Annotated in this window: 57 protein-coding genes (2 of these 57 running past the window's edge); 21 read left to right on the top strand and 36 right to left on the bottom strand. The window is 72.7% G+C overall.

All coding sequences use genetic code 11. The features are described 5' to 3' along the window. On the bottom strand, positions 1-56 hold the 5' end (the start) of the coding sequence (locus ACE1OC_RS03070) for a LysR family transcriptional regulator (RefSeq protein WP_407835668.1). 892 nt of this gene lie to the left of the window's left edge; 56 of the gene's 948 nt are visible here — the first part of the coding sequence; it begins with the start codon at positions 54-56; its stop codon lies beyond the left edge, outside the window. Between the two features lie 70 nt (positions 57-126). On the opposite strand from ACE1OC_RS03070, the gene ACE1OC_RS03075 reads away from it, so the two are divergent. After that, a complete protein-coding gene (locus tag ACE1OC_RS03075) occupies positions 127-1,089 on the top strand; it encodes a dihydrodipicolinate synthase family protein (RefSeq protein WP_407835669.1) in 963 nt (320 codons plus the stop codon). Between the two features lie 740 nt (positions 1,090-1,829). After that, positions 1,830-2,510, top strand: a complete 681-nt coding sequence (locus tag ACE1OC_RS03080; protein WP_407835670.1) for a transglycosylase SLT domain-containing protein — start codon at positions 1,830-1,832, stop codon at positions 2,508-2,510. Positions 2,511-2,537: 27 nt separating this feature from the next. Here the strand turns inward: ACE1OC_RS03080 and ACE1OC_RS03085 are convergent, their stop codons facing one another. The 7 genes from ACE1OC_RS03085 to ACE1OC_RS03115 form a co-directional block, all read right to left on the bottom strand. Then, on the bottom strand, positions 2,538-3,182 hold the full coding sequence (locus ACE1OC_RS03085; RefSeq protein ID WP_407835671.1) for a MerR family transcriptional regulator: 645 nt from the start codon (positions 3,180-3,182) through the stop codon (positions 2,538-2,540). Between the two features lie 62 nt (positions 3,183-3,244). After that, positions 3,245-4,159, bottom strand: coding sequence for a phytoene/squalene synthase family protein (locus ACE1OC_RS03090; protein WP_407835672.1), 915 nt, complete (start codon positions 4,157-4,159; stop codon positions 3,245-3,247). A 27-nt stretch (positions 4,160-4,186) separates the two neighbouring features. After that, positions 4,187-5,935 carry a serine/threonine-protein kinase gene (locus ACE1OC_RS03095; protein ID WP_407835673.1) on the bottom strand — a complete coding sequence of 583 codons (1,749 nt, stop codon included), beginning with the start codon at positions 5,933-5,935 and terminating at the stop codon, positions 4,187-4,189. 105 nt (positions 5,936-6,040) lie between these two features. Continuing rightward, positions 6,041-6,307 carry a GlsB/YeaQ/YmgE family stress response membrane protein gene (locus tag ACE1OC_RS03100; RefSeq protein ID WP_266884034.1) on the bottom strand — a complete coding sequence of 89 codons (267 nt, stop codon included), beginning with the start codon at positions 6,305-6,307 and terminating at the stop codon, positions 6,041-6,043. 95 nt (positions 6,308-6,402) lie between these two features. Next, positions 6,403-6,732 (bottom strand): hypothetical protein, encoded by a 330-nt coding sequence (locus ACE1OC_RS03105; RefSeq protein WP_407835674.1) that lies wholly within the window; start codon positions 6,730-6,732, stop codon positions 6,403-6,405. 5 nt (positions 6,733-6,737) lie between these two features. Further along, positions 6,738-7,643 (bottom strand): DMT family transporter, encoded by a 906-nt coding sequence (locus ACE1OC_RS03110; RefSeq protein ID WP_407835675.1) that lies wholly within the window; start codon positions 7,641-7,643, stop codon positions 6,738-6,740. After that, positions 7,640-8,509, bottom strand: coding sequence for a phosphatase PAP2 family protein (locus tag ACE1OC_RS03115; RefSeq protein WP_407835676.1), 870 nt, complete (start codon positions 8,507-8,509; stop codon positions 7,640-7,642). Before ACE1OC_RS03115 ends, ACE1OC_RS03110 begins: the two co-directional genes overlap by 4 nt. A gap of 215 nt (positions 8,510-8,724) precedes the next feature. On the opposite strand from ACE1OC_RS03115, the gene ACE1OC_RS03120 reads away from it, so the two are divergent. Next, positions 8,725-9,369, top strand: coding sequence for a TetR/AcrR family transcriptional regulator (locus ACE1OC_RS03120; protein ID WP_407835677.1), 645 nt, complete (start codon positions 8,725-8,727; stop codon positions 9,367-9,369). A 189-nt stretch (positions 9,370-9,558) separates the two neighbouring features. Here ACE1OC_RS03120 and ACE1OC_RS03125 read toward each other — a convergent pair whose 3' ends face one another. Together ACE1OC_RS03125 and ACE1OC_RS03130 are read right to left on the bottom strand one after the other, a co-directional pair. Further along, entirely contained in the window at positions 9,559-10,095 is a 537-nt protein-coding gene (locus tag ACE1OC_RS03125) for a TerD family protein (RefSeq protein WP_407835678.1), read from the bottom strand. Between the two features lie 131 nt (positions 10,096-10,226). Continuing rightward, positions 10,227-11,387 (bottom strand): hypothetical protein, encoded by a 1,161-nt coding sequence (locus ACE1OC_RS03130; protein ID WP_407835679.1) that lies wholly within the window; start codon positions 11,385-11,387, stop codon positions 10,227-10,229. A 251-nt stretch (positions 11,388-11,638) separates the two neighbouring features. On the opposite strand from ACE1OC_RS03130, the gene ACE1OC_RS03135 reads away from it, so the two are divergent. After that, a complete protein-coding gene (locus tag ACE1OC_RS03135; protein WP_407835680.1) occupies positions 11,639-12,454 on the top strand; it encodes a glutamate ABC transporter substrate-binding protein in 816 nt (271 codons plus the stop codon). On the opposite strand, the gene ACE1OC_RS03140 is transcribed toward ACE1OC_RS03135, so the two are convergent. Beyond that, complete coding sequence (locus ACE1OC_RS03140; RefSeq protein ID WP_407835681.1) at positions 12,438-13,400, bottom strand: SMP-30/gluconolactonase/LRE family protein; 963 nt, start codon at positions 13,398-13,400, stop codon at positions 12,438-12,440. The genes ACE1OC_RS03135 and ACE1OC_RS03140 overlap by 17 nt on opposite strands. A 124-nt stretch (positions 13,401-13,524) precedes the next feature. Further along, positions 13,525-14,097, bottom strand: coding sequence for a DJ-1/PfpI family protein (locus ACE1OC_RS03145; RefSeq protein ID WP_274550978.1), 573 nt, complete (start codon positions 14,095-14,097; stop codon positions 13,525-13,527). A 236-nt stretch (positions 14,098-14,333) separates the two neighbouring features. Here ACE1OC_RS03145 and ACE1OC_RS03150 point away from each other — a divergent pair, with 236 nt between their 5' ends. Continuing rightward, entirely contained in the window at positions 14,334-15,164 is an 831-nt protein-coding gene (locus ACE1OC_RS03150) for an endonuclease I family protein (protein ID WP_407835682.1), read from the top strand. Positions 15,165-15,185: 21 nt separating this feature from the next. Here the strand turns inward: ACE1OC_RS03150 and ACE1OC_RS03155 are convergent, their stop codons facing one another. The 4 genes from ACE1OC_RS03155 to ACE1OC_RS03170 all read right to left on the bottom strand — a co-directional run bounded on the left by ACE1OC_RS03155 (position 15,186) and on the right by ACE1OC_RS03170 (position 19,184). Continuing rightward, on the bottom strand, positions 15,186-15,587 hold the full coding sequence (locus tag ACE1OC_RS03155; RefSeq protein ID WP_407841470.1) for a GNAT family N-acetyltransferase: 402 nt from the start codon (positions 15,585-15,587) through the stop codon (positions 15,186-15,188). A gap of 148 nt (positions 15,588-15,735) precedes the next feature. Beyond that, complete coding sequence (locus ACE1OC_RS03160; protein ID WP_407835683.1) at positions 15,736-17,406, bottom strand: family 20 glycosylhydrolase; 1,671 nt, start codon at positions 17,404-17,406, stop codon at positions 15,736-15,738. 60 nt (positions 17,407-17,466) lie between these two features. Next, positions 17,467-17,901 carry a GlcG/HbpS family heme-binding protein gene (locus tag ACE1OC_RS03165; protein ID WP_407835684.1) on the bottom strand — a complete coding sequence of 145 codons (435 nt, stop codon included), beginning with the start codon at positions 17,899-17,901 and terminating at the stop codon, positions 17,467-17,469. Between the two features lie 56 nt (positions 17,902-17,957). Beyond that, positions 17,958-19,184: an MFS transporter gene (locus ACE1OC_RS03170; RefSeq protein WP_407835685.1), complete on the bottom strand. Its 1,227-nt coding sequence runs from the start codon at positions 19,182-19,184 to the stop codon at positions 17,958-17,960. Between the two features lie 206 nt (positions 19,185-19,390). On the opposite strand from ACE1OC_RS03170, the gene ACE1OC_RS03175 reads away from it, so the two are divergent. Next, positions 19,391-19,858: a MarR family winged helix-turn-helix transcriptional regulator gene (locus ACE1OC_RS03175; RefSeq protein WP_407835686.1), complete on the top strand. Its 468-nt coding sequence runs from the start codon at positions 19,391-19,393 to the stop codon at positions 19,856-19,858. Between the two features lie 63 nt (positions 19,859-19,921). Here the strand turns inward: ACE1OC_RS03175 and ACE1OC_RS03180 are convergent, their stop codons facing one another. The 7 genes from ACE1OC_RS03180 to ACE1OC_RS03210 form a co-directional block, all read right to left on the bottom strand. Continuing rightward, a complete protein-coding gene (locus ACE1OC_RS03180; RefSeq protein WP_407835687.1) occupies positions 19,922-21,082 on the bottom strand; it encodes an IMP dehydrogenase in 1,161 nt (386 codons plus the stop codon). A 342-nt stretch (positions 21,083-21,424) separates the two neighbouring features. After that, entirely contained in the window at positions 21,425-21,955 is a 531-nt protein-coding gene (locus ACE1OC_RS03185) for a GNAT family N-acetyltransferase (protein ID WP_407835688.1), read from the bottom strand. 174 nt (positions 21,956-22,129) lie between these two features. Next, a complete protein-coding gene (locus tag ACE1OC_RS03190; protein ID WP_407835689.1) occupies positions 22,130-23,116 on the bottom strand; it encodes a helix-turn-helix domain-containing protein in 987 nt (328 codons plus the stop codon). 98 nt (positions 23,117-23,214) lie between these two features. After that, on the bottom strand, positions 23,215-23,835 hold the full coding sequence (locus ACE1OC_RS03195) for a hypothetical protein (RefSeq protein WP_407835690.1): 621 nt from the start codon (positions 23,833-23,835) through the stop codon (positions 23,215-23,217). Beyond that, positions 23,832-24,497: an RNA polymerase sigma factor gene (locus tag ACE1OC_RS03200; RefSeq protein ID WP_407835691.1), complete on the bottom strand. Its 666-nt coding sequence runs from the start codon at positions 24,495-24,497 to the stop codon at positions 23,832-23,834. Before ACE1OC_RS03200 ends, ACE1OC_RS03195 begins: the two co-directional genes overlap by 4 nt. Before the next feature lie 8 nt (positions 24,498-24,505). Then, positions 24,506-24,961 (bottom strand): LPXTG cell wall anchor domain-containing protein, encoded by a 456-nt coding sequence (locus tag ACE1OC_RS03205; protein WP_407835692.1) that lies wholly within the window; start codon positions 24,959-24,961, stop codon positions 24,506-24,508. A gap of 135 nt (positions 24,962-25,096) precedes the next feature. After that, positions 25,097-26,632: a PLP-dependent aminotransferase family protein gene (locus tag ACE1OC_RS03210; RefSeq protein ID WP_407835693.1), complete on the bottom strand. Its 1,536-nt coding sequence runs from the start codon at positions 26,630-26,632 to the stop codon at positions 25,097-25,099. Between the two features lie 104 nt (positions 26,633-26,736). Between ACE1OC_RS03210 and ACE1OC_RS03215 the strand changes: the two genes are divergently transcribed. Continuing rightward, a complete protein-coding gene (locus ACE1OC_RS03215) occupies positions 26,737-27,687 on the top strand; it encodes a DMT family transporter (protein WP_407835694.1) in 951 nt (316 codons plus the stop codon). A 32-nt stretch (positions 27,688-27,719) separates the two neighbouring features. Then, entirely contained in the window at positions 27,720-28,628 is a 909-nt protein-coding gene (locus ACE1OC_RS03220) for a helix-turn-helix domain-containing protein (protein WP_407835695.1), read from the top strand. Here the strand turns inward: ACE1OC_RS03220 and ACE1OC_RS03225 are convergent. The 4 genes from ACE1OC_RS03225 to ACE1OC_RS03240 form a co-directional block, all read right to left on the bottom strand. Then, the gene (locus ACE1OC_RS03225) at positions 28,606-32,043 is read right to left on the bottom strand and encodes an endo-alpha-N-acetylgalactosaminidase family protein (RefSeq protein ID WP_407835696.1); all 3,438 of its coding nucleotides are present in this window, start codon (positions 32,041-32,043) and stop codon (positions 28,606-28,608) included. The two genes, ACE1OC_RS03220 and ACE1OC_RS03225, sit on opposite strands and share 23 nt — an antisense overlap. A gap of 226 nt (positions 32,044-32,269) precedes the next feature. Further along, complete coding sequence (locus tag ACE1OC_RS03230) at positions 32,270-33,535, bottom strand: PQQ-binding-like beta-propeller repeat protein (RefSeq protein ID WP_407835697.1); 1,266 nt, start codon at positions 33,533-33,535, stop codon at positions 32,270-32,272. Positions 33,536-33,892: 357 nt separating this feature from the next. Next, positions 33,893-35,218, bottom strand: a complete 1,326-nt coding sequence (locus ACE1OC_RS03235) for an MFS transporter (RefSeq protein ID WP_407835698.1) — start codon at positions 35,216-35,218, stop codon at positions 33,893-33,895. 235 nt (positions 35,219-35,453) lie between these two features. Next, positions 35,454-35,828: a YbjQ family protein gene (locus ACE1OC_RS03240; RefSeq protein WP_382966449.1), complete on the bottom strand. Its 375-nt coding sequence runs from the start codon at positions 35,826-35,828 to the stop codon at positions 35,454-35,456. A gap of 237 nt (positions 35,829-36,065) precedes the next feature. On the opposite strand from ACE1OC_RS03240, the gene ACE1OC_RS03245 reads away from it, so the two are divergent. Then, positions 36,066-36,563 carry a hypothetical protein gene (locus ACE1OC_RS03245; protein WP_407835699.1) on the top strand — a complete coding sequence of 166 codons (498 nt, stop codon included), beginning with the start codon at positions 36,066-36,068 and terminating at the stop codon, positions 36,561-36,563. Here ACE1OC_RS03245 and ACE1OC_RS03250 read toward each other — a convergent pair. The 6 genes from ACE1OC_RS03250 to ACE1OC_RS03275 form a co-directional block, all read right to left on the bottom strand. Further along, on the bottom strand, positions 36,560-36,925 hold the full coding sequence (locus ACE1OC_RS03250) for an NTP pyrophosphohydrolase (protein WP_407835700.1): 366 nt from the start codon (positions 36,923-36,925) through the stop codon (positions 36,560-36,562). The genes ACE1OC_RS03245 and ACE1OC_RS03250 overlap by 4 nt on opposite strands. Before the next feature lie 226 nt (positions 36,926-37,151). Further along, positions 37,152-38,138 (bottom strand): AAA family ATPase, encoded by a 987-nt coding sequence (locus ACE1OC_RS03255; protein ID WP_407835701.1) that lies wholly within the window; start codon positions 38,136-38,138, stop codon positions 37,152-37,154. Positions 38,139-38,142: 4 nt separating this feature from the next. Next, positions 38,143-39,357: an RNA ligase gene (locus tag ACE1OC_RS03260; RefSeq protein ID WP_407835702.1), complete on the bottom strand. Its 1,215-nt coding sequence runs from the start codon at positions 39,355-39,357 to the stop codon at positions 38,143-38,145. Positions 39,358-39,429: 72 nt separating this feature from the next. Then, on the bottom strand, positions 39,430-40,134 hold the full coding sequence (locus tag ACE1OC_RS03265) for an epimerase (protein WP_407835703.1): 705 nt from the start codon (positions 40,132-40,134) through the stop codon (positions 39,430-39,432). A 28-nt stretch (positions 40,135-40,162) separates the two neighbouring features. Then, on the bottom strand, positions 40,163-40,597 hold the full coding sequence (locus ACE1OC_RS03270) for a VOC family protein (RefSeq protein ID WP_407835704.1): 435 nt from the start codon (positions 40,595-40,597) through the stop codon (positions 40,163-40,165). An 80-nt stretch (positions 40,598-40,677) separates the two neighbouring features. Then, positions 40,678-40,809: a hypothetical protein gene (locus ACE1OC_RS03275; protein ID WP_407835705.1), complete on the bottom strand. Its 132-nt coding sequence runs from the start codon at positions 40,807-40,809 to the stop codon at positions 40,678-40,680. A gap of 367 nt (positions 40,810-41,176) precedes the next feature. On the opposite strand from ACE1OC_RS03275, the gene ACE1OC_RS03280 reads away from it, so the two are divergent. Then, the gene (locus ACE1OC_RS03280) at positions 41,177-41,890 is read left to right on the top strand and encodes a YoaK family protein (protein ID WP_407835706.1); all 714 of its coding nucleotides are present in this window, start codon (positions 41,177-41,179) and stop codon (positions 41,888-41,890) included. A 52-nt stretch (positions 41,891-41,942) separates the two neighbouring features. Here the strand turns inward: ACE1OC_RS03280 and ACE1OC_RS03285 are convergent, their stop codons facing one another. Continuing rightward, entirely contained in the window at positions 41,943-42,899 is a 957-nt protein-coding gene (locus tag ACE1OC_RS03285; protein ID WP_407835707.1) for a tellurite resistance/C4-dicarboxylate transporter family protein, read from the bottom strand. Positions 42,900-43,208: 309 nt separating this feature from the next. Between ACE1OC_RS03285 and ACE1OC_RS03290 the strand changes: the two genes are divergently transcribed. From ACE1OC_RS03290 to ACE1OC_RS03335, 10 genes are all read left to right on the top strand, one after another. After that, positions 43,209-44,177, top strand: a complete 969-nt coding sequence (locus ACE1OC_RS03290; protein ID WP_407835708.1) for an urea transporter — start codon at positions 43,209-43,211, stop codon at positions 44,175-44,177. Positions 44,178-44,261: 84 nt separating this feature from the next. Further along, complete coding sequence (locus tag ACE1OC_RS03295; protein WP_250738231.1) at positions 44,262-44,567, top strand: urease subunit gamma; 306 nt, start codon at positions 44,262-44,264, stop codon at positions 44,565-44,567. A 3-nt stretch (positions 44,568-44,570) separates the two neighbouring features. Continuing rightward, the gene (locus ACE1OC_RS03300; protein WP_407835709.1) at positions 44,571-45,461 is read left to right on the top strand and encodes a sirohydrochlorin chelatase; all 891 of its coding nucleotides are present in this window, start codon (positions 44,571-44,573) and stop codon (positions 45,459-45,461) included. A gap of 23 nt (positions 45,462-45,484) precedes the next feature. After that, the gene (locus ACE1OC_RS03305; protein ID WP_407835710.1) at positions 45,485-46,042 is read left to right on the top strand and encodes an urease subunit beta; all 558 of its coding nucleotides are present in this window, start codon (positions 45,485-45,487) and stop codon (positions 46,040-46,042) included. A 2-nt stretch (positions 46,043-46,044) separates the two neighbouring features. Beyond that, a complete protein-coding gene (ureC, locus tag ACE1OC_RS03310) occupies positions 46,045-47,769 on the top strand; it encodes an urease subunit alpha (protein WP_351440918.1) in 1,725 nt (574 codons plus the stop codon). After that, on the top strand, positions 47,766-48,497 hold the full coding sequence (locus tag ACE1OC_RS03315) for an urease accessory protein UreF (RefSeq protein ID WP_407835711.1): 732 nt from the start codon (positions 47,766-47,768) through the stop codon (positions 48,495-48,497). The genes ureC and ACE1OC_RS03315 overlap by 4 nt, the downstream gene beginning before the upstream one ends. A 76-nt stretch (positions 48,498-48,573) precedes the next feature. Next, positions 48,574-49,197, top strand: a complete 624-nt coding sequence (ureG, locus tag ACE1OC_RS03320; protein WP_407835712.1) for an urease accessory protein UreG — start codon at positions 48,574-48,576, stop codon at positions 49,195-49,197. Further along, the gene (locus tag ACE1OC_RS03325) at positions 49,194-50,213 is read left to right on the top strand and encodes an urease accessory protein UreD (RefSeq protein WP_407835713.1); all 1,020 of its coding nucleotides are present in this window, start codon (positions 49,194-49,196) and stop codon (positions 50,211-50,213) included. The genes ureG and ACE1OC_RS03325 overlap by 4 nt, the downstream gene beginning before the upstream one ends. Before the next feature lie 48 nt (positions 50,214-50,261). Next, a complete protein-coding gene (locus ACE1OC_RS03330) occupies positions 50,262-51,635 on the top strand; it encodes an ammonium transporter (RefSeq protein WP_407835714.1) in 1,374 nt (457 codons plus the stop codon). Further along, positions 51,632-53,044, top strand: a complete 1,413-nt coding sequence (locus tag ACE1OC_RS03335; protein ID WP_382966430.1) for an ammonium transporter — start codon at positions 51,632-51,634, stop codon at positions 53,042-53,044. The genes ACE1OC_RS03330 and ACE1OC_RS03335 overlap by 4 nt, the downstream gene beginning before the upstream one ends. 91 nt (positions 53,045-53,135) lie before the next feature. On the opposite strand, the gene ACE1OC_RS03340 is transcribed toward ACE1OC_RS03335, so the two are convergent. Next, positions 53,136-53,663 (bottom strand): universal stress protein, encoded by a 528-nt coding sequence (locus tag ACE1OC_RS03340; protein WP_407835715.1) that lies wholly within the window; start codon positions 53,661-53,663, stop codon positions 53,136-53,138. A 153-nt stretch (positions 53,664-53,816) separates the two neighbouring features. Beyond that, positions 53,817-54,431, bottom strand: a complete 615-nt coding sequence (locus ACE1OC_RS03345) for an RraA family protein (RefSeq protein WP_407835716.1) — start codon at positions 54,429-54,431, stop codon at positions 53,817-53,819. A 185-nt stretch (positions 54,432-54,616) separates the two neighbouring features. Here ACE1OC_RS03345 and ACE1OC_RS03350 point away from each other — a divergent pair, with 185 nt between their 5' ends. After that, positions 54,617-55,142, top strand: the 5' portion of a protein-coding gene (locus tag ACE1OC_RS03350) for an NAD-dependent epimerase/dehydratase family protein (RefSeq protein ID WP_407835717.1). It continues 479 nt past the right edge of the window; 526 of the gene's 1,005 nt are visible here — the first part of the coding sequence; its start codon is at positions 54,617-54,619; the stop codon falls past the right edge of the window.

A 55,142-nucleotide genomic window follows, 5' to 3' on the forward strand; every position in this document is an offset into this window, starting at 1 on the left:
ATGGTCCCGCGGTGGGCGAGTTCGCGCAGGAGGCGCAGGCGTCGTACATCGAGCATCGGATCAGCTTATGGTTCAGGTAAGAAAGGCGAACTGGATTCGATGCTCGGGGCGGGTCAGGCTCGTTCCATGACCCAGACGCTCAGGACCTCGTCCACACCCGCCGCCGCTTCCGCCGCTTCCGCAGCCCCCGCCGCCCCCGGCCCGTACGCCCCGCACGGGATCCACGTGCCGATGATCACCCCCTTCACCGCCGCCGGCGAGGTCGCCGCCGACGCCCTGGAGGCGCTCGCCCACGAGGTGCTCGACGCGGGAGCCACCGGGATCGTGGCGCTGGGCACCACCGGCGAGCCGGCCGCCCTCGACGAGGCCGAGCGCGACCTCGTCACCGACGTCTGCGCCCGGGTCTGCCGGGAGCGCGGGGCGGCGCTGACCGTGGGTGCCGGGGCGAGCGGGACCCGGGCCGCCGAGGAGTCGCTCGGCCGGCTGAAGCGGTGGCCCGAGGCGCGGGCCGCGCTGGTGACCGTGCCCGCGTTCCTGCGGCCCGCGGCCGCCGGGGTGCTGGCGCACTTCGAGCGGCTGGCACGGGTGAGCCCCGTACCGCTGATCGTCTATCACGTCCCGTACCGCACCGGGCAGCCGTTGGAGGCACCGCTGCTGCGGGCGATCGGTGCGCTGCCCGGGGTGGCCGGCGTGAAGTACGCCGTCGGCTCGCTCGACGGGGAAGCGGTGGCACTGCTCGGTGATCTGCCGGACGGTTTCGCGGTGTTGGCGGGTGACGACTCCTTCCTGTCGCCCCTGCTCGCGCTCGGCGCGGCGGGCGGGGTCCTCGCGTCGGCCCATCTCGCGACGGGCCGGTTCGCCGAGCTGGCGGCCGCCTGGCGGGCGGACGAAGCGGACCGGGCCCGCCCTCTGGGCCATGCGCTGGCCCGGCTCTCCGCGACCCTCTTCGCCGAGCCCAACCCGACGGTGATCAAGGGGGTGTTGCACGCGCAGGGCCGCATCCCGACCCCCGACGTGCGCCTCCCCCTGCTGCCCGCGGGCACGGAATCGGTCACAGCGGCGCTGCGGGAACTGGCGCGGCTTCCCTGACCTCGACCTCCTTCCCGCCCGGGTACGACAACCTCCCGCACAGCGGTACACGCACCGCATCGTCCGGGGTCCGCTCTTCGGGATCGCCTCCCAGGAGGCGGGCGGCGGGCACCGGTGGCAGGTGTGCGCCACCGCGTGGTGCGGTGCGAGGAGATCATCTACGGCACCGGGGACGGACCGGAGCCACCCCGACCACCCATCCGGAGCCGATCGTCCGCGCCTGGGAGCCGGGACCCGGGAGAGTGCCGGCGCGCACCACGACGGGCCGGAAGCCCGCGTCCGCGGCGCTTCCGAGCCCGCACGCGGCCCGCAGGGCACTGGTGCACATCCTGAGGATCCACCCCGTGATGGACGAGGACGGCACGATCTCCCACGAGGGTCGATTGACCCGGGATGGGCGATTCGCCACCAACGGGCGGGTCGCCCGAATCGGCCCCGGCGACGGGCGACTTGCCCGGATTGAGCCAGCGCCCGCCGGCCCGTGATGTGAGTCACGCCGGAGGCGTCAACATCATTTCCCCGCGAGGGACGATTCCCTTTTCCCGGTTGGATATTCGCGAATTCCCGGATCTCTTTTCAAGGTCATCCACCGGGCCGAATGCGGGAAGTTGATCTCCCGGTCGAATTCGTGTCTTGTTCCGGCCCGGCGGACTCGCCTACGGTCACCTCATTCCCGGTGGTCAGCTGCCGAATCCGGCCTCCGCCAGGGCTCTTCCGTCCCCCACGTGAGGAATTCCGCCATGCCCGCACAGGGAAAGCACCGTCGGCCGAAGCAGCACCACGCACTCACCCGCAAGCTGGCCCTCGCCGGTACGGGCAGTGCCGCACTGGCCCTCCCGCTGATCGGCGCGACCACGGCCGGGGCGGCCGAGGTGGCCGTCGCCCCGACGACGTATTCCGTGGTCAGCGGCGACACCCTGAGCAAGATCGCGGCCGAGCACTCCATCGGCGGCGGCTGGCAGCAGCTCTACGAAGCCAACAAGAGCATCGTCGGCGCCAACCCCTCGGCCATCCGCCCCGGCCTGAAGCTGAACCTCACGGGGGCCGCCCCCGCCGCCGCACCGGCCGCGGCCAAGGCCGCCAAGGCCACCACCGGCTACGCGAACAACCTCGACGGCTGGATCCGGGAGTCGCTCGACGTCATGGCGCAGCACGGAATTCCCGGAAGCTACGAAGGAATTCACCGCAACGTCATGCGCGAATCCTCGGGGAATCCGCTGGCCATCAACAACTGGGACTCCAACGCGGCGGCCGGGATCCCCTCGAAGGGGCTCCTCCAGGTCATCGACCCGACCTTCAAGGCCTATCACGTCCCCGGCACCCCGATGGACTCCTACGACCCGGTCGCCAACATCACGGCCGCCTGCAATTACGCGGCGGCTCGCTACGGTTCGATCGACAACGTCAACGGCGCCTACTGAACGAGCTTGCGGTGGGCCGCTCCCGGCTCACTCCAGCCCGTACCGCCGCGCCGATTCCTCCTCCTGCGCCAGCCGGTGCATGGCCTTCAGTACCGGCTGGACGAGGACGACCGCGGCCACCGCCGTCTCGACCTTCTCCGACTCGGAGGGGTACGTCTCCATGAAGTCGAAGTCGTGCACGGCCGCCTGGTGCATCAACTCGGCGTACGGGGACATCAGTTCGGCGTCCCACCGATAGCCGAGCCGGATGAGGGCGGACACCGCCGACACGAGCGAGCGGTGCACCGGGGACAGGTCCCCCACCTCCCGGGCCGCCGACCAGCCCCGCATCTCCAGCAGCCGGTCCACCTCGCGCCGCGCGGTGATCACCGCCGGATCCTCGTCGTCCGGCTCGGGGCCCTGCGGCAGCGCCCACAGCGCCGCACCTATCCGCATCGTCCGCCCCAGGGACTCGTCGTCCACGTGCGCGAGCACTTCCCGGGCCGTGGCCACCGGAATCCCGCCGACCTGGATCAGTGCGCGGACCAGCCGGAGCCTTCGCAGATGGTCCTCGTCGTACTCGGCGGTCGTCGCACCGACCCGCCGCCCCGGCTCCAACAGCCCTTCGCGCAGGTAGTACTTGATGGTGGCCGTGGGGACGCCACTGCGTTCGCTCAACGCCGCCAGTCGCATCTTTGAGCCTTTCCTTGGAGAGTGCCGCTATCCCATGATGCACGGGCGGCACGGCCCGGGAATCAGGTGGCGGTACGCGGCCTGCGCGCCCTGGCGCGCACCAGGGTGCGCAGCGGAGCCGTGAACCCGTAGCCGACGTCCTTGCGCAGAGCCCCGGCACCGGCTCGCTCCACCGCCGTGAGCTGGTGTTCCATGAGCTCCGTCATCGTCGCGGCGACCGCCCGCAGCCCGGGTGCGGTGAGGTCGAGGATGCCGTCGGCGGCGGCGAGCGCGGTACGGGCCCGTCCGCACTCGGCCGCCAGCAGTTCCCGTACGGCCTGGGTGTCACGGGCCCGTTCGAGGTCGGCGCGGGTCACCGAGTGCTCGGCGAGGCGGGCCCGCGGGATGCAGAGCCGGCCGGCGGCGAGGTCTCCGGCGAGGTCGGCGAGGAAGTCGACCCGCTGGGCGGCGTCCACGAACCGCCGCCAGCCCGCGGCCTGTTCCGGGTCCGGCCCGCCCTGGTACTGCAGCCCGGTGAAGACGAGCACCCCGGGCCAGGCGTAGGCGTCGAGGTACGCCTGGAACTCCTCCTCGGCGGCGAACCCGTCGAAGACCGCCTCCTCGGTGGCCGCCCCGTCGAGGAACCGGAACACCCAATCGGTGGGCAGACCGCGGGAGTCGACGGCGTGGGCGTAGGCGCGCAGCAGCGGGTCGGGGCTGTCCCCCGTCTCCAGGGCGCGGCGCACCTCGGCGCCCAGTTCCTTGAGTCCTGCGGCCCGCCGGTCGGCGGAGCCGGTCTCGGCGACGTCGTCGACCCGGTTCATGAAGGCGAGGCCCGCCGCCAGCCAGGGCACGAGCGGGGGTGCGGCCAGCAGCCGCAGGGCGAGGTACGGCGCGGGTTCCCGGCGCAGGACCCGGCGGGCCGCGTACGTGTAGTCGGCCCGGAGCCGGGGGCCCGTGATCCCGGCGGCCGTGAGCGTGCTGCGCCAGCTCGGCATGGTGGTGGTTCTCCGCTTCCCCGGGCGTCAGCTCCGGTAGACCTTCTTGATCTTGAAGTCGGTACCGGCGAGGACGTAGCCGCCCTGCCCGTACTCGTCGCTCAGGTAGGGCCGGACCGCGGGGGCGTCCATCCAGGGCGAGACGTTGAGGTAGCGGGAGCTCGGGTTGTCGACGCCGAGCTCCTTCGTCGACTCGGCGAGCAGGGCGGGCAGGGCGTCCCAGCCGAGCGCCGCCATGTCCATGAGCGGGGCGCCGGGCTTCACGGTGCCGGACGGGCCGGTGCGCTTGGCGACTCCGCCGCGGTACTGCCAGGAGTCGACGGTCTTGGCTCCGGGCGCGGTGGGGATGTCGGCGATCACGTACTCGTCGTAGACCCTCATGTTGACGAAGGTGGTGGTGCCCGTCTGCTGCTTGAGCGCCTCGATGGCGGTACGGATGTTGGCCGGATCGATCAGGCTGCCCTTGGGCGGGGTGACCGCCTTGGGCGTGCTCGCGTTCGGAGTGGGCGTGGGGGTCAGGGCCACGGCGGTGCCCTGGGCCGGGGAGGCCGGGCCGGAGGCGGACGGGGTGTCCGCGGCCTTCGTGTTGCCGCCCTTGCCCGCGGAGCCGCCGGCGTTCCCGTCGGGCAGTCCGTTGACGAGGCCGACGACGCCGGCGGCCAGGACCACCGCGAGGAGTCCGGCGAGCAGGGCGGGGCGACGGCGCCGACGCGGGGAGGGTGGCGCGGGGAGGTTCACGGGGACGGTGTACGCGTACGGGTTGCCCGCGCCCGGAACGAACGGAGTCGGCATCGGCGTCTGCGGTGTCTGAGCGGGGCCGTGCGCCGCCGCCGGTATCGGTACGGGTCCCATGGCGGGACCGGGGCCCGGGGCGGCCGGCCCGAAGCTCCCGAAGGCGACCGTCGGTACCACCGGTGAGCCGCCGTCGAGAGCACTGCTCGCACTGCGGAGCAGCGCTTCCAGTTCCCCGGCGTCGGGCCGCACGGACAGGTCCCGCACCAGCAGCCGTTCCAGTACGGGGCCGAGCGGGCCGGACCGGACCGGCGCGGGGATCGGCTCGTCGAGCACCGCGACCACGGTGGCCAGGCTGGTGGCCCGGCGCAGCGGATGCACCCCTTCGGCGGCCACGTACAGCAGCATCCCGAGCGACCACAGGTCGGAGGCGGCGAGTCCCTCCTCGCCGCGCGCCCGCTCGGGCGCGATGTACTCCGGCGAGCCGATCAGGGCTCCGGTCGAGGTCAGCCCGGTCGCTCCGTGCAGGGCGGCGATCCCGAAGTCGGTGAGCACCGCGGAGCCGCCGGGGCGCAGGAGCACGTTGGCCGGTTTCACGTCGCGGTGCAGCACCCCCTCCGCGTGTGCGGCCCGCAGCGCGGAGAGCAGGTCGAGCCCGAGGCGCAGCACGTCCGCCACCGGCATCGGCCCGGCCTCCAGCCGGTCGGCCAGGGAGCCGCCCCTGACGAGCTCCATCACGATCCACGGATGGCCGTCGGAGCCGGGATCGGGCTCCACGATGTGGTGGATCGTGACCACGTTCGGGTGGGCGAGCCGGGCGAGGGCCCGGGCCTCGCGGACGGCCCGTTCGCGCAGTTGGACGACGAGCCCGGGCTGCGCCGCGGCGGTCGCCGGGTCCGGCGGCCGCACCTCCTTGAGGGCGACCTCCCGGTCGAGCGCGATGTCGCGGGCGAGCCACACCGTCCCCATACCGCCGCTGCCCAGGGGACGGGCGAGTTCGAATCGCCCGTCGATCAACCGTCTGCCGGCCTCACTGCTGTCCATGGCCGGTCATCGTAAGCGCCGCCACCGACGCCGGTGCACCCGTACCGGGACGTGGACATCACGGTACGGCCGCGGCCTCCATGGAGCACTGACCGGGCCCGCCGGTCAGTTGCGCGAGTTGCCGAAGAGGAGGCGGTAGGCGATGAGGAGGACCAGGGAGCCCGCGATGGCGGAGCCCCAGGTCGCGAGGTCGAAGAAGTCGTTCTGGATCGACCGGTTCAGGAACTTGGCCGAGAGCCAGCCTCCGGTGAAGGCGCCGGCGATGCCGATGAGGGTGGTCCCGATCAGGCCGCCCGGATCACGGCCGGGCAGCAGGACCTTGGCGATCCCGCCCGCCAGCAGTCCGAGGATGATCCAGCCGATGATGCCCATGCCCGTTCACTCCGCTTCGATGTGCGCGCCTCGTCGTGCGCGCGCCGTCCGTTCAGGTCTCACGGGGAGAGACGCGTGAACAGGTGAAACGGTTCTCAGCAGGTCCGCCGGGACCCGGGGGCGGGCCGGAAGACGGCCACCGCGGCCAAGGCCAGCACGGCCGCTCCGGCCGCACCCACCGCTCCCGCTGCCAGGAATCCGCCGCGGGAGCGCCAGGACAGCACCGACAGCGTCGACTGGGCGGAGGCGAACGAGCCCGCGCTCAGCACGGATCCCACCGAGGCGGCCGACAGCGCCGAGCCGATCGAGCCGACCGACAGCACACTGCCGACCGATCCGATGGAGAGGATCGAACCCACCGAACCGATGGAGAGGATCGAACCCTTGGAGCGGAGCGAGAGGAACGAACCGTCGTCGGGAATCACGCGACTCATGCTGCCACACCGGCCATCGGTGCGGGCTGAGGAACGGTCTGAGTCGCGGGCTGAGGCACGGCCTGGGGCGCGGCGGCCGTCGGCTGCTGCGGGGTCCGGGTGAGCAACAGCACGCCCCGGGCCGCCGCGAGCGCCCCGGCCACGGCCAACAGGACCCCGAAGGCGCCGCCGTGGATGCGTTCGCCGAGCAGGATCATGCCGATCGCGGCCGCGGCCAGCGGGTTGGTCAGGTTGACCACCGCGAGCGGGGCGCCGAGGCCGCCCCGGTAGGCCCGCTGGGACAGGAGCATCCCGCCGACCGCGAAGACCACCACGAGCAGTGCCACCGAGACGACCCGGACGCTGAGCAGGGACCCGCCCCGGCCGCCCGCCACGGCGACGGTCTGGGTCAGGGCGGAGGCGGCCGCCGAGGCCAGCCCGGACGCCGTCGCGTGGCGCAGCCCCGAGCGGGTGTCGCTCCGTGCGGTCAGCAGCATGATCACCGCGGCCGTGGCTCCGGAGACGGCGAGCGCTTCGGTCAGGGTCAGGGTCTCGTCGGGGGACGGGCCGGAGGCGGGCAGCAGGAGCAGGCCGAGGCCGACGACGGTGGCCAGGGTGCCGCGCCACTCGCTGGCCACGACCCGCCTTCCGGCGCCGCGGGCGCCCAGCGGTACGGCGGCGACGAGGGTGAGCGCACCGAGCGGCTGGACCAGGGTGAGCGGCCCGTACCGCAGGGCGGCGGCGTGCAGGAGCGCGGCGGCGGCGTTCAGGCCGGCCGACCACCACCAGGCGCCGTTGCCGAGCAGTGCCGCGGTGCTGCGGGCCACCGCGCGGCGGGCGAGGCGTTCCTGGGCGACGGCGGCGGCCGCGTAGGTGACGGCCGCGGCGAGGCAGAGCAGGACGGCGAGGACCGTGGCGTTCACCGGACTGCTCCTACGGGATCCAGTGGCCCTCCGAGCCCCGGGGCGCCGGGACCCGTACCCGTACCCGTCGACGGCGCCGGCGTCGGCACGGGCAGCGCCTCGGAACGCGGGACCGGCACGCTCCGCCGGGCGACGAGCGACCGGCCGACCGGGCGCGGGACCAGCAGCAGGGCGGCTCCCAGCAGCAGCGTGGCGACGATGGCGTCGAGCCAGTAGTGGTTGGCCGTACCGACCACCACGAGCAGGGTCACCAGCGGGTGCAGCAGCCACAGGGCGCGCCACCGCGAGGAGGTGGCGGCGATCATGCCCAGCGCCAGCATCAGCGCCCATCCGAAGTGCAGCGAGGGCATCGCGGCGAACTGGTTGGCCATGGTGTCGGCGGCGGGCGCGGCCCCGTAGACGGTCGGGCCGTAGACCTGGCCGGTGTCGATCAGGTGGGCCTCGCCCAGCATCCGCGGGGGTGCGAGGGGGAAGGCCAGGTGGATGACGAGGGCCGCGCCGGTCAGGACGGCCAGGACGCGGCGGGTCCAGAGGTAGTGCGCGGGGCGGCGTACGTAGAGCCAGACGAGGAAGAGCACCGTGGCGGGGAAGTGCACGGCCGCGTAGTAGGTGTTCGCGGTGTGCACGAGGGCGTCGCTGTGCAGGAGCAGGCGCTGGACCAGGCCTTCGCCGGGCAGGTGCAGGGTGCGCTCGGCGTCCCAGATCCGGGTGGCGTTGCGGAAGGCCTCTTCCGTGCGGCCGGTGGCGAGCGTACGGCCGCACTTGTAGACCGCGAAGAGGCCCACGACGAGCAGGAGCTCGCGTATGAGGCGGCGGCGGGCGCCCGGCCCCGCGCCGGCCCCGACGGGTGTGGTGTGGGAGGTCATCCCCCGGTCTCGCTTCCTGTACACAGCTCTGGCTCACAATCGACACACCAGTGTATCGATACATTCTCGTATCGATACGAGTGTGTACCGATACGCTCGCGTTCCCGTAGACTTTCACTAGAGCCCGCTGCCCCGCGACCGAAAAAAATCGGCCATCATGGCGAGGGCCCACCCGGCCACACCGGCCGGCACGCAGCATCGAGGAGAGCCGCCCCATGACGTCGCCGACGCCGGAAGCCGCCCCGGCCCCCGCGCGCCGCTCCAAGATCACGCCGGAGCGCGAGCAGCAGCTCTACGACGCCGTCCTGGATCAGCTGCGCGAGGACGGCTACGAGGCGCTGACCATGGAGAAGATCGCCGCCCGGGCCACCTGTGGAAAGTCCACGCTCTACCGGCAGTGGAAGACCAAACCGCAGCTCGTCGCCGCCGCCCTGCGCGCGGACCGGCGCGGGACCCTCGCCGCGGTGGACACCGGAACCCTGCCGGGCGACCTGCGCGAGGCGGCCCGGATCGCCGCCTGCACCTCGGGGCGCGACACCCTGCTGATGCAGGCCCTCGGGCACGCGGTGCTGAGCGACGAGGAGCTGAAGGCGGCCCTGCGCGATGCCTTGGTGGAGCCGGAGCTGGCGGCGTTCGACTCGATCGTGGCGCGGGCCGTGGCCCGGGGCGAGCTCGCCCCCGGACACCCTGCCGTGGAGTTCCTGCCGGCGCAGCTGATGGGCGTGCTGCGCATCCGGCCCGTACTGGAGGGCCGCTACGCCGACGCCGAGTACCTCGTGCGGTTCGTCGACGCCTGCCTGCTCCCGGTGCTGGGCGCGGCCCCGCCGGAGGCGGACCGGGCCCCCGGACCGGGCGCCTGAACCGGGCCCTGAAGCGGGCCCCCTGAACCAGCGGGCCGCCGTCCCCGATGACCGGACGGTGACCCGCTCGCGCTGCCTCGTGGGGACGGTGGCAGCGCAGCCCCCGGACCGGACGGCGGGCACTCCCTCGCGGAGTGACCGCCGACCGGTCCGTGCGGCTTTCCGGGCGGCTCTACGTGTGGAGCCCGCTCAGTTCCGGGCCGCGCCCATCGCCCGGGCGAACTCCTCCGGGTCCGCGTCGAAGCCCCGTAGGGTCGGGTCGATCGACCAGACCCCCGCGGCGTCGCGGGTGAACTCGGCGACCGTGACCCCGCTCGCGGCGCCGAAGCCGGCGAGGTCGTCCACGGCGAGATCGGTGTAGCCCTCCCGGACGCGCACCCCCTTGCCCGCGACCTCGGCGAAGGTCACCGCCGGGCCGCCGCCAGGCCGCTGGATCACCACACCCACCACGACCCGGGTCAGCTCATCGGCGATCCGGGTGAGTTCGAGGGTCATGACCTCGTCGAAACCCAGCCCCAGCCCGGTCCGGCTGTCCCGGTTCAGCGTGATGGTGCCGTCGGGCGACCGGCTGCCGAAGTGGACCAGGTGGACGGGGTCCCCGTACGGGTCCACGGCCCGGTAGACCGCGGCGATCAGGTCGAGGTCGTGGACGGGCGCTCCCGCCGGGCTGGGATCCCACCGCAGCGCGATCTCCACCTTGGCCAGGCCCTTGCGTACTCCGCTCACCGAACTCCCCCTCCGAACACCGTGCGTTGCCCTCCCATGCTGTCACGGGTCCTACCCCGGGGGCTCGAACGACCGTACGTTCCCGGCCAGTCCGGGGACCGGACCGAGACCGGACGGAGACGGCACGGGGGCTACCAGTCGCCGTCCTGGACCGGCTTGCCCGGCCGGGGGGCGTTCCCCAGGGGTGCGACCTGGCCGGGAGCGGGTTCCGCCCACGGAGCCTCGTCGGTGCCGAGCCATTCGCCCACGGGCTGCACCCCGCCGAGGGTGTCGGAGGGGGCGAGGTCGGCGGCGTTCTCGTCGTAGTAGTCGAACCACGGCAGCCCGGCCTTGGTGTAGGCGGCCCGGTCCACCGGCGAGGGCGGCGGCTCCTCCCCGGTGATCCGGCGCCATGCGGGCGGGGTCACCAGGTGGACGAAGACCCGCGCGGCCGGCTCGGCCGCCCACTCCTTCGCCTTGCGGTCGTCGCGGTACACCTCCTGCCGCATGGAGCCGCCGACTCCGAGCCCCATCGCCGGGGCCGCCTGCGGGGCCGGCCCGCCCCTCGAGCGGCGCAGCGGGCCTCCGGCCGCGGCCGGAGCCGCGGGCGCTCCGGGAAGCCCGCCCGGCGCCGGTGCCGCCATCGGCGCCGGCATCGGCATCCCCGGGGCCGCTCCGTAGCCGCCGCCCCCGTAGCCGCCCGGCTGACCGCCCGGCGGCACGATCCCGTAGGGAGCGCCGCCGACCCGGCCGGCCCCGGCCGTGCGCGCCCGCTCCTCCTCCCGCCACCGCTCCAGCGCCTTCGCTCCGAGCGGGAAGGCCTGGAGCTGCACGCCGCCCGCGGTCTCCTCACCGGTGACCTGGCCCTCCACGGTGGCGCCGAGCCCCAGCGGGACGGCGACGAACTGGCGGACCGTACCCGTGCCCGAATTGATCCCGTCCAGCCACGGCTGGCGCGGCAGCACGAGGTAGTTCTGCGGCCTGCGCCCGAGCGCGCCCGTCCACCGCTCGCCGGAGACGGCGCACACCTTGCCGACGCCGACCTGGAGCGCGGTGGGCTCCCGGGTCCCGCCGAAGCTGAGCCACATCGCCTCGCGCAGGTACACGGGGAGCATCACCCCGCCCTTGGCCAGCCAGTCCGCCGGAACCGTGTCCGGATGGTCCTCCACCCGCCGCAGCGGGAACTCCCCCAGCCCCGGGGGCAGATTGTGCGTACCGGTCTCCGGCAGCCGCAGCGTCCGCATGAAGCGGACCTGCGCCCCCTCGCCCAGCAGCAGTGCGTTCCCCTCGACCCGTACCCCGCCCTTGGCCACGCGACCGGCTCCTCTCCCGTTCAGAACCGGATTCGCCGCAGGATCTGCCGCCGTTCCGGATCGTTACCCTCAAGATTTGCTCAGATGTCGTGACACTGCGCCCGACACCTTCCTAGCTTCCTCATATACGCGTCCACCAGCCCGTGCGGTTCCCCGCGCCCCGGGCCGGTCCCGGTGCGCTCCGCGCGCTCCCGCGCGGCACCGCCCGCCCGCGACCCCGCGTATCCGCGTACCCCAGGAAAGAGTGCACCATGAAGGTTCCCAAGGCAGGCGTCATCGCCGCAGTGATCGGTCTCTCCCTGACCGCATCGGCGTGTGGCGGTGACGATGACCAGGGGACCCTCGCCGTCGGCATCAAGTTCGACCAGCCGGGCGTCGGCATGCGGGAGCCGGACGGTACCTTCACCGGTTTCGACGTGGACGTGGCGACGTACGTCGCGAAGGAGCTCGGCTACTCGAAGGACCGGATCGTCTTCAAGGAGGTCCTCAGCAACGACCGCGAGCTCCTGATCGAGTACAACGAGGTCGAGATCGTGGCGGCCAGCTATTCGATCAACGACAAGCGCAAGGCGAAGGTCGACTTCGCCGGCCCGTACTTCCTCGCGCACCAGGACCTGATGGTCCGCGCCGACGACCCCACCCTCACCAAGGCCGAGGACCTCAACAATCCGGCCAAGAGGCTGTGTTCGGTGACCGGCTCGACCTCGGCGGAGAACGTCAGGAAGAACCTGGCGCCCAAGGCGAGCCTCCTGGAGCTCGGCGGCTACTCCGAATGCGTCGTCGCCCTCAAGGACGGCCTGGTCGATGCCATGACCACGGACAATTCCATCCTGGCCGGCTACACCGCCCGCAAGGGCAACGAGGGCAAGTTCCGGCTGATCGGGCTGCGCCTGAGCAACGAGAACTACGGGATCGGCATGAAGAAGGGCAACACCGAGCTCCAGGTCAAGATCAACAATGCGCTCCGCAAGATGGTCGAGGACGGCACCTGGGAAGCGGCCGTGAAGAAGAACTTCGGCCCGGACTACAAGTACGAGACCGCGCCCGCCATCACAGCGGGCAGCTGACGACCGTCGAGGCGGTGGCCGGGTCCGACCAGTCGGCGTCGAAGCGGGCGTTGACCACGTAGAGCCGGCCGCCGTACACCGCGGCCGTCGTCGGCTCGTCGAAGCGCGGGTCGGTGATCTGCTTGACGAAACGGGCCCGGCGGCCGTCCCCGCTCAGGGTGAACACGTCCACCGCATAGGCCCAGTTGCGTACGACGTACAGCGTGCGCCCGTGCACCACGAGCCCGTCGCCGTTGCGCGCCGAGCCGCCGTCGAGCACGGTCCGGGTGGCGGCGCCGGTGCGCGGGTCCACGCGGAACAGCGCCTCTGCGGTGTCGTGCACCACGAGCAGGGCCTGACCGTCGGGGGTCCGCGCGATCCCGTTGGCGCCCCAGTAGTCGCCGCCGGGCGGAACCGGGTCCCATTCGCCGCCGAGCCGCAGGGCGCGGGGGGCCGCGCCGGGACCGGTGAGGTCCCGGCCGACGGGCAGGAAGTACAGGACGTCCGCGAAGGAGTCGGTGAACCAGGCGCCCCCGCAGCCGACGACGGCGTCGTTGACGAAGGCGGTACCGGTCGCGGCCTGGTGGGTGGCCAGAACCCGCCCGTCCCCGGCGTCGACCACCCGGATCTGCCCGCTGGCGCCGCCCGCGACCAGCAGCCGGCCGTACGGGGCGAGCTTGAGGCCCACCGACATCGGCCCCCCGCCCCGGGTGATGATCCGCCCGGCGCCGGTGGCGAGGTCGAAGCGGTAGACCGAGCCGTCGAGCAGCGAGCCCGTGTAGGCCGTGCCGCGCGCCGAGACGGCGATCCCTTCGGGCTGGAAGCCCGCCGGGATCGCCACCGTGTCGGGCCACGGCCTGGCCGCCTCCTGGGCCCGGGCGAGCGGCGCCCCGGCTCCGACGAGCGCGGCGCCTCCCAGCGCCGCGGCCGCACCCATGAACCCGCGCCGTCCCCATCGTCCCGTCATGACTGACCCCTCTCAACTGCCGTGCGCAATAGGTGGGTTGCGCCCACACCCCACCACATCGGTTGCGCTCTCCGGCAGTCCCCGGCAGTCCCGGCCGGGATCCTTCACAAGGGGACGGCGAAGCTCAGGCTCCCGAGACCGGGGCCTTGCCGCGCAGGACGGTCAGGAACTCCCGCATCCAGGCGGAGTGGTCGGGCCAGGCGCGGGCCGACACCAGCGTGCCGTCGACCACGGCCTCGGAGTCCTCGAAGGTGGCGCCGGCCGCCTTCACGTCCAGCTCCAGCGCCGGGTAGGCCGTGACCCGGCGGCCGTCGAGGGCGCCGGCCGCGGCCGTGATCAGGGGGCCGTGGCAGATCTGCGCGATCGGCTTGTCGTCGCCGGCGAAGGCCGACAGGATCCGCCGCACCTCGGGGTCGTTGCGCAGGTACTCCGGGGCGCGTCCGCCGGGCACGACGAGCGCCGCGTACTCCCCCGGGTCCACGTCGGCGAAGGCGATGTCGGCGGGCCAGGTGTAGCCGGGCTTCTCGGTGTAGGTGTCGAAGCCGTCCTCGAAGTCGTGTACGACGAACCGCAGCTTCTTCACCGCCGGTGCCGCGATGTGGACCTCGTACCCTTCCTCGATCAAGCGCTGGTAGGGGTAGAGGACTTCGAGGGATTCCGCCGCGTCGCCGGTCACGATGAGGATCTTCGGTGCCATGGGCTGCTCCTGGTAGGGCTGTTCACGGTGTGGCCTCCGCCACCGTGCCCGCACCGCCCCGTCCTGCATAGGGATTCTTCCGCCAATCACCCGCATGACGCGCGTAGAAAATCCTGCCTCCCGACACGTGCTTTTTACCTGTAGGGCACATGACAATGTGAATCTCGCTCTGCCACCTGATACCCCGCCAATTCCCCGGGCGGGAGCGGTGCGTGTGGAGAGGTACCCCCCACGTGATGAGAATCTCGCGCCTTACTCCCTGGGCAGCCGGCCTCGCGGCCGCGTCCCTGATACTGATCCCGGCCTCCGCCTCGGCAGGCCAGCGGACCGCGGCCGCGGCCCCCGCGGCGGCCTCGGCCTCGATCTCGGCTTCGGCCTCCGCCGTCGACACCTACTACGCCACCGCCGAGGGCAAGACCGGCGCCGCGCTGAAGACGGCGCTGCACAACATCATCAAGAACCAGTCCAAGGTGACGTACGACGGCGTGTGGAACGCCCTCAAGGTCACCGACCAGGACCCCGCGAACTCCAACAACGTCATCCTGGTCTACTCGGGCCGCTCGCAGTCGAAGTCCACCAACGGCGGCGGCGTCAACGACTGGAACCGCGAGCACGTCTGGGCCAAGAGCCACGGCGACTTCGGCACCGCCACCGGCCCCGGGACCGACCTGCACCACCTCAGGCCCGAGGACGTCACCGTCAACAGCACCCGCGGGAACAAGGACTTCGACCTGGGCGGCGGCCCGGTCTCCGAGGCCCCCGGCAGCCTGACCGACTCCGACTCCTTCGAGCCGCGGAACGCGGTCAAGGGCGATGTCGCGCGCATGCTGCTCTACATGGCCGTGCGCTACGACGGCGGTGACGGTTTCGCCGACCTGGAGATGAACGACAAGGTCAACAACGGCAGCGCGCCCCTCTTCGGCAAGATCAGCGTCCTGAAGCAGTGGAACCTGCAGGACCCGCCGGACGCCTTCGAGCAGCGCCGCAACCAGGTCATCTACGACACCTACCAGCACAACCGCAACCCGTTCATCGACCACCCGGAGTGGGTCAACTCCATCTGGTAGGCGCACGGTGCCCTCGGCGCCCTACTGCACGCCGAGGGCCATCCACTTCTCCGGTGCCGCGAGCGGTTCGAAGCCGGCCTTCGCGTAGACCTCGTGCGCGTCCGCGGTCGCCAGCAGGATCCTGCGCAGCCCGTACGGGGCGAGGTGGTCCCGTACCGCCCCCGCCAGGGCGGTGCCGAGCCCCTTGCCCCGTACGCCCCGGTCCACGTACACGTCGCAGAGCCAGGCGAAGGTGGCGCGGTCGGTGATGACGCGGGCGTAGGCCACCTGGAGACCGGACACGGCGTCGTAGACCCCGAAGTTGAGGGACCCCTCGATGGCGGCGTCCTGCTTCTCCCGGCTCCGGCCGAGCGCCCAGTAGGCGTCCTCGGACAGCCACCGGTGGATCAGCTCCCGGTCGAGGCGGCCGGGGTCGGTGGACATCTCGTAGCCGGTCGAGATCTCACGGCCGGTGGAAGTGTCATGGCCCTCCGGCGAGGGCAGCGCGCTGTCGTCCATGCCCGCATCCAAGCAAAGCGGACGGGACCAGGCCAGCGTGTTTCGACAGCCGATACGCGGAGATGCGGCCGCGCTACAACCGGTCGGCCAGGGCCTTGAAGGCCGGCCAGTCCAGGGCCGGGGTGCGGGAGTCCCAGACCTTCTGGGACAGGGCGGCGAGGGGGAGCCGGATGCCGGCCGCGACCTGGGCCTGGGTCTGGGATCCGGCCAGGTCGCACCAGACGGCGAAGCGCGCGCCCAGGATCTGCCCGGCGTACCGCGCGGGGACGGCCGTGGTGCCGCGCAGGACGAGCGGGGTCCACTGCTCGTAGATGCGCCGGCCGTCGGGGTACGTGAACTGGTTCGGCTCCCCCAGCACGTAGTAGAGGTACTCGTCGTTGAGGTTGACGACCTTGCGGCCCTCGCGCAGGTACTCCAGCGGCGGCCGGGCCCCGATCTCCTTGCCCGTCCAGTACTCGACCTGGATGTCCCGGGCCGGCTGGGCGAGCCCGCCCGTGAAGAAGCCGTCGTTCCAGGCCGCCGGTGCCCGGCCCGCCGAACGGACCACGGCCGCGCGGTCGTTCAGCCAGCCCGTCGCCAGGTCCTGGACCCGCGCGGTGGGCCCGTACCGCTGCCGGGCGGCGGCGGTGAGCTGCGGGAAGGAGGTCTGCGGATCGCGGTAGACCAGGGCCTGGTACTCGTCGGCGCCCACGTTCCAGATCGCGCCGGGGAACAACGGCAGGTACTCGCGCAGGAGTTCGTCGACGAGTTTCGCCGCCGCCGGGTTCGCGATGTCGACCGCGCCCTTGACCGTCCGGCCCTGGACGTCGCGCAGTTGCAGCCCGGGGTACGCGCGCAGCACCGCTCCGAGGTGGCCGGGCGAGTCGATCTCGGGGACGACCGCGATGTGCAGGCGGGCGGCGAGCGCCGTGATCTCGCGCACCTGCGCCTTGGTGAGGTGGGGGGTGGAGACGATCTCGGGGTGGGTGTCGGACTCGATCCGGAAGGCCTGGTCGTCGGAGAAGTGCAGGCCGAGCTGGTTCAGCTTCAGGTCGGCCATCTCGCGCAGCCGGTCCTCGATCCAGTCCGGGGTGAAGTACTTGCGGGCTATGTCGAGGTTGAGCCCGCGCTGCGGCTTGGCCGGGGCGTCGCGCACGGTGCCTTCCGGGGCCGAACCACCGCCGCTCACCTCCTGCTTGAGGGTGCGGGTGCCGTAGAACACCCCGGCCTGGTCGGGTCCGGTGATGCGGACCTGCCCGTTGCTCACGGTGAGGGTGTACGACTCGGGAGTGCCGGAGCCCTTCGGCCCGAGGGCGAGTTCCACGTCCCCCTTGCGCGGGGTGGCCGATTCGGCGAATCCGATGCGCAGTTCCCCGGCGAGCAGCTTGCCCTCGTCCGCCAGGGCCGCGCTGTCGGCCGACGGTACGACGACCCGCGCCTCGGGGGCGGGCTGCCAGCCGGGGCCGCGGGCCGGCACGTGTTCCCGTACGGCGGGGATGGTGCGCGGGGCCTTGGACAGCGGAAGGGCGGGCGTCGGCGAGGGCGCCGGGGCTTGCGGGGTGGAGGGGGCGGCCGGGGTCTCGGCAGGTGCCGTCGCGGTCGGCGGGATGGTCGGCGCGGTGCTCGCCGCGACCGGGCCCCGGGCGTCCCCCGGGCCGGGCGCCCCGGACGCACAGCCGGGGACGGCGACAAGGGTGACCAGCGCGGCGACGGTTGCCGTCGCGATGACGTGGCTCCGCCCGTACTGCTTCGTCTGCCGCATCATGCACCTGTCCCCCGTACCAACGTGGCACGGGGGACGGCGGTGCGCGACCGGGGCAGGAAATCAGGCCAGGACGCCGAGCGCGGACTCCGCGAATCCGTGGTCCTGGGCCGGGGCTCCGCCGCCGATGGCTCCGACGAGGCGGCCGTCGCGGTGGACCGGCAGCCCGCCCGCGATGAACAGCAGCGGCCGGTCCAGGGCGGTGGGCAGCGTGTGGAAGGGGCCGCCCGGCTGGACGGCGTCGACGAGATCGGCGGTCGGGGCGTCGAGCTGCAGCGCCGTGAAGGCCTTGCGGGTGCTGGTCTCGCCCGAGATCAGGACGGCCCGGTCGTCGCGCCGGAAGGCGAGCGGGTGGCCGCCCGCGTCGAGCACGGTGACGCTGACCGCGACCCCGGCGGCTCCGGCGGCGGCCGTGGCGGCGACGACGAGCGCCTCGGCGTCCGCGGTGGTCAGCGGGGCGACGGCGGTACGGGTGGGGGTGGGGGTGGGGGTGGACATGCGGGTCTCCTGTGACGTGCGGGGGGGGGATGCGGGGCGGTACGAGGAGTGGTGGATCAGTGGTGGGCCGGGACGGCGGCGGACGCCGGGGCGCCGGCCGCGATGACCCGGCTGCCGCCTTCGCCGCCCGCGCGGGTCCCCGTACGCCGTTCCAGCGCTCCGGACACCAGGGCGAGGGCGAGGGCGGAGGCGGCGAGTGCCGCGCCGACCCAGTTCGGGGCGGTCCAGCCGAGTCCGGCGGCGATGACGAGGCCGCCGAGCCAGGCGGCGAGGGCGTTGCCGAGGTTGAAGGCGCCGATGTTGACGGCGGAGGCCAGCGTGGGGGCGCCGGCGGCCTGGTCGAGGACCCGCTTCTGCAGCGGCGGCACGGTGGCGAAGCCGAGGGCCCCGATGAGGAAGAGGGTCGCGGCGGCTCCGGCCCGGGTGTGGGCGGTGAGGGTGAAGGCGGCCAGGACCACGGCGAGCGCGCCCAGCGAGGTGTACAGCATCGGCATCAGCGCGCGGTCGGCGAAGCGGCCTCCTACGAGGTTGCCCGCGACCATGCCGAGGCCGAGGAGGACGAGCAGCCAGGTGACGGAGGTGTCGGCGAAGCCGGCGACGTTGGTCATCATCGGGGTGATGTAGGTGATGGCAGCGAAGACCCCGCCGAAGCCGAGGACGGTCATGCCCATGGCCAGGAGCACCTGGACGTTGCGGAACGCGGCCAGCTCGTGGCGGATCCGCACCCCCTCGGGGCGAGGCAGGTCGGGGACGAGCCGCGCGATGCCCAGCAGTCCGAGGAGGCCGAGCGAGGCGACGATCAGGAAGGTGACGCGCCACCCGAGGTGCTGGCCGACGAGAGTGCCGAGCGGGACGCCGACGACGTTCGCGACGGTGAGGCCGGTGAACATCATGGCGATGGCTCCGGCCTTCTTCTCGGGGGCGACGAGCTCGGCGGCGACGACCGCGCCGATGCCGAAGAAGGCGCCGTGGGCGAGGGAGGCCACCACCCGTCCGGCGAGCATGACGCCGAAGACGGGGGCCAGTGCGGAGACCACGTTGCCCACGATGAACAGGCCCATGAGCACCATCAGCATGCGCTTGCGCGGGATGCGGGTGCCGAGCACGGTCATCAGGGGGGCGCCGAGGACCACGCCGAGGGCGTAGCCGGTGACCAGGAAGCCGGCGGTGGGGATCGAGACGCCGTACGTGCCGGCGACCTCGGGGAGCAGGCCCATGATCACGAATTCGGTGGTGCCGATCCCGAAGGCGCCGATGGCGAGTGCGAGGAGTGCGAGAGGCATGAGGGGTGCCCTTCAGGAGCTACGGGAGCTTCAGGGGGAGGGAGGGAGGGAGGGAGGGAGGGGAGACGGAGGCGGCGGGCGCAGCGGTTGCCACAGCGGGTTGCCTGCGCCAACATTAATTGCAGACGCGGGATATTTGCAAGCGCGGGCAATTGCAGACGTGCCCTATCCTGGAGTCAGCCACACGCCTTCGAGGAGGACCGCCCATGACGGCCACGGACAGCGCACTCACCGCCCTCTCCCAGGGCTGGTGCGCCCTCTCCCTCCTGCACGGGCGCATCGAGACGCACATCGAGCGCGCCCTCCAGGCGGGACACGACCTGAGCGTGCGCGAGTACTCCCTGCTCGACGTCCTCAGCCGCCAGCACAGCGGCCCCGGCGGCCACCTGCGCATGCACCAGGTCGCGGACGCCGTGGTGCTCAGCCAGAGCGCGACGACCCGGCTGGTCAGCCGGCTGGAGGACCGCGGGCTGCTGAGCCGCTACCTGTGCGACACGGACCGCCGGGGCATCTACACCGACGTCAGCCCGGCCGGCCTGGCGCTCCTGGCCGAGGCCCGCCCCACCAACGACACCGCCCTGCGCGAGGCCCTGGACGAGGCGGCGCGCACTCCCGAGCTCGCCCTGCTGGTGGCCGCGGTGAAGAACACCCCGGCGGGGGTCCCGGCCACCTAGGGTCGGCGGATCCCCCCTCCGACGGCAGACGGCCCCGGGCCGCGGCGCCCGGGGCCGGTCGGATCACTGCCCGGAGTCGATGGCGGGGTGGCGCAGCTGCACCTCGGCACCCGTCTGCTTGAACGACTCCGCGGAGACCGGTACCAGCAGTGCATCGCGGTGGAAGTCCCGCAGGTTGGTCGACCCGCAGCTGATCATCGTCGAGGTGAGCTTCGCCCGGGTCCGCCCCACGTTGTCGGACAGGCTGCCGGCGTAGGGCACGTAGCCGTCGACGCCCTCTTCGAAGACCATCCGGCCGCGCTGGCCGTAACGAGCCGCGTTCTGCGCGCGCCGCGAGCCCTCGCCCCAGTACTCCTTGAACCACTGGTCGCCGATCTGCAGCTTCCGCGACGGGCTCTCGTCGAGCCGGGCGAAGTAGCGGCCGAGCATGATGAAGTCCGCCCCCATCGCCAGCGCCATCGCCATGTGCGAGTCGTCGAGCAGGCCGCCGTCGCAGCACAACGGCACGTACGCACCGGTCTCCTGGGCGTAGGCGTCGCGCGCCTGGACCACATCGAGCAGCGCGGAGGCCTGCCCGCGGCCGATGCCCTTCTGCGCCCGCGTGGTGCAGATGGCCCCGCCGCCGATCCCGACCTTCACGAACGCCGCGCCCGCATCGGCCAGGTAGCGGAAGGCCCTGCCGTCGACGACGTTCCCCGCGCCGACGAGAACATCGTCCCCGTACGCCTCCCGCGCGAATTCGAGGGTCCTCGCCTGGTGCACGGAATAGCCGTCGGAGGAGTCCAGACACAGCACGTCCGCGCCGGCCTCCGTCAGGGCGGGAATGCGGTCCTTGAAGTCACGGGAGTTGATGCCGGCACCCACCCGCAGACGCATCGCGCCGTCCACCGTCGCGCGGTGACGCGTCTCGCCGGTCCGGACGTCTTCCTTGTGCCGCTTGACCGCCAGCACGTCGGCGGCCTGGTCCTCGATCAGCTGGTTCTGGTGGATGAACGACAATCCGCCGGCCTGCGCCAGTGCCACCGCCAGCGTCGGTGACGACACCGCCTGCATGATGGCGCTCACCATGGGCGTGGCGATCCGAATGGCCGGCTCCTCGCCGACGCGGTGACGCACCAGCGGCGCCCCGAGATCCACGTTGTCCGGCGTGCAGTCTTCTGTGGTCAGGCCCGGGATGAGGAGGTATTCGCTCAGCGTACGAGAAATCTCGGGGAGGATTTTCACATGGTCTCCAGCAAGGAGCCTGCACCGGTCGACGACGGATCGGCGAGGCTCGTACGGGCAGTGCGGATCGATGCCGGCCGGTGGCGCGCTGGCGGAAGGATGCGCTCTGGAGATCCTCAGAGCGGGCGCGACCGGCGGAGCAGTGCTCGCACGCGCGGCCGAACCGGCGGCGAAGGCGGGGCAAGGCCCCGGTCCTCCGCGCGGTGCTGCACAGGCGCTGACTTCCATTGCGCCATGCGTGATCTTAACGCACGGCCCGTACCGCCCTTGTCGGCTCGTCGGCCCAAGGCGCCGAGAGCGGCAGCACCGAAGTCCGCCTCGCCTCCTCGTACTTGGCCGACTCTAGACCCGCTGTGCCAGTACCTGGCCCGGCCAGGTGCCGGAGAGGAACGGGTCGGTGCGGGTGAAGCCGTTGCGCTCGTAGTACGCGACCAGTTCGCCCGTGCCGCCCGCCCAGCAGTCGACCCGCAGCAGCTCCACGCCGGCCCGCCTGGTCTCCTCCACGGCCCGGGCCAGCAGGGCGGCGCCGATGCCCAGGCCGGCGTACCGCCGGTCGGAGACCAGCAGCCGGACGTACCGCTCGGGTTCTCCGGCGGGTGCGATCATCGGCATCTTCGGGCTCGGCCCGGAGTCCAGCACCAGGGCTCCGACGGGCACCCCGCCCAACTCCGCGACGTACGGGGAGTTCTCGGTCGCGTACCCCTGGACCCGCTCCACCCCGCCGGGGATCTGCGAGTAGGGGATCGTGCCCCACTGCTCGGTGTTCCCGCGGGCGTTCATCCAGGCCACGGCCGCGTCGAGCATGTCCAGAACGGCCGGTACGTCCGCCGGGCCGCCCGGCCTGATCCGTATGTCGTGTGCGATGTCGTTCATGGAACGAGCCTAGGGCGTCTCTTTCGGATCTTGTCGGCCGAGCCCGCGGCGTCTGGTGCCGTGCCTGGCCGCGCTGTCGGGGCATGCGCGTACTGGACGTACTCGGTTGCCCTGGCAGTGCGGCCAGGCGCGGTGCCAGGCGTCGCGGGCCCGGCAAGATCCGAAAGAGACGGCCTAGGGGGTGTCCCGGTGCGGACCCCCGGCGCTCAGCGCACGGTACTCCGTGGGCGTGAGCCCGTACGCCTCGCGGAACGCCCGGCTGAAGGCCACGGGCCCGCCGAAACCCCAGCGGGCGGCGATGGACTGCACCCGGTGGGCGGCGAGTTCGGGACGGCCCAGGTCGGTGCGGCACTGTTCCAGGCGGCGTCGGCGGATCCGGGCCTGGACCGTTTCCCCCTGTCCCCGGAAGAGCTGGTGGAGACCGCGCACCGAGATGTTGTGGCGGGCCGCGATCGTGGGCGGTCCCAGCTCCGGGTCGCCGAGGTTGTGCTCGATGAAGGCGTGGATCCGTCGCAGGAGGACCTCCGCCCGGGCTTCGGCGGGGATCCGGTCCTCGGCGTCCAGGTGCTGGGCCAGGCAGGCCGTGGCGAGGTCGACGGCGACCGTGCCCAGCCGGGCCAGTTCCTCGGGCTCGCATTCGGCGGCGTGGTCCTCCAGGGCTGCCATGAAGGAGGCCAGGATCGCCGCGATCCCGCGGTCGCCCGGTATGCGGCGGGCCAGCAGCCGTTCCAGCCGTTCGGGACGCAGCGGCAGGACGTCCCGGGGGAGCATCAGGATCGTCGCCCGCACCTGGCCGCCGTCCGCGTGCATCGTGTTGTCGGAGGGGAGCGAGGTGTCCCAGAGCATGAGGTCCCCGGCCCCGACCGTGCACGCGCTGCGGTGCTGGGACATCGAGGTGACGCCCGTGCGCAGGAGGGCCAACTGGTACTGCTCCGGATCACCGCGCCGGATCAGTGCGGGCGTGCGCCGCGAACGCAGGGGCGACAGGGTGAACTTGGACGCGCGCAGGTGCCCGAGGTCCACCACGGCTGCCTCGCCCTGGAAGTCGGCGGGCCGTTCGCTGCTGAGGGCGGCCGGCATCACCTCGCGCGAGATGATGTCGGCGTACCAGTCGAACCGCTCCCCCGCCGGGACCCCGCCCGACGACACCACTGACCACATCCCGCGCTCCCCGTTCGCATGCTTCGGCAGGATCCAAGGATGAGGCCAACTGATCACCACCGGGGCATGGTTCGGGCCACGTGCCGCCCCCGTCCCCCTCAGCGGCGGCCCGGCGAAGCCGTGGGCGGCGGGGACGAGGGCGAGGCCGAGGGCTTCGCCGCGGCGGTCGCCGAGCCCGACGGAGCCGAGGGGGCGGAACTCGGCTGTGGCGCACCCGTACCGGACTGCGGAGACCGCGACGGGCCCACGGTGGGCACGTACGAGTGCGAGGGCGCGGCCGAAGGCGAAAGCGGCGACGGCGACGCGGACGGGACGACGGACGGGGACGGGCCGTCCTGAACCGGCCCCGGAGCCGAGTCGGTCGGCGAGGCCGACGGCGGCGCGGCGGGCGGCACGGGCACCGGGCCCGGGCGGACCGGGGCGTCCGGCGCCAGTACGGCGTACCCCACCACCGCGGCGGCGGCCGCCAGCCCCGCCAGGGGCAGCGTGAAACCACGCGGCCAGGCCCACGGTAGGCGCAGCCCGCCCGGCACCGGCGGCTGCGCAGGCCGCAGGTCGCGCACGGTGATCCCGGCCGCGCGGGCGTCGAGGGCCTGGCGCAGCCGGTACTCCACCGGCCGCTCGGCCGGCGCCCCTGCGGGCACGTGTGCCCCGGACGGGCCGTACGCGTCCGACGGCTCCCGGCCCGGCCCCGTGGGCGGCTCCTGTCCACGCGTCATATCCGACCCTCCAGAATCCGTTCCAGCGCGTCCAGCCCACGGCTCGCGTTCGATTTGACCGCCCCCCGGCTGATCCCGAGCGTCTCGGCGATCTCCGCCTCGCTGAGGTCGGCCCAGTAGCGCAGCACCAGGACCTGCCGCCGCCTCGGCGTCAGCCGCCCCAGCGCGGCGAGGACCTCGCGGTGTGCCTCGTCGAGGACCACGGACGCCTCGGCGGAGGGTACGTCGGCGGGTGCCTGCGGGATCCACGCGCGGGCGGTCCGGCGGCGGCGCAGCACGGAGCGGGCCGTGTTGACGACAGCCGTGCGCAGGTAGCCCAGCGCGTTGTCCACCTCCGTGATCCGCTCGCCGTGCCGCCGGTACAACGCCGTGAAGGCGTCCTGCACCACGTCTTCGGCGGTACCGAGATCGTCCACCAGCAGCACCGCCAGCCGGACCATCCGCAGCCGGTGGGCGTGGTAGAGCTCGGTCACGGTGGGCGGCGGGCCGCCCGCCTCGGAGGGGTGGCCGTACGTGTACGCGTGCCGGTACGGCTCCGGAGGCGCGGGCGGGGCCTGCGCGGCGGAGGAGCGCTCACGGCGCAGCAGGAACGCCCACAAGCCCCGCCGCGGCCGGTCGAAACCGGACGCGACGGGGCCCGCGGGGAATGCGAGGTGGAGCACGGGGGTCCTCAGCCGTTGGCGCGGCGCCGCACGGTGTACAGGGTCGCGGCCCCGGCGGTGATCAGCACGGCGGCCCCGGCGCCGAGTGCGGCCGTGGTGGCGGAGGAGCCAGTATGCGCGAGCTCGGGCTCACCGGGCGACGCCGGGGCAGCGCTCGGAACGGCACTCGGCGTCCCGCCCGGGGCGACGGTCGGCGACTTGCTCGGCACGGCGCTCGGGCTCGCGCTCGGCTTGGTGCCCGGGGGCAGGCTCACCGAGGGCTGCGGCTTCGGAGCAGAGGGGACCACGCTCGGTGCGGTGCTCGGCGCGGTGGTCGCCGGGGCGGGGGCGGGTGCGGTCGGCGAGGCGGACGCCCCCTGTGCGGCGGAGGCCGGCCCGGCGAGCGCGAGGGCCACGCCGGCGGCGGCTACGGCGAGGCCGGCCGCCCTGCGGACGGACAGCGGGGCGCGCTTCAGGTTCTTCACGGTGGTTCTCCACGGTCGGCTGCGGGGGCGCGGGATCACGCCCTTCACCCCCGCACGACGCGCGAGTTCCCGGGAGGTTGCCGCCGTTCCCGAAAAACTTTTCGCAGCCGTGTGGGGCGGGCCGGTGTGGCCCGGCTACCCCCGCAGCGCTCGCAGGGCCGTGCCGAGGATGGCCACGCCCTCCTCGATCTCCCCCACCGAGCCCGCGGCATAGCCGAGGACCAGGCCCGCGGGGCCCGGGGTGATCCGGTGCCAGGACAGGGGGTGGGCCTTGACCCCGAGGTCCAGGGCCGCGGCGGCGAGGGCGGTGTCGTCGATGCCCTCGGCGTCCGCCCCCTCGAAGGTGACCATCAAGTGCAGCCCGGCCGCCGCCCCGTGCACCCGTGCGCCGGGCAGTTCGGCGGCGATCGCGCGGAGCATCGCGTCCCGGCGGGCCCGGTGGCGCCTGCGTACGAAGCGCAGGTGGCGCTCCAGCTCCCCCGAGGCCATCAGCCGGGCCAGCACCAGCTGGGCGAGGACGGGATTGCCGAGGTCGGCGTAGCGCTTGGCCTCGATCACGGCGTCGAGCCTGCGCGGCGGGACCAGCAGCCAGCCCAGTCGCAGGGCGGGGGCGAGGAGTTTGGAGACGCTTCCGGTGTAGCAGACGGCCTCCGGGAGCAGGGCCCGCAGGGCGGGGACGGGGGCGCGGTCGTAGCGGTGTTCGGCGTCGTAGTCGTCCTCGATGACGACTCCCCCGGCCGCCGCCCAGCGGAGCAGCTCGCGGCGGCGTTCTCCGTCGAGGACGACCCCGGTCGGGAACTGGTGCGCCGGTGTCAGCACCACCGCCTGCGCCGGGCCGGCCGCCAGGGCGGCGGTGTCGATGCCGCCCGCGTCCACGGGTACGGGCAGGAGGCGCATGCCCCCGTGTTCCAGTTGCCGGCGCGTCCCGAGCGAGCCGGGGTCCTCGACCGCCACGTTCCGTACGCCTTCCGCGCGCAGCACCTGTGCCAGCAGTCCGAGCGCCTGCGCAACGCCCGCCACCACGACCACCTCGTCGGGGTCGGCGCGGATCCCGCGATTCTGGGCGAGCCAGCCGACGATCGCCTCGCGCAGCGCGGGGGTGCCCTGCGGGTTCCCGTAGCCGAAGTCGGCGGGGGTCAGCTCGGCGAGGACCCGGCGTTCCGCCTGGAGCCAGGCCGTGCGCGGGAACGCGGCCAGGTCCGGCGCCCCGGGCGAGAGGTCGATCCGGCCCGGGGCCGCGCGCAGTGCGTCGACGAGGGCGCCCCATTCCCTCGTGCCGAACGGGTCGGCCGGATCCGGGAGCGCGGAGCGCGCGGGCCCGGACGGGGGCTGCCCTCCGGTCGGCGGCGCGGCCACCACGACCGTCCCCGCACGGCCGCGGCCGGCCACCTGGCCGGTCTCCGCCAGCCGCTGGTACGCCTCGGTGACCAGCCCCCGGGAGACCCGCAGCTCGGCGGCGAGGACGCGGCTGGCCGGGAGGCGGCTGCCGACGGCGAGCGTGCCGTCGGCGATGGCCGCACGGAGCCGGTCGGCGAGCCAGTCGGTGCGCCCGCCGGCCGGGGCCCGGCCGATGTCCAGCTGGAGGAAGTCCGACCCCCCTGCTTCGGACCCCGCCGTTTCAAAGCCTGCTGTTACGGACCCCTCGATGGCACTCTCTTTGGACCTGTCCACGGGTCCATTGTGGCGCCAGGCTCGACGGTATGAACACCTCAGCCCCTTCACGCGCTTCGCACCCTTCACCACCTGCACAGCCTTCCCCGCCTTCGCCTCGGCAGTTGCGCGACCTCACCCCCGGCATCGTCGGCATGGCACTCGTCGGCAGCAGCGTCACTGTCTCCCGCTCGCTCGTGGACGCCCCGCTCTTCGGGGTGCAGGCCGTCCGCTACACGATGGCCGCGCTGATCCTCTTCGGCCTGGCCCGCCTCGCCCGGGTGCCGATCAGGGCGCCGCGCGGCCGGGAGTGGCTGTGGCTGGCCGGGGTCGCCGCGACCGGGCTGGTGCTGTTCAACGTGGCCGTCGTACGGGGCGTCGCGCACGCCGAGCCGGCCGTGATCGCCGTCGCCGTGGCCTGCGTACCCGTCCTCTTCGGGGTGGTCGGCCCGCTGATGGAGGGCCGCAGGCCCAGCCGCCGGGTGCTGCTGGCCGCGCCGGTGGTCGTCGCCGGGGCGGTGCTGGTGGAGGGAACGGGCCGGACGGACGCGGCCGGGGTCGGATGGGCCGCGCTCGCGCTGGGCTGCGAGGCCGGGTTCACCCTGCTCGCGGTGCCGGTGCTGCGGCGCCACGGGGCGTGGGGGGTGTCGCTGCACGCGGTGTGGATGGGCGCGGTGATACTGGCGGTGCTCACGGTGTGCGTCGAGGGGCCCGCGGAGCTCGTGTCCATGAGCCCGCGCCAGTGGGCCGCCGCGGGGTACCTCGCGGTGATGGTGACGGCGGTGGCCTTCCTCCTCTGGTACCGCACGGTGGCCGCGGTGGGCTCCGGCCGGGCCGGGCTGCTGACCGGGGTGGCCCCGCTCGCGGCGGCGGGCGCGGGAGCCGTCACGGGCGGCGGGATTCCGGGGCCGGCGGTGTGGCTGGGCCTGGCCGTGGTGGTCGCCGGCCTGGCGGCGGGGCTCCGGCCCGAGCGGGCACCCGGCCCGGCGCCCGCAGGCGTGCGGCCGGCACCGGTCGCGCCTGTCGCGCCTGTCGCGCGAATGCCTCGTAACGCCCAGGAGTCCGCGGCCCCTTGAGGACGCCCCGCCTTGTGGATCACAATCCGCAGATGGCAACGCCTCCGTACAGCAGTTGGATGCGGTACTTCTCACCGACCGCCAACCACCGCCGGCTCGGTCTGGTGTGCCTCGGTGTGGGGGTGCAGCAGGGAGAGCTGCCGGTGGTCGGCCCGCGCGTGCTCGACCACCACGTCGCGGTGGTGGTGTGCGCCGGCCGGGGCTGGTTCAGCCACGGCGGGCGGGCCCCGCAGCCGGTGACGGCCCCGGCGCTGCTGTGGCTCGTGCCCGGGGTGGAGCACCACTACGGCCCCGATCCGCAGACCGGGTGGGACGAGTGCTTCGTGGATTTCGCCGGCCACAGCGTGGAGGCGTACACCGACCTCGGCTACATCACCCCCGACCGGCCGCTGGTCCCGCTCAGCGGCACGGCCGGGGTGCGGCACGTGGTCGACGGGATCGTCCGGGCGGCCCGCCTCGGCGGCCCCCTGCTGGAGGTGGAGGCAGCCGCGGCCGTGCACGGGCTGCTCGTCGCGCTGCGCTACGCCCGGGCCGGGGTGTCGCGGCACGGGGACACCGTGATGGACACCCTGGCCCGGGACGCGCTGCTGCCGATCTCGGTGGCCGAGCACGCCGCCCGGCTCGGGATGAGCCTCCCCGAACTGCGCGGGGCGGTGCGGGGCAGTACCGGGGAGGGGGTCAAGGAGTACCTCCTCGGCATCCGCCTCAGCCGGGCGAAGGAGCTGCTGGCCCGGACCGACCTGCCGGTCGCCGGGGTCGCCCGGCGGGTCGGTTACGAGGATGCCGCCTACTTCAGCAGGCTGTTCAGCCGCCGGGTGGGCGTGGCGCCCGTCCGGTTCCGCCAACAGCAGTCGGTGCAACAGCAGTCGGCGCGATGGCTGCTCTCTCCCCCTGAGCCGTCGCCGCGGGAAGGGCCCGTCACGGCAGGTAGCCGATGTTGAGTTCCGCGACGGCCGTCCACGGATTGCCCGAAACCTCCCTCGTGGCCTTGAGCTTGACGTAGCGGGCGGTGCGCGCCGTGAAGGCGACGTCCTGCTGGGCGGTGGTGTTGGCGAAGGTGCCGGAGGCAGCCGCCGTTCCCCAGGTGACGCCGTCGGTGGAGGTGAGGACCTGGTAGTCGGCGATGCGTCCGTTGCTCTGCGTCTGCCGGGGCAGGTAGTGCAGGGCGGAGACGTTGTACGAGGCGCCGAGGTCGAGGGTGATCTCGTGCGGCATCGGCGCGGTGGCCTGGTACCACTGGGTGTGCCAGATGGTGGCGCTGTCTCCGTCGAGCACGTTGGCCGCGGCGCCGTTCTCGCCTGCGGTCTCCTGGCTGTCGACCGCCTTGACGCTCATCTGTGCCTGCGGGACGAGGAGTTCGCCGCCGCTCCCGGAGCCCAGGTCGTCTACGGCGAGGTCGTCGAGGATGAAGTCGGCCTCGTTGTGGGAGCCTTCGCCGGTGACCTTCCGTACTCCGATCCAGGCGTCGGTCCCCGCGGTGAAGGTCTTGGTGAAGGTGGTGGCCGTCCTGGCCTGGTTCAGCGCGGTGGCCGTCTCGGTGCTGCCGGAGCCGGTGATGAACTGGTAGTCGCCGCTGAAGCCGTTCTCGTAGCTGAAGGTGACCTTGTACGAGCGGCCGGGCGTCAGCCTCAGGGTCTGCGGGAGGGTGCGGTAGACCAGGCCCTGGCGTTCCTCGTGCGATTTCAGCGAGTTCTGCCCGCTGATCACGTCGTCGACCAGCTTTCCGTTCCAGCCCGCCTGGGTGTACGGGGCGTTGCGCTGGGCGATGTGGGTGCGCGGGTCGGTGGCGGAGCCGCCGGCGCCGCCGAAGGCGAAGGGGCCCCAGCCCGCGTCGACGTTCTCGAAGTCCTCGGTGAACCAGTGGCCGTTCAGCGGGGTGCGGGCGGAGCGGACGACCCGTACGTCGTCCAGGTAGACGGTGCCGGAGCCGGAGGCCGCGGACAGTTTGAGGGTGGCCGCCGACTGCCCCGCGGGGACGTCGAAGAGCACCTTCATGCGCTGCATCTTGGTGCCGTTCTTCTCGCTGCCGCCGAGGTTGTTGGTCAGCGTCGAGGAGTCGGCGTAGACGGAGGCGGCCGTGCCTCCGGCGGGGGTCACGGTGAGGGTGGCGGCGCGTCCGGCCGGGGTGGAGACCCAGACGGAGGCGGCGTAGGTGCCGGGGGTGAGTCCGGTGAGCTGCTGGGAGACGGCGGGCGCGGTGCTCGCGGCCATCGTGAGCTCGTTCTGCCCCTGGGCGTTGCGGGTGACGGCGGCGCCGGAGCCGGTGACGGTCCAGGCGTTTAGGTTGCCGGAGAAGAAGGAGGGGTCCTTGACGGGGGCGCCCTCGCCCCAGTTCGGGGCGGCCTGGGCGGGGGCGGCGCCGTTGGTGACGACGTAGGCGGTCCTGGCAGCGGCGTTGAGGGTGACCTGCCCGCCGGTGACGGCCAGGTCTCCGACCAACTGGCGGCCGGTGTCCGTCAGTTTGTACAGCTTGGGCGAGGACCAGCCGGCCGGCAGGGTCCAGGTGGTGGAGGCCGCCTTGTCGTTCCAGTGGTAGAGCTTGCCGTCGCGCGGGAGCAGGTAGGCGGAGCCGTCGAGGACGGTCCGGCCGGCCGTGGTGATCTTTCGGGTGTTCCCGGAGGTGGTGACGGTGGTGCCGTTGGCGAGGGTGACCGTGTTGGCGGTCCACTTCACGATCGGGGATTCCTGGAGGTACTTGGTCGGCAGGTTGGTCGCGAAGGTGGTGTTGAGGAAGGAGGTGAAGTCCCGCTTGCCCTGCCAGCCCTCGTAGGCGGTGATCTCCGCGCCGCCGAGCAGCGGGTTGGCGGCGATCCAGTCGTCCTTGGTGTGGTTGGCGATGAACCGGGCGATGTTCGAGTTGATGCCCTTGAGGTCGGTGCCGCCGTAGTTGACGTCGGTGGCCCAGTGGTGCCAGAGGGACTGTCCCGTCATGGAGGCGGGGAACTCGGTGGCGAGCTGGTAGCCGAGGCCGCCGATCTCGCGCTCGAGCTTGCGCGAGAGGTAGCCGTCGCCGTACCAGACGTCCACGTAGAGGAAGTCCAGGCCGGGGGCGGCCGCCTTGAGGTCCTGGAGCCGCTTCAGGCGCCCGCCGGACTGTCCGTCCTTGCGGGTGTCCACGTAGTACGACTGGTCGAGCCAGTCCCAGCCGAGACCGCCGGTCTGGTGCGCCGGGTCGAAGGTGGCCGAGACCGGGTACTCCTCGGTGGCGTTGATGTGGACGCCGAAGTCGGCGTTGTAGGTGTGGCCGACGGTGGTGAGGGTGTTCAGGTCGGTGGCGCCGCCGAGCTTGGAGCCGATGTTCTTGTAGTCCATGTGGGCCGAGTCGTGGCCCTCGGAGGCGTACCCCTTGAGCAGGACGAACTGGCCGAGGCCGTCGGTGGCGAGGTTGACCCGCTTGGTCTCGTCGAGGGTCTCGGCGAAGGGGTGGGTGGCCGCGGAGGCGAAGTTGAAGGGGATGCGCTGCACGACCCGGTCGGCGGTCTGCTGCCAGCCGGTGGGAGCCGTCCAGATGTCGCGGTAGGCGACCGCCGCGTCCTGCCAGTCCACGGTGGAGTCGGCGTTGCGGTCGGCCGTGATCGCGACCCGGACGTAGGGCAGCGGCTCGGTGTCGGTGTCGGCCGCGCCCGAGGCCCGGTAGAGCCAGGATCCGCTCCACAGGCCGGCCCGGCGGTAGGTGCCCTTGTCGGTGACCTGCTTGCTGATCCGGCCGTTCTCGTTGGCGGTGCCGCCCGAGGGGGCGTCGTAGTACGAGTTGGAGTCGATGGCCGCGGCCAGCTTGCCGGTGTTGGCCAGTCCGTACATCACGGTCGTCGCGGAGGCGTCCACCGGGGTGTTCGCGGTGATCGGGGTGAAGGTGTCCCCGGTGCCGGTGGTGGCGGTGTGCATCTTCGCGGTGGAGAGCGCGGCGCCCGCCTGGCTGCTGCGGACGCTGACGAGGTTGTGGTCGGGGATGGCGAAGCTGCGTACGCGCAGGGCGGCCGTGTCCTCGACCGCCGTGACCTTGAACTCCACCACCGAACCGGCCACCGAGAGCCGGGACCTGATGGTCACTCCGGAGAACGCCAGCGCGTAGTCCACGCCGGAGGCGGAGGGGGTGGAGGTGACGGTGGGGGTGTAGGTGGTTCCGTTGACGACGATCGCGCCGATGGTGTCCTCGTTGCCGTTCAGCACGTCCCCGGTGGCGGTGCGGGTGTAGCTGATGACGCGGGGGAAGGCGCTGTCCACGCTGACGGACAGCTCGGGCGAGGTGATCGTCACGGGGCCGGCCGCCACGGCGGGGGCGGCGGGCACGGCCACGACCAAGGTGGCCACGAGACCGGCCACCGCGGCTGCGGCCGGCCAGAGGGGGGTTCGCATCGGACCTCCGGGAGTCGGCGCTTCCTGGGCGGAAGACCGCACACCGTGGAGGCCGGCGGTCCGCTCACTGACCTGACAGCCTGCGGACCGCGGCCCGGCAGGCCCATGGACAAAGCCGCACCCCGTCCTGGACTTATGTGACGGGTGGGTCGGATGGGCGCACGCGGCCCTGCGGCGCCCGGAGGCGCCCGGGGCGCCGCCGGGCCGCGGGAGGTGTGATCGCGGGTCAGCGGCGTTCGTAGGCCGTGAAGGGCTTCCACTCCGAGCTGTACCCCACGTAACGGGCGCCGATGAGCCGGCCCTTGTACTCGAAGAGGGTGTCCACGCCGGCGTGGCCTTCCGGGAACCCGCGGGAGTCGCGCTCCTTGCCCGTGGCGGCGTCCAGTACGCGCAGGCCGGAATCGGGACTGTCGTCGAGCGACGTGAGGACCGTCAGCTTCCCGTCCTCGGGGAGGATGCGGTACCCGGTGTCGCCGTCGAGGCCCTCGTCCCAGACGGGCTTTCCGGTGGCCAGGTCGAAGGCGGTCAGGCGGTAGCTGTACGTACGCGACGTCTTCCCCCGGCGGGGCAGGGCGTAGAGCCTGGTGTCGTCCGCGGCCGCCGTGGTCCGTTCGTAGAGCGTGATCTCGCCGTAGGGACCGCTGAAATCGATCGGCGGGTTCGGGCGGCCGGTGCCGCTGAAGGAGAAGTAGGCCCCGGACTCGGAGTCGCTCGATTCCGAGGCCGCCACGACCACCGGGTCGGCGGAGACGAGCTCCGCACGGGCGTCCCAGAGGACGGCGGTCCGCCCCCCGAGCGGGGCGGACCACAGGAGCGCGCCGGTGGCCGGGTCGAAGGCGGCTGCGTGCAGCTCGGCGTCCTGCGGGAACGTGGCTCCCAGGCGCATGTCGGTGCCGCCGCAGGCGAGGAGGGCGGCGACCTGGCGCTGGGCCACCGCCGTCCTGCCCGGGAGGCAGTCCTTGGGCAGCGCCGCCTTCCAGCGGGACTGCCCGGTGCGCACGTCCACGGCGTGCAGATCGCGCCCCTCGAGGAGCACCGCGATGCCGCTTCCGGCGGACACCGAATCGGGCTGGAGGCGGGCAATGCGCGACTCGGATCCGGGAACGTCGACCTTCCAGAGCTCGCCGCCGCTCTTCATGTCGATCGCGACGGTGGTGGCGCAGGGCTTGCCCTTGGCGGAGGCGGAAGCACCCTCCCCGTCGCGGGTGAGGACCAGGACCGAGCCGCCGGGGTCGGCAGTGGCGTGACAGACCGTCGAGCGGCCGGGCGGCACGTACTCCCAACTCCGTTTGCCGCTGGCGGCGTCGTACCCGCGCACCGCGTCGAAACGGCTGCGGACCAGGGTGTCGCCGGACAACCAGGCGCCGTTGCCCTTCGCTTCGGCCTTGCGCTCCTCCACGGGGGTGTCCCAGACGACGCCCAGCTCCTCGGGCCCGAAGAGTGAGCACCCGGCGGTGAGTGAGCAGAGGGCGACCAGAGCCGCTGCCCTCATGGCCAGGGTGCGCCCGGCCCGTCTGCCGGACGGTAGGTCATTCACCTGTGCGATCAAGTCCCGCTCCCCCGCCTTCGTCGCCGTCAACGGCGCGCAGGACCCCCCGCGTTCCTCGGCGACGATCATCATAGGAAGCCGGTTCGCCAGGACGGAAGGCGCACCCTCACCTGCCGACGACACCCCCTAGGGCCTGTCGTCAAAATCCCGTCGTCGCCCGAAGGGCGGCCGCGCGGCGTCTGGTGCGTGCTCTCGGCGTGCCGGGCGGAAGCCCGCGTACTGGACGTACTTGGCTTCCGCCCGGTGCGGCGAGAGCGCGTGCCAGGCGTCGCGCGGCAGACGGGAGTTTGACGACAGGCCCTAGACCCGCTCGGCTCCCTCCGCCCCCAGGGGAGTGGGATACGAAGCCGCGGGCTCGCCGCGCCGGACCCACAGCAGGGCTCCCGCCAGGAGCAGTGCGGCCCCCGTCAGCCAGGGCAGCGGGCCTCGGGGCAGCATGCCGACGAGCAGGGCCGTGAGCGCCCCGGTCAGTTGGAGGGCGAGGGACTGGACGGACAGGGCCGTGGCTCGTCCCGTGCTCGGCACCCGGCGGTGCAGGAGCTCGTTCTGGCTCGGTCCCGCCGCGCCGAGGCCGAGGTACACCAGGCCGTAGCCGAGGATCGCGAGGGCCAGCGCGACCGGGCCCGCCGCCACGGCGGTGGCGCCGAGCAGGAACAGTCCGCCCGCGCCGGCGCCCAGGCCCAGCAGGACCGCGCGCTCGCCGCTGCCCGCGAGCCGCGCGGTCAGGGGCGCGAGGTGGTTCCCGAGTCCGGAGCAGAGGAATCCGGCGCAGGCGAGCACGGCGAAGAGCATCGCGCCCGATTCCGGCGCCCCGGTGAACGACGCGGCGCGGCCCGGTGTCAGCAGTTCGAGCGCGGCGAGCGCACCGCCCGCGGCGGCCGCGCTCAGGAGCACCCGGCGGATGAGCGGATCGCGGCCGCCCAGCCGTACTCCCTCGGCGATGGTGGCCGGGATGCCGTGGAGGACGGAGCGCAGGGTGCTCGGCGGGCGGGGCGGTTCGGGGAGCGCGGTGAGGACGTACAGCACGAAGGCCGTCTCCACGACGGCGCCCAGCAGCGGTGGTATGGAGAGCGGGAGCACCAGCCCGGAGGTCGCCCGGCTCAGCCAGGCGGCGGCTCCGTCGCTCCGGGCGAGCAGCCAGGGGAGCGCGCCCCCGAGCAGCGTGCCCGCCGCGAGCGCGGCGGAGACAGCTGAGCCGCCGCGGGCCAGTCCGGTGCGCAGCTCGGCGTCGGGGCCGGAGTGGGCCTGGACCGTGTCGACGTACCAGGCCTCGGCGGGTCCGCTGGACAGCGCGCGCCCCGCGCCCATGAGGGCCATCCCGAGGGCGAGGACCCAGGGCGCGGTGCCCAGGCCCTGGAGGGTGAAGGCCGTCAGGTTGAGCAGGCCCGCCGCGGCCAGCACGGCGCGGCGGCCCAGCACGTCGGAGAGTCCGCCGGTGGGCAGTTCCAGTGCGGCGGCGGTGACGGAGTGCGCGACGAAGAACGCGGCCACGGCGGTCAGGGACATTCCGCGCTCGGTGAAGAGCAGGATCAGCGGGCTGACGGCCAGGCCCACGGGGAACCAGTAGAGGACGCAGGCGGTCACGTAGCGGCGTCCCGCGGTGCGCGGGTCCAGGGGCCCGCTCACGTCGCGGCTCCGGCGGCTCCGGCGGCCCCGGAGACGGAGTGGGCCGACTCGGGTTCGCGTGCGCGTTTGAATTCTTCGCAGATCATCACGGGAGGTTAGAGCCCCGTCGCGGTGATCGCCAAGGGCGGGTCGGCGGAAAGCCCTCCGGCGCCCGGATGCTCGCCCGGATACTTGTCCGGCTGCCCGTCCGGCCGCTCGTCTAGGTGCTCGCCTAGGTGCTCGTCTAGGTGCTCGTCTAGGTGCTCGCCGGCACCAGGATGACGGCCGTTCCGTACGCGCACACCTCGGTGCCGACGTCGGCCGCGTCGGTCACGTCGAAGCGCATCATCAGCACGGCGTTCGCGCCGCGCGCCTTCGCCTGCTCGATGAGCCGTTCCATGGCCTGGTTGCGGGTCTCCACCAGGGTCTTTGTGAGGCCCTTCAGTTCGCCGCCGATCATCGATTTCAGGCCGGCGCCGATCTGGCTGCCCAGGTGGCGGGAGCGGACGGTGAGGCCGAAGACCTCTCCGATGACCTGCTCGACCCGGTAGCCGGGGACGTCGTTCGTCGTCACGACCATCACACCGGTCTGCTGTGCGCCGGCGCCGCCGCCGTAATCCTCGATACCCATGGCATCCACTCTGGCGGCGCCGCGCGGTGCCCGCATCCGGAGGAGGGGGCCGGGGCTGCGGAGCTGCCGGGTTGCGCCCCCGGGCGGAGCCGCGTATTGGGCATATCGGGCGAAACCACGGTGCGTCAGCGGGACCTCCCGGTCCTCCGTCGCCATAGTCGTCCCTGGCAACCGCCTGGTTGCCGCCCCGTGCCGCGTGCCGCGGCCGGGCGGACGTCTTCTCGGAGGAGCCGGCTCATGCTGAAGCCCACCAGGACCATCCTCGCCCTCACCGCCGGAAGCATGGTGCTCGGCCTGGTCGGGGCGGGCACGGCCGTCGCGGCCGACCACTCGGTATCGCGCGGACCGGTCCTGACCACTCCCGTTCAGGACGCCGACGAGGAGGACGAGTACGGCCGGGACGACGAGGACGGCAACCGCAGGCACGCCCGCGGCGTCGTCATCTCGCGCGGCCCCCTGACCGTCCGCAGCAGGCCGACCACCCACTCCCACAAGGTCGGCCGGGTGCACCCGCACGAGAAGCTCTCCATCGAGTGCAAGACGCGCGGCGAGCGGGTCGACGGGAACAACATCTGGTACCTGCTGGAGGAGCGGGACGACCACGACTCCATGGACGAGGACCGCAAGGGCGCCATGACCCCGAAGTCGGCGAAGGCCGCCAAGGACCGCGACGACCGCTGGGTCTCCGCCCGCTACGTCAAGAACCTGGGCGAGGTCCGCTACTGCCGCTCCTAGGGCCGCATCTCCGGGCGCACGGTGCGCGGTCCCACGCACTGCGCACCGTACGCCCGTACCCGTACCCGCAGTTCCCGGTCCGCCGTGACCACGACGCACCCGCCGCGCTCCGCGCAGGCGGCCGCGAGCTCCACGATCCGGTCGTCGCCGCTGCCCGGCGCCTCGTCCACCCGTACGCCGGGCACCGAGGCGACGCCCCGCGCGGCGCCTTCGACGACGAGGACGATGTCCTCGCCCTCGTCGCGCAGCGCCAGCCGGTCGCGCAGCCGCTCGGCGGCGCCGCGCCGGTCCCGCCACCAGCCGTCCGGCACGGAGCCGACGACGTTGGCACCGTCCACGATCAGTACGTTCGGCTCGTCCATCCCTTCAGTATGGCGAGCCCGCCGGAGGCCGGAGTGCCGCGGTACCGGCACTCCGGCCGGACTGGGCCGTCTCTTTCGGATCTTGCCGGGCCCGCGACGCCTGGCACCGCGCCTGGCCGCACTGCCAGGGCAACCGAGTACGTCCAGTACGCGCATGCCCCGACAGCACGGCCAGGCACGGCACCAGACGCCGCGGGCTCGGCCGACAAGATCCGAAAGAGACGCCCTAGAAGTCGCCGTAGTTCACCTGCCAGGTCGCCAGACCCATCCGGCGCCAGATCGCCACCACGCGGTCGCGGTCGTCCAGGGAGACCCGGACCGCGAACCGGTCGCGCACGTGCGCGTTGAACAGCTCCGCCTTGACGATGTCGTCGCGGCGCGTGTCGCCCGCCGCCCGCATCCACAGTTCGTCGTACGGGACTTCGTGCTCCCGCAGCCAGGCCTCGGTCGGCTCCCGGTGCTCCTCCCCGCGCCCGGACAGCAGGACGACCGTGTCGCCGTCGGCGCGCCGGAAGGAGTCCAGCGCGTCGCGCACCGGGGTGTTCAGCGTGTCGAGGCCGCAGCGCGAGAAGTCGTACGGATTGCGGTCACCGGTCATCGCGAGCGTGCCGTCGATGTCGCACATGACCGCCGTGGGCAGCGCCGGGTCGGGGACGTACGGGGACACGTCCGGCTGGTCGTTGAGCCAGTCCGCGGTGAGCCGCCAGCCGCCCTTCCTGGCCTTCGCGTGCTTGTCCGCGAGTATCCGGATGACCTCCTCGCCGACCCGGCGTTCGCGCGCGGCGTCGCGCCGCAGGCACTCCTCCACGGGCACGTCGGTGAAGTCGTGCACGACGAAGGTGGCCCGTCCCGCCACGGCCGCCTTGAGCCGCTTGGGGATGTGCGAGGTCAGGTGGGTGTTGTCGACGACCACGTCGAAGCCGCCCTCGACGGCCGCGCCGACGGCCGCGTCCTGGATGTCCAGCACGGTCTGCTCGTGCCTGTACGAGCGCCCGCGCTCCGGGTCCGGCACGTCGAGCATGGCCCGCAGGTCGTCGAGGTTGACGCGGCGCATCCGGCCGCCGGACTCCGCCTGGAGGGCGCGCGCGGCGGTGGTCTTCCCGGAGGCCGGCAGACCCGTCATGACGTGGACCACCGGAAGCGCGGGGGTCGCGGAAAGCGCCGGGAGCGCGGCCGGGGACGCGGGGGTCTCGGTTTCGGGTACTTCGGACACGGGTTCAGTTCTCCTCGTCGTTCGTGAAGGGGTCGGACGCCTCGGGCCGCACCTGCCGCCAGGTGACGAGCTCGGTCGTCCTGCCGTCGAGGCGCTGGAACAGCGCGCCGCGGACCCCGCTGTCGCGGATCGTCGCCTTGACGGCGCGCGCGAACGCGCCCCGGTCGCCCGCCAGGTGGGCCAGCGAGGCGAACGCCTCGTCGATGGCGCGCTCGCGGAGCGCGGCCTCGGCCTCCAGGCGTTCGATCACCGAGCGCACCCAGTGGTCGAACTCGTCGGGCACCTGCTCCAGCAGTGCGTCGAGCGGCTTGCCGCCCGAGGCCTCGATCTCGGCGACGGTGCAGTTCAGGCCCTGGGCGAGCTGCCTGAGGGGCAGGCCGGCGAACCGCTGGATGCCGTGTCCGCGCCAGATGTCCCGCTCGGTCGCGCCGGTGAGCACCTTGTGGAGGCGTACGTACTCGGCGATCTTTGCCTTGGCCCGGACGCCGGAGGCGAAGCGCAGGACGAAGCCCTCCGCGTCGGTACCGGTCGCGGCGACGCCGCCCGGCAGGGTGCTGGACCCGGTCAGCGCGAGCAGCTCGTCCAGCGGCATGGCGGGCCATACGGTGACCACGGAGCCGATGCCCTGCCAGTGACCGGCGGCTTCGGTGAGCGGCACCTCGGCGCCGTCCGCTCCGTACGCGGCGAGCAGGACCAGGTCGCGGCGGTCCCCGTAGTCCACGACGATGCGGTTCTGCGGGTACACGATCTCCGCGAGGTAGGTGGTGCCGGGGACCAGCGCGGAGGTGTCGCGTCCGTCGAGGCGGCGCTGCGCCCAGACGGCCTGTGTGCTGGTGAAGGAACCCCTGGTGGCGGCCCGCCACTTCCCGGCGTAGTGGAAGAGCACTCCGAGACTGCCGTCGACCTTGTCGTACACCTCGAACGGCTCGTCGTCCGGCAGGGCCGGCGCGTACGGCCGGCCCGACTCGTGCTCGCCGACGTTGAAGAACTTGGGCAGCGGCAGCGCGACGACCTCGCCGGTGACGTCGTCGGCGACGAGTCCGCGGCAGCGCGTGGTGACCTGGTTCCAGACCTGGTCGTACTGGGCGGTCCGGGTGTAGCTGTAGAGGGACAGCGGCAGCTCGGGGTGTGCCTTGCGGGCCACGTATCCGGCGTCGATGGCCTCGGTCAGCGCCTGCGCGGGCATCAGGTCGTGCAGAGTCAGGCGGTCCTGGCTCATGGGGTTCCTCCCGGTTCGAGATGCCTCATTCTCGGGTCCGCGGGGCCCCGGCCGAAACCGAATTTCCGCTCGTTACCGCAGGTCCGCCGCCCCGTGCGGGTGTTGGCCGCCCAGTCGGTTGATGTCGCGCGGCCGCAGGATCCGCTGGGTGCGGGCGTCACCGGGCCCGGCCGCGGCGACGGCGATCATGGCGCGGCCGAGTGCCCCGGTGGTGGTCACGAGGTGGGGCGCGAAGCGGCGCAAGACCGGGAAGAGCGGCGCGGTGACGGCGTAAGCGGCGCGGTAGAGCGGGGTCTTGGAGGGGATGCCGCGGTCCGGCTGCACGATCCCGGGCCGGAACATGTACGCCTCGAAGGGCAGCTTCAGCAGGTCGTTCTCGGTCTTCCCCTTGACCCGGGCCCACATGGAGCGGCCGTTCTCGGTGCTGTCGGTGCCCTCGCCGGAGACGTAGGCGAAGGTCAGCCGCGGGTTGGCGGCGGCGAGGGGGCGGGCGGCGGCGAGCGTCAGGTCGTAGGTGATCCGCCGGTACTCCTCCTCCTTCATGCGGAAGGAGGAGACGCCGAGGCAGAAGAAGCACGCGTCGTACGAGGCCAGGTCCGGCCCGGGCACCGACAGGTCGGTCGGATCCGCCCGGACGAGCTCGCGCAGCTTGGGGTGGGTGACGGCGAGGGGGCTGCGGCCGACGGCGAGCACGCTTTCGACGGACTCGTCGCGCAGGCACTCGCGCAGCACGCCGCGCCCGATCATGCCGGTCGCGCCGAAGAGGATGACGTTCACGGGGTCAGCCTAGGACGTCCGGGGGCCGTCAGTGCGAGACGCACAGCTCGTTGCCCTCGGGGTCCGTGAGGGTGGTCCAGGTGAAGGGGCCCTGGTTGCCTTCGTGCAGGTGCTTGGCCCCCTTGGCGAGGAGCCTCTCGACCAGGGCCCGCGGGTCCTCCTCGCCGGTGCGGACGTCGAGGTGGAGGCGGTTCTTGACGGTCTTGGGCTCCTCGATGAACTGGAAGAGGATCCGTGGCGCCCGTTCGAGGCCCTCGGGGTGGCGGATCCCCTGGCCCGCCTTCCAGACGAGGACGCCGCGGTGGGTGGTGGTGTCCTCGTCGGTCGCCCGCCCGTCGGCGATCATCTTGCGGATGAACTCCTCGTCGCTGGGCTCGACTTCCCACCCGAGGGCCTCGGCCCACCAGTCGGCGAGGGCGTGCGGAGTGGCGGAGTCGACGGTCAGCTGAAACGTGTAGGCCATGCCGGAACCCTACTGATCACCTCTGACAATCTGCCACCGGAAGGGGCTCGTAGTGGGACCCGCCGGCGGGCTGGCCCATGTCAGGGTGAATCGGCGCTCACCTCCTCTCCCTCCGGCGCGGCCTCCTCCGGCATCCAGGACGGCTTCTTGAACCGTTCCAGGATCAGCGGCGCCGAGCTGAGGATCACGGCGCCCGCGGCGACCAGGCCCACGTACAGTCCCGGACTGCCGATGGGCAGTTGGGCCGGCGGGACGAAGGCCAGGACGAAAGGGAGCGCCGGGCGAATTCACCCGCGTAGACGTCCCTGAATCGCAGGGCGCCCTCAGGGGCACCAATGGCTGAGTCCGACAGGGAATTCCCTTACCTGGAATCTCGATTCGACGACTGGGCGGCCGGGCCTTCTTGGACCCTCTGCGGGTCGCTCCCTCCATCGTCTGCCGGGGATGGCTAGCATTTCTGCGGGACAAAGCCCCCTCTGCTCCGCCCCCTTTCGGGGTGTGCGGGTCGCTTCCCTTCCGACGAAGGTCCCGTTTGCCCACCTGGCACGGACCGGCCCGTGCCACGACCAGAGGCACCCCTTGACCTCACCCCCACCGCGGCGACGCGGGATCCTGCCGCCGCTGGCCGACCTGCTGTTCCCGCCGGAGGCGGACGGCGCCGGGTCTCCCCACGGGGTGCTGCCCCCGCTGCTGATCGCCCTCACCTTCGTCAGCGGTGTGGTCGACGCGGTGAGCTACCTGGGCCTCGGCCACGTCTTCGTGGCCAACATGACGGGCAACGTGGTCTTCCTCGGCTTCGCCCTCGCCGGAGACCGGTCCCTGTCCGCCCCGGACCCCCTGCTCGCCGTCGGCGCCTTCCTGGCCGGGGCGGCGGCCGCCGGACGGCTACGGCGGACCACCGGGGCGGCCAGGATGTTCGCGCCGCTGGTGGCGGTGCAGACGGTCCTTGTGGGCGGGGCGCTCGCCCTGACCGCGCTCGGCGCCGGGCCGCCGGGCGTCATCGCCCTGCTCGCCCTCGGCATGGGCCTGCAGAACGCCGTCGTGCACCGGCTCGCCGTCCCCGATCTCACCACCACCGTCGTCACCAGGGCCCTGACCGGGCTGGCAGCCGATCCGTGGGGGCCGGGTCCGCTCCGGCGCCTCGTGACGATCGTGGCCCTGCTCCTCGGAGCCCTCACCGGCGGGGTGTTGACGATCCGTCACGGTGCGGTGTGGGCACTGTTCCTGGCCGTGGGTCTACTGGGCTGCGTAGCCCTCTCCCCCCGGTGGGACGGCACCGGGCGACGGACTTAGCGACCGGACTCGCCCCTGGGACGCGGGGCCCGCCGGGTGCGTCGAGTACGTCTCACTTCGGCGGACGGGCCTGCCCGCGCTCCACGAGGAACGCCGCGCAGGTCAGCACCCACGCCCCGACCGCCACCCAGAGCAGCACCGTACCGAGGGGCCGCAGCCACGCCACCCCGGTCGGGGCGGCGGCCGAGAGGCAGGCGGTCGCCGTCATGCCGAGCGGGAAGACGCTCGACCAGCGCCGGGTGTCGTAGCGGGGCCTCGGCCGGACCGCCTCCGCGGCGAGGAGCACGGCGTACCAAGCCAGGGAGAGGCCGAGGGCCGCCAGGGTGACGGTACGCAGCCCCGCGTGCGCCCATCCCGTCCACAGCGGTGACGCCGTGAGCCCGGATCCGGCGAGGGCGGTGATGGAGAGCGCCCCGCCGGCCACCCAGTGGTCGCCCGCGCCCGAGACGACCTGACGGAAGTCGAAGCGCACGAGCGCCTCGGCGTAGAGCAGCAGCCCCAGACAGAAGGCGGCCAGCGCCGCCCGGCCCAGCCAGTCGCGGCCGGTGGGGGCGGCCAGGGTGCCCGCCAGGACGGCGAGCCCCTGGGTGGCCACACAGACGAGGAACGCCGCACCGGGCATCCGGTATCCCCAGTGCCGCAGGACGGCGACCAGCAGTCCCGGCCAGAGCGCGGCGGCCAGCACCAGCAACCCCACGGCCACGGGGGTCGACCCGGTCCAACCGGCGACGGCGATCCGGGAGCCGAGTACGGCGGTGGCGGCCACGGCGGTGAGGGCCGCAGGGGTGTCGGCCTCGGCGCGGAACCGCCGGCGGTCACCCAGGATCCGGGCGGTGAAGTCGGCGGCGAGGACGAGCCACAGCGCGGCGGAGACGACCAGCGCGGCGATCGACAGCGCGTCCCGGCCGATCAGGTGCAGGCCGGCCGAGATGATCCCGGCCGCCATGACGGCGGCGCCGGCGGCCGGCGACAGCTCCGCCCACCACCGGGCGCCCACAAGGACTCGCACCCTGCCAAGGGACACCACCGCGGCGGGCCGGGCCGCTGCGGCGCGCCATCGCGGCGGTGGCGATGACCCTTCCGGGCGCGGTGAAGGGCTCCTCCCCCTCCATTCGCCCTTCGATACTCCGATCCTATTTCCACCCTCGAGAAAGGGAATGACGAGCACATTTATGACAACCAGGCCGCATTCTCCCGCTCATCCCGACACGCCCATATCCAGGCGGAATTGATCCGATTCACCGGTACTGTCGTCGTCAACGCACCGATGATTCACGGGCCCTTGAGGGCCCTCTCTTTTTGCACATGGGAGAATGAAATGCAGGCCTTGGCAACGGAGCCCGCACGCCAGGCTCCTCCCGCCCAACCCGCGAGCTTCATCCAGGAAGTCCTGCGCGGTGTTGCCCAGGTCGATTTCATGCCGAGCGCGATCACGGGCATCTTCTTCCTGGCCGCCCTTGCCGCCGCGGGCTGGCAGTACGCCCTCTACGGCCTCCTCGGCGCGGTCGTCGGCACCGGCACCGCCTACGCGTTCGGCATCGACCGCGAGATCGTCTCGGCCGGCCTGCGCGGTTTCAACGGCACCCTCGTCTCGCTCGGGTTCGCCGTCTTCCTCGGGTGGGACCACCTGTCGACGCTGCTGCTCGCGATCGGCGGCAGCATCACCGTGGTGGTCGTCACCTCGGCACTGGCCACCATCCTCGGCACCTGGAACATCCCCACGTTCACCGCGCCGTTCTGCATCATCGCGAGCGTCATGACCATCGCGGCGCCCAGCTTCTCCCGGGTCTGGCACACCGGCCCCGATCTGGCGGCGCTGCCCGCGGCCGCGAGCGGGACCACCGTGCTGGACTGGGGCCAGCTCTGGCGCGCCTTCTTCGCCAACGTCGGCCAGATCTTCTTCATGCCGCAGTGGTACGTCGGGCTGATTTTCCTCGCCGGCATCTTCGTGGCCAGCCGGGTCGCCGGGGTCATGGCCTGCGTCGGCAGCGTCACGGCCGTCTTCGTCGCCTGGGCGATGGGTTCACCGTCCGAAGGCGTCTCGCAGGGGCTCATGGGGTACAGCAGCGTGCTCGTCGCGATGGCCCTGTGCGGGGTCTTCCTCGTCCCCTCCAACTGGAGCTTCGCCTTCGCCGTCCTGGGCGCCGCGGCGGCGACCGGGCTCACGGCCGCGATGACCGCCTTCTTCGCCCCGTTCGGCGGCCACACCTTCACCTGGCCGTTCGTCCTGACCACGGTCGTCTTCGTCGCCGCCGTCCCCCAGATCCCCCGGCTGCAACGGACCTGACTCCACCTCAGCCCGAGTCGCCGCACCGAGAGCACCGGCGCGGGCAGCACCTGAACCACCTTGAGAGCCGAAAGTGAGTGACCGATGAATCTCGCTCCCCGTGAGATGGACAAGCTCTGGATCTACGTCGTGGCCGACCTGGCGCGCAAGCGACGGGACCGGGGCGTCAAGCTCAACTACAGCGAGGCCTGCGCCCTGATCAGCGAGGGCATCCTCGAAGGCGCCCGTGACGGCAGGACCGTCGCCGAGTGCATGGAGCTCGGCAAGCAGATGGTCTCCGCCGCCGACGTCATGAAGGGCGTACGGGAGATGCTTCCGCTGCTCCAGGTCGAGGCCGCCTTCGTGGACGGCACCAAGCTCGTCTCCTGCCACGACCCCGTCGGCGCCTGAGCGGTGGCGGCCATCGCACCCGAACGGCCCGGCCGGGCAACGGAATCGGCGGCCCGCGTCATCCTGGCAGGCGGTCACGAGGGCGGCGCCGCGGCGGGCGCCGTGCACCTCGGCCGGCCGCTGGCCGAAGCCGTGCGCGCGGGGCTCGCCGCCTCGTCCGAACCGGTGTGCGTGGTCCCGATGACGCTGGGGCGCGACCCCGGGCTGATCGCCGACTGCGCCCGTGCGCTGCGCTGGCTGAGCCGGGAGGAGGAGCCCGGGCGGCTCGCGCTGGCGCCCCCCTTCGCCACCGTGGATCACCTGACCGCGTGGCTCCGTACCGCCGCCCTCAAGGCGGTGTGCGCGGCTCCCGACACCTCCGCCGTTCTGGTCACGGCGCCCGCCGCGGGTCCCTTCGAGGACGCCGATCTGTTCCGGGTGGCCCGGCTGGTGCGGCAGTACGGGCACCATCGCTGGGTCGAGGTCGCCTTCGACGGCGGTGACCCGGACCTGGCCGAGGGCGCGGAGCGGTGCCGTCGGCTCGGCGCCGGCCACGTCTCCGTGGTCCGGGCCGCGTTCGCCCCGTCGGCCGAGCTCCCGGCGGGAGTCCTGGACACCGGTCCGCTGCTGTCCGACGCGGCGATCGCCCAGGTCGTACGGGCCCGCTCGCAGGAGGCGCTGCACCGACTGGCCCACGGGCAGGACGGCGTGACCGAGGGGCTGGACGCCGAACACGGGCACGGGTACGCGCACTCCCACGGCCCCGGCGGCGACCACGGCCATCACCACGGCCACGCGGACCCGGACGCACACGACACGGACCCACACCACACGCACGCGCACGGCCACGGCGAGGGCCACCGGCACGCGCACGGCCAGGGTCACGGCCACCCGCACGGCCATTCCCCCCACTGATCCGAAGGAAGGGAAGTACCACCATGTCAGGTGGCGCCACATACCTTTACGGCGAAGGCACCGTAGAGATCAACGCCGACCGCCGCAAGGCCAAGGTCACCGTCTCCAACACCGGCGACCGCGCCGTCCAGGTCGGCTCGCACTACCACTTCTTCGAGGTCAACCGAGCCCTCGACTTCGACCGCAACGCCGCCTACGGCATGCACCTCGACCTCCCCGCCGGGACCGGCGTCCGCTTCGAGCCGGGCGACACCCGCGAGGTCGAACTCACCGCGTACAGCGGCCACGGCCGGCTGATCGGTTTCAGCTCACTCGTCAACGGCGGCCTCGGCTCCACCGACACCCGCGTCCGCGCGATGAACCGGGCGGTCGAGCTCGGATTCCTGGGAGCCCGGACGGAGACGGCCCTGCAGGCCGCGGCGGCGCAGGCCGCGGCGCCGGCCGCGGAGGCGCCCTCGAAGCCGGGGACCAAGCCGGCTTCGAAGCCCGCTACAAAGCCGGCCGCCAAGCCCGCCGCGAAGGCACCCGCCAAGACCGCGGCCGCCAAGAAGGCCAAGACCTCCAAGAAGGGCGACAAGTAGCGATGGCTGTCCTGAGCCGCAAGCAGTACACCGACCTGTTCGGGCCGACCGTCGGCGACCGCTTCCACCTGGCGGACACCAATCTGGTCGTCGAGGTCGAGAAGGACCACAACGAGGGCCACTACGGCGACGAGGCCGTCTACGGCGGTGGCAAGGGCATCCGCGACGGCATGGCGCAGGACCCGCAGGCGACGAACCTGCAGGGCGCCCTGGACCTGGTCATCACCAACGTGGTGGTCATGGACGCGATCCTGGGTGTGGTCAAGGGCGACCTCGGCGTCAAGGACGGGTTCATCGCGGGTCTCGGCAAGGCCGGCAACCCGCACACCCAGTCCGGGGTGCACCCCAAGCTGGTCATCGGGCCCGGCACCGAGGTGATCTCGGGCGAGCACATGATCGCCACGGCCGGCGGCATCGACACCCACATCCACTTCATCGCCCCGCAGCAGGCCGAGCACGGCCTGTCCAACGGCATCACCACCCTCATCGGCGGCGGCACCGGCCCCTCCGACGGCACCAACGGCACCACGTGCACCCCGGGTCCGTGGAACATCGGGCGGATGTACCAGGCGGTCGAGGACCTGCCGGTCAACGTCGGTCTGCTGGGCAAGGGCAACGGCTCGCTCCCGGAAGCCCTGATCGAGCAGGTCGAGGCGGGCGTCTGTGGCCTCAAGGTGCACGAGGACTGGGGCACCACCCCGGCCGCGCTCAGCAAGGCCCTGGACGTGGCCGACGCCTACGACGTGCAGGTCGCGGTGCACACGGACACCCTGAACGAGTCCGGCTTCTTCGAGGACACCCGCTCCGCCATCGACGGGCGCACCATCCACACCTTCCACACCGAGGGCGCGGGCGGTGGCCACGCCCCCGACATCATGCGGGTGGCGGGCGAGCCCAACGTCCTGCCGTCCTCGACCAACCCGACGCTGCCGTACACGGTGAACTCGGTCGACGAGCTCCTCGACATGGTGATGGTCTGTCACCACCTGTCGCACGACATCCCGGAGGACGTGTCCTTCGCGGACTCGCGCGTGCGTGCCGAGACGATCGCCGCCGAGACCGTGCTGCACGACGAGGGGGTCATCTCGATCTTCTCCTCCGACTCCCAGGCCATGGGCCGCATCGGCGAGTCCTGGACCCGCGCCTTCCAGACCGCGCACCACTGCAAGGACCAGCGCGGCAAGCTCGACGGCGACACCGAGCGCAACGACAACTTCCGCGCCCTGCGCTACCTCGCCAAGATCACGATCAACCCGGCGATCGCCTCGGGCACCGCCGAGCACATCGGCTCCCTGGAGACGGGCAAGCTCGCCGACATCGTGCTGTGGCCGATCGGCTCCTTCGCCGCGAAGCCGAAGATGGTCATCAAGGGCGGCCTGATCAACTGGGCGCTGATGGGCGACCCGAACGCCTCCCTCCCGACCCCGCAACCGGTCTACTACCGGCCGATGTTCGGCGCCTACGGCAAGGCCAAGCAGGCCACCCGGGTCTCCTTCATGTCGCAGGCCGCGATCGAGCTCGGCGTACCTCAGAAGCTGGGCCTGGACAGCAAGGTCCTGCCGGTCCGGCACTGCCGCACCGTCGGCAAGCAGCACATGGTCCGCAACGACGCCCTCCCCGTCATCACGGTCGACCCGGAGACCTACAAGGTCACCCTCGACGGGGTGCCGGCCACCATCGAGCCGGCCCGCGAACTGCCCCTGAACCACCTGTTCTACCTGGCATGAGCACTGCCGCCAACGCCGCCGCGTTCACCCCCGCTGCGGTGACACCGGTGCAGGCCCTGCTGGTCAGCCTCCAGCTCACCGACTCGGCCTTCCCCAGCGGCTTCTACACCCTCTCCCACGGCCTGGAGGGCTACGCCCAGGCCAAGGCCGTGACCCCCGAGGGCGTACCCGTACTGCTGGCCGACCTGCTGCGGCACGCGGTGGGGCCTTCCGACGCCACCGCGCTCGCGCTGGCCCACCGGGCGGCGCTGGCCGGTGACTGGGAGGCCATGGCCGAGACCGACCGGAGGCTGAACGCGGCCAAGCTGAACGAGGGGCTGCGCCGCGCCGCCACCCGTACCGGCCGCCAGCTGCTGGACCTCGCCCGCGAGTGCGTCGGCGGCGAGCCGCTGGAGCGGTACGCGGAGCTCGTGGCGGCCAAGCGGGCCCCCGGCTCGCAGGCCGTGGCCGCCGGGGTCGCCTACGCGGCCGCCGGCGTCCTGGCCGAACAGGCCGTCGTGAGCGACCTGTTCGCCTACGCGGCCAGCTTCACCGGGGCCGCGCTGCGGCTGCGGCTCACCGACCACCGCAAGGCACAGGTGGTGCTGCGCGGGATCGCACCCGTCATCGAGGAGGTGGCGGAGGCGGCCCTGCGCCGCGAACTCGCGGATCTCGGCGGGTGCGTTCCGATGGCCGATGTGATGTCGGGCCGTCACGAGCGGGCCGAGGCAAGGCTGTTCGCCACCTGATCCGTCGATCCCTCTTCCTCCCTTCTTTCTCGCTCCCTTTCGCCAAGCTGCCCTTTCCCTAAGGTGCGTGACTTTGATGACCGAGGACAACGTCCTGCGCGTCGGCGTCGGCGGCCCCGTCGGCTCCGGCAAGACCGCGCTGATCGAGGCCCTGGTACCAGTGCTGATCGCGCGCGGGCACCGGCCCGCCGTGATCACCAACGACATCTACACCCAGGAGGACGCCCGCCAGGTCCGCCGCACGCTGGCCGGGGTGCTCGACCCCGAGCGCGTCGTGGGCGTGGAGACCGGTGCGTGCCCGCACACCGCCGTGCGCGACGACCCGACGATGAACCTGGCCGCGGGCGCCGAGATGCTGGAGCGGTTTCCCGATGTCGACACCCTGCTCTACGAGTCGGGCGGCGACAACCTCACCCTCACCTTCAGCCCGGTCCTGGTCGACTTGTTCCTCTTCGTCCTGGACACCGCCGAGGGCGAGAAGATGCCCCGCAAGCGCGGTCCGGGCATCACCGAGTCCGACCTGCTCGTGATCAACAAGATCGACATCGCCCAGTACGTCCGCTGCGACATCGGCGTCATGGAGTCCGACGCGCACCGCGTGCGCGAGGGGCGCCCCGTGGTCCTGACCAACTGCCTCACCGGGCAGGGCCTGGAGGACGTGGCCGCCTTCGTCGAATCCTTCCGCCGGGTGCCGGCGTGAGCGTCGTGGCAGATCCGCCCGACACCCCGCCGCACGCTCCGCCCCGCACCCCGCCCCGCGGCCTCCTGCCGCCCGGGCGGCTGGAAGCCGCGCACTACGAACCGCCGCGCGTCCCCCTGGAGGTGCTGCGGCACTCCTCGGTGCCCGACACCCTCGGTGTCGGGCGCCCCGGCAAGGTGGGGCTGCTGGAGCTGGGCTTCGAGCGGGTCGGCGGGCGCACGGAGCTGGTGCGGCACTACCAGAAGTCCCCGCTCCAGATCATGCGGCCGCTCTACTTCGATCCGCACCGCCCCGACCTGCCCATCACCTTCCTGATGTCCACGGGCGGCGGGGTCATCCAGGCCGACCGGCTGCGCACCGACCTGTCCTTCGGCCCCGGCACCTCGGGGCACGTCACCACGCAGGCGGCCACCAAGGTCTACCGGATGGAGCACGACTACGCCGTCGCCCAGACCTTCCTGACCGTCGGCCCGGACGCGTACGTCGAGTACCTGCCGGATCCGGTCATCCCCTACGTCGACTCCCGCTTCTACCAGCGCACGGTGATCACCGCCGCCCCCACGGCCACCGTGCTGGCGAGCGAGACCGTCCTGGCCGGCCGGCTGGCGCACGGCGAGCGCAACGCGTACCAGGTCTTCGCCTCCGACCTCGAACTGCGACGTCCCGGCGGCGAGTTGGTGGCGCTGGACACCGTACGGCTGGAACCGGGCGGGGCCGGGGAGTCCGGCGGCCGCTCCGTCGACGGGCCCGCCGTGCTGGCCGGCCATTCCGTGATGGCCTGCTTCTTCGCGGTCAGCCCGCTCGCCCCGGCCCGCGAGCTCGCCGACCTGCTGCACACGGCCCTGGCCGACCGCGGACTCCCGTACGGGGTCAGCGTGCTGCCGCAGGAATGCGGGGCCTGGGTGCGGGTGCTCGGGGACCACACGGAGGCCGTGACCCGGGCGCTCGGGGCCGCCTGGGACGCGGTGCGGCGCAGGTTGATCGGCGTACCCGCACCGGACCTGCGCAAGACCTGAACCACCCACTCCCTCCTGCCTGTTCACGACCAGAGAGAGTTCCACCAGATGCCCAGTGGCTACGATACGGGTAATACCGCCTGGATGATGGCGAGCACCGCCATGGTGCTGCTGATGACCCCCGGCCTCGCCTTCTTCTACGGGGGCATGGTCCAAACCAAGCACGTACTGGTGATGCTCAAGATGAGCTTCGCCTGCCTGTCGCTGGTGACCATCCTGTGGGTCGCGGTCGGCTACTCCCTCGCCTTCGGCAAGGACGCCGGCGGCGGCATGATCGGCAATCTCGACTACGCCTTCTTCCGCGGCATCGGGATGGACTCCCTGCACGGCTCCATCCCGACGGTGATCTTCGCCTGCTTCCAGATGTCCTTCGCGATCATCACGGTGGCGCTCATCAGCGGCTCGATCGCGGGCCGCGCCACCATGAAGGGCTGGCTTGTCTTCGTCGTCGCCTGGACCATGCTGGTCTACGTGCCCACCGCGCACTGGGTGTTCGCCCCCGACGGCTGGATCAACAAGTCCCTGGGCGCGCTCGACTACGCCGGCGGCCTGCCGGTCGAGCTCAGCTCGGGGGCCTCGGGCCTCGCGGTGGCCATCGTGCTGCGCAAGCGCAAGGACTTCGAGCGCGAGACGATCCGCCCGCACAACCTGCCCCTGGTCATCATCGGCCTGGCGCTGCTGTGGTTCGGCTGGTTCGGCTTCAACGCCGGCTCCGCGCTCCAGGTCGAGGGCAGCGCACCGACCACCTTCTTCAACACCCAACTGGCCGCCGCGGGCGCGATGATCGGCTGGCCGATCATCGAGAAGTGGCGCCTGGGGCACGTGGAGATGCTGGGCGTGGCCTCGGCGGCGGTCGCCGGCATGGTGGCCATCACCCCCGCCTGCGGCGAGGTCTCCCCGCTCGGCGCACTGATCATCGGCTTCACCGCCGGTGTGGTCTGCTGCTTCGCCATCAACATGAAGTTCAAGATCGGCGTCGACGACACCCTCGACGTGGTCGGCGTGCACGGCTGGGGCGGCATCGTCGGCGTCCTCTCCATCGGCTTCTTCGCGACGGCCGCGATGAGCGGCAAGAAGGGCCTCTTCTACGGGGGCGGTCTGGACCAGTTGTGGCGTCAGGCCGTCGGAGTCCTGGCGGTCGGCTCCTTCGCCTTCGTCATGACCTGGCTCATCGCCAAGGCGATCGACAAGTCCGTCGGCTTCCGCACCTCGGAGGAGTACGAGAACGTACCCGGCCGGGACGAGGAGGTCGCCTACGACAACGCGACCCTGGACGAGATCCGCGACCGGATCGGCGGAGCCGGGGCCGCGCCCCGCGAGCCCGCCGCGGTGGGCGCCGCCCAGGGCGCCTCGGAGCAGCAGGACGCCGCGCTGCTCGCCGAAATCGTATCCGTGCTGGACCGACGAGAGCGTGACAAGTGACCGCGCACACGATTGCCGCCACCGTGTCGGCGGTCTCCGCCGCACCCGCCGTCGCCGACTCCGGCAACGCGTCCTGGCTGATGATGGCCACGGCGCTGGTGCTGCTGATGGCTCCCGGAGTGGCCTTCTTCTACGGCGGCATGGTCCGCACCGGCCAGATCGTCGCCATGCTGAAGATGATCTTCTTCTGCATGGTGATCGTCACCGTGCTCTGGTTCGCGATCGGCTACTCCCTGGCCTTCGGCCCGGATGCCGGCGGGCTCGGGGTCATCGGCACGCTCGACCACGCCTTCCTGCGCGGGATCGATGCCCGGTCGCTGACCGGCTCCGTGCCCACGGTCACCTTCGTGGTCTTCCACCTGTCCTTCGCGGTCGTCACCGTGGCCCTGATCGCCGGCTCCATCGCGGGCCGCGCGAAGATGGGCGGCTGGATCGCCTTCGTCATCGCGTGGACCCTGCTGGTCTACATCCCCATGGCCCACTGGGTGTTCGACCCGGCCGGCTGGGTCGCCAAGCAGCTCGGCGCCGTCGACTTCTCCGGCGGCACGGTCGTGGAGATCGGATCGGGGGCCGCCGGACTCGCCCTCGCCATCGTCGCGGGCAAGCGGGCGGACTTCGACCGCCAGGGCATCCGGCCGCACAACCTGCCGCTCGTGGTCATCGGGCTGTCCCTCATGTGGTTCGGCTGGTTCGGCTTCAACACCGGTTCTTCCCTGGAGACCCCGGGCGGCGCGGCGATGGCCTTCCTCAACAGCCAGCTCGCGGCGGGCGCGGCGATGGCCGGCTGGGCGGTGACCAGTTGGTGGCGCACCCGGCAGGTCGGCCTGCTCGACATGTGCATGGGCGCCGTCACCGGACTGGTCGCCATGACCCCGCTGGCCGGCGGGGTGAGCCCGGTGTGGGCCACCATCATCGGCTTCCTCGCCGGGCTGACCTGCGCGTTCGCGATCAGCTGGAAGTACCGGCTGGGCGTGGACGACACCCTGGACGTGGTGGGCATCCACGGCTGGGGCGGCATCGTCGGCATGGTCATGGCCGGCCTCTGCGCGACCGGGACGCTGACGGGCCACAAGGGCCTCTTCTACGGCGGCTCCTGGGACCTGCTGAGCAAGCAGCTCACCGCCACGGTGGTGCTCGGGCTGTTCTCGTTCGTGATGACCGCACTGATCGGCAAGGCCATCGAGGTCACCATCGGGCTGCGTCAGCCCGGCGCGATGGTGGAGAAGGAGCAGGCCTACGCCGACGTCCTCTCCGACAACCTCGAGCAGCTGTCGGGCGCCGCCCCCCGCGCCGAGGGGGCCGGTGCGGAGCCGGAGAGCGCCTCCGCGCTGGTCGCCCGGCTGCGCGAGGTCCTGCTGACCGCCCCGCAGGGCGGTGGCGACCGGCAGGGCGGCGACGACCGCGGCTGAGCACGGCCGCACACCGGCCGCGGACCCGGTCGCGTCATGCGGCCGGGTCCGGGCCATGCGGCCGCCTCCGGGTCACGCCGCCGGATCCGGGTCACGCCGCCCGCCGGAGCAGGTCTCCCGCGTCCAGGGGCCGCCGCCACACGATGCGGCGGCGTACGGCGTCCAGGTCGGCCCGCAGGGGGCCCGGCGGCACGGCCAGTACGGGACAGGGTGCGCGCCTCAGGCAGTACCGGGACACCGAGGGCCGTAGCACGCGCAGCAGCGGGCCGCGCGGTCCCGTACCCACCACGAGCAGGTCTCCGGAGTCCCGGACGGCGCCCACCAGGGCCGCGCCCGGGGTGCCCCGGACCGCCAGCCCGGCCAGGGTCACGCCCGCCGGTGCACCCCCGAAGGCGGTGTCGAGGACCTCGCGCAAGCGCTCGACCGCCGCCTCCCGCGAGGCGGTGAGCAGCGCCGTCCCTCCCCCGCCGCCACGGGCGCCCGGTCCGGCGAGCGGCGGCTGCCAGGCCAGTACGACCCACAGTTCCGCCTCCCGCGCCCGGGCCTCGGCGTGCGCCGCGTGCAATGCCGTCAGGCTCCCGAAGGATCCGTACACCCCCACCACGACTCGTCCCCGCACTGCGCCGTCCTCCCCGTCCGGTGTTCCGACTTCTCCATGGAACGGCGGCGAAGGGGCTTTCGGTGCTCCCCCGTACGGACTCCTGACGTGCCCCTGACGGGGAACGCGGGGGCCCTGACGGGTCCTTGACGCCGGGCCCGGCGCACGTTGCGGTCAGCCGGTGAAGCCGAGGCCGCCCAACGCCTTCTCGATGCGCGCGCGGTGCTGCTCCTCCCACGCGTCCAGGGACTCCCCCGCCTCCTTCGCCAGCTTGTCCAGAGCGGCCCGCAGGATCTCGTCCTGCCGGGCGGCCGGGGTGACGACGATGCCCTCCTCGTCGGCGACCACGATGTCACCGGGGTGGACGGTCACTCCGCCGACCCGCACGGCTTCGCCGAGGGCGCCGAGCTTCTTCTTGCCGCCCGGGATGGGGATGACACCGCGGGCGAAGACCGGGAAGCCCGCTGCGCGCACCTCCGCGAGGTCGCGCAGGAGCCCGTCGAGCACGAACGCGGCGATGCCGCGGCGCTGGGCGACGGCGCACACGTTGCCGCCGGCGAGCGCGTAGTCCAGGTCACCCGATTCCACGACGATGACCGAGCCGGGCTCGGCGCGGTAGATGGCCGCGTGCAGCATCAGGTTGTCCCCGGGCTCGCACCGCACGGTGTACGCCGGTCCCGCGATGCGCGGCGCGTCCCACAGCGGCCGGATGCCGATGTCCATGACCTGCTCGCGGCCCAGGAAGTCGGCCAGGGTGGTGGGCGGGACGCCCTCGAAACCGTTGTGCATGCCAGTCCTTGCTCTCAGTGGCGCCCGCCCGTGCGGCGGGCCCGCCCGGGGCAGCAAGATCGTAGGTCACGGCGCCCCTGGAAGGCGCGAAGGGGCCGCGGGGCGGACGGGAGGCGGCGGGTGGGAGCCCTGCGCTGTCGGTGAACGGCCTCGGAATCCGGCGCGCGCAGTGCTTGGCTGGAGCGATGGAGATCCTCATTCTGGGTGGAACGGCATGGCTGGGACGCGAGTTGTCCCGGCAAGCGATCGAACGGGGTCACCGGGTGACCTGCCTGGCGCGCGGCGAGAGCGGCGCGGTCGCGGACGGGGCCAGGCTCGTGGTGGCCGACCGGCAGAGCCCTTCGGCGTACGAACCCCTCCTGGACCGCGCGTGGGACGCGGTCGTCGAGGTGTCCTGGCAGCCGGGGTTCGTCCGCGGGGCGCTGGCCGCACTCGCGGACCGGGCCGGGCACTGGACCTACGTCTCCTCCGTCAGCGCCTACGCCTCCCACGCGGCCCCGGACGCCGACGAGTCCGCGGCCCTGCTGGCCCCGGCCGAGACGAGCGAGGCCGACCGCTCGGTGTACGGCGAGGCCAAGGTCGCCTGCGAGGAGGCCTCCGCGGCCGCCGTCGGCGACCGGCTCCTGATCGCCCGCGCCGGCCTGATCGGCGGCCCGGGCGATCACAGCGACCGCTCCGGTTACTGGGCGGCCCGCGCCGCGGCCGATCCGG

Source organism: Streptomyces stoeckheimensis, from assembly GCF_045822005.1.
Taxonomy (GTDB): domain Bacteria; phylum Actinomycetota; class Actinomycetes; order Streptomycetales; family Streptomycetaceae; genus Streptomyces; species Streptomyces stoeckheimensis.

Coding starts and splice junctions, on each gene's coding strand:
- ACE1OC_RS03260 (WP_407835702.1), bottom strand. CDS start 39,357: ATGAGCCAGGACCGCCTGACTCTGCACGACCTGATGCCCGCGCAGGCG.
- ACE1OC_RS03095 (WP_407835673.1), bottom strand. CDS start 5,935: ATGGACAGCAGTGAGGCCGGCAGACGGTTGATCGACGGGCGATTCGAA.
- ACE1OC_RS03170 (WP_407835685.1), bottom strand. CDS start 19,184: ATGCCTCTCGCACTCCTCGCACTCGCCATCGGCGCCTTCGGGATCGGC.
- ACE1OC_RS03270 (WP_407835704.1), bottom strand. CDS start 40,597: ATGGCCTACACGTTTCAGCTGACCGTCGACTCCGCCACTCCGCACGCC.
- ACE1OC_RS03075 (WP_407835669.1), top strand. CDS start 127: ATGACCCAGACGCTCAGGACCTCGTCCACACCCGCCGCCGCTTCCGCC.
- ACE1OC_RS03305 (WP_407835710.1), top strand. CDS start 45,485: ATGTCAGGTGGCGCCACATACCTTTACGGCGAAGGCACCGTAGAGATC.
- ACE1OC_RS03290 (WP_407835708.1), top strand. CDS start 43,209: ATGCAGGCCTTGGCAACGGAGCCCGCACGCCAGGCTCCTCCCGCCCAA.
- ACE1OC_RS03090 (WP_407835672.1), bottom strand. CDS start 4,159: ATGCCGAGCTGGCGCAGCACGCTCACGGCCGCCGGGATCACGGGCCCC.
- ACE1OC_RS03085 (WP_407835671.1), bottom strand. CDS start 3,182: ATGCGACTGGCGGCGTTGAGCGAACGCAGTGGCGTCCCCACGGCCACC.
- ACE1OC_RS03225 (WP_407835696.1), bottom strand. CDS start 32,043: ATGCGAACCCCCCTCTGGCCGGCCGCAGCCGCGGTGGCCGGTCTCGTG.
- ACE1OC_RS03330 (WP_407835714.1), top strand. CDS start 50,262: ATGCCCAGTGGCTACGATACGGGTAATACCGCCTGGATGATGGCGAGC.
- ACE1OC_RS03080 (WP_407835670.1), top strand. CDS start 1,830: ATGCCCGCACAGGGAAAGCACCGTCGGCCGAAGCAGCACCACGCACTC.
- ACE1OC_RS03195 (WP_407835690.1), bottom strand. CDS start 23,835: ATGACGCGTGGACAGGAGCCGCCCACGGGGCCGGGCCGGGAGCCGTCG.
- ACE1OC_RS03120 (WP_407835677.1), top strand. CDS start 8,725: ATGACGTCGCCGACGCCGGAAGCCGCCCCGGCCCCCGCGCGCCGCTCC.
- ACE1OC_RS03295 (WP_250738231.1), top strand. CDS start 44,262: ATGAATCTCGCTCCCCGTGAGATGGACAAGCTCTGGATCTACGTCGTG.
- ACE1OC_RS03150 (WP_407835682.1), top strand. CDS start 14,334: ATGAGAATCTCGCGCCTTACTCCCTGGGCAGCCGGCCTCGCGGCCGCG.
- ACE1OC_RS03100 (WP_266884034.1), bottom strand. CDS start 6,307: ATGGGCATCATCGGCTGGATCATCCTCGGACTGCTGGCGGGCGGGATC.
- ACE1OC_RS03220 (WP_407835695.1), top strand. CDS start 27,720: ATGGCAACGCCTCCGTACAGCAGTTGGATGCGGTACTTCTCACCGACC.
- ureC (WP_351440918.1), top strand. CDS start 46,045: ATGGCTGTCCTGAGCCGCAAGCAGTACACCGACCTGTTCGGGCCGACC.
- ACE1OC_RS03115 (WP_407835676.1), bottom strand. CDS start 8,509: ATGACCTCCCACACCACACCCGTCGGGGCCGGCGCGGGGCCGGGCGCC.
- ureG (WP_407835712.1), top strand. CDS start 48,574: ATGACCGAGGACAACGTCCTGCGCGTCGGCGTCGGCGGCCCCGTCGGC.
- ACE1OC_RS03175 (WP_407835686.1), top strand. CDS start 19,391: ATGACGGCCACGGACAGCGCACTCACCGCCCTCTCCCAGGGCTGGTGC.
- ACE1OC_RS03315 (WP_407835711.1), top strand. CDS start 47,766: ATGAGCACTGCCGCCAACGCCGCCGCGTTCACCCCCGCTGCGGTGACA.
- ACE1OC_RS03155 (WP_407841470.1), bottom strand. CDS start 15,587: ATGTCCACCGACCCCGGCCGCCTCGACCGGGAGCTGATCCACCGGTGG.
- ACE1OC_RS03345 (WP_407835716.1), bottom strand. CDS start 54,431: ATGCACAACGGTTTCGAGGGCGTCCCGCCCACCACCCTGGCCGACTTC.
- ACE1OC_RS03160 (WP_407835683.1), bottom strand. CDS start 17,406: ATGATGCGGCAGACGAAGCAGTACGGGCGGAGCCACGTCATCGCGACG.
- ACE1OC_RS03240 (WP_382966449.1), bottom strand. CDS start 35,828: ATGGGTATCGAGGATTACGGCGGCGGCGCCGGCGCACAGCAGACCGGT.
- ACE1OC_RS03250 (WP_407835700.1), bottom strand. CDS start 36,925: ATGGACGAGCCGAACGTACTGATCGTGGACGGTGCCAACGTCGTCGGC.
- ACE1OC_RS03140 (WP_407835681.1), bottom strand. CDS start 13,400: ATGACGGGACGATGGGGACGGCGCGGGTTCATGGGTGCGGCCGCGGCG.
- ACE1OC_RS03165 (WP_407835684.1), bottom strand. CDS start 17,901: ATGTCCACCCCCACCCCCACCCCCACCCGTACCGCCGTCGCCCCGCTG.
- ACE1OC_RS03185 (WP_407835688.1), bottom strand. CDS start 21,955: ATGAACGACATCGCACACGACATACGGATCAGGCCGGGCGGCCCGGCG.
- ACE1OC_RS03230 (WP_407835697.1), bottom strand. CDS start 33,535: ATGAGGGCAGCGGCTCTGGTCGCCCTCTGCTCACTCACCGCCGGGTGC.
- ACE1OC_RS03135 (WP_407835680.1), top strand. CDS start 11,639: ATGAAGGTTCCCAAGGCAGGCGTCATCGCCGCAGTGATCGGTCTCTCC.
- ACE1OC_RS03245 (WP_407835699.1), top strand. CDS start 36,066: ATGCTGAAGCCCACCAGGACCATCCTCGCCCTCACCGCCGGAAGCATG.
- ACE1OC_RS03190 (WP_407835689.1), bottom strand. CDS start 23,116: ATGTGGTCAGTGGTGTCGTCGGGCGGGGTCCCGGCGGGGGAGCGGTTC.
- ACE1OC_RS03145 (WP_274550978.1), bottom strand. CDS start 14,097: ATGGCACCGAAGATCCTCATCGTGACCGGCGACGCGGCGGAATCCCTC.